The organism is Nonomuraea sp. NPDC003707 (genome assembly GCF_053587055.1).
Genome location: NZ_JBSFNK010000003.1, coordinates 511,768 through 569,438 on the forward strand (window position 1 = coordinate 511,768; position 57,671 = coordinate 569,438).

Consider the following 57,671-nt stretch of genomic DNA (forward strand, 5'->3'; position numbering starts at 1 on the left):
AGCCACGGCATCGTCCGCCGCTGGTCGTACACCGGGGTGAGGTCGACCCCGTCCGTCACCGCCGACACGAAGCCGGTCACCATGTCGTCGGCGCCGGGCAGGTCCGCGTCGATCTGCGCGACCAGCATGACGGTCCCGCCGGAGCGGTGGGAGGGCTGGAGGAGCCCGTACAGCCCGGCGTAAGGGGAGCCGGGGGCGCTGTTGCGCTCGTGCCAGGTCCCGAAGTTACGCATCAGCCCGGTCAGCGCCTGCTCGGTCATGTGCTCCCAGGACCAGATGACCACGTGCTGCACCATCCGCCGCGGCGCCGGGGGCAGCAGCCGGGACGGGTCGGTGCCGGTCGCGCCGGGCGAGCGCAGCCAGTACCGGGTGACCACGCCGAAGTTGCCGCCGCCACCGCCGGTGTGGGCCCACCACAGGTCGTGGTTCGGGTCGTCCGGGTCGCGGGTGGCGACGACCGCGCGGGCGGTGCCGTCGCGGTCGACCACCACGACCTCCACGCCGTACAGGTGATCCACCACCGAGCCGTACCGCCGGGACAGCGCCCCGTACCCGCCGCCCGCGAAGTGCCCGCCGGCGCCCACCTCCGGGCAGCTGCCGCCGGGGATCGTCACGCCCCAGCCGGTGAGCAGCGTCCGGTACACGTGACCGAGGGTGGCGCCGGGTTGCACGGAGAACGCCCGCCGGCCGGCGTCGTAGCCGACCGCGTCCATCGGGGACAGGTCCAGCAGCACCCGTACGGCCGGGTCGGCGGTGAAGTTCTCGAAGCAGTGACCGCCGCTGCGTACCGCGACCCGCCGGCCGGACCGCACCGCCTCCTGCACCGCGCGCACCACCTGCTCGGTCGACCCGGCCACGCGGATCTCGTCCGGGCGGCCGACGAAGCGGAAGTTGTTGCCGCGCAGCAGCTGGTCGTAGCGGATGTCGCCGGGACGTACGGTCACCGGGCCGAACACCTCCGGCGCGGTCTGGGCCTCGGCGTCGCCCGTGCCCAGCAGGGTGACCGCCGCGGCGCCCGCACCGGCGAGCACCCCACGACGGCTCACCGCCGCGCCCGTATTTCCCTCGCTCGCTTCTGGCATGTGTTCTCGCTCCTTCCGACTGGCTAGGGGCCGTCAGCCTCTCAATCCGGCAGCGAGCCACACATCCGTCCATGTCATGAATCGGCGGCTGAGCCCTTCACCCCGCCGAACGGCTGATCCGCCCCGCCGACCGGCTGACCGGGGGCCGTCCTGCGGATGGCCCATTCGGCCACGGCGAGATTGATGCCCCAGGCCAGGCCGTGGAGCAGTGCCCTGGCGACGGTATGGGCCTCGCCGCCCGTAGCCGCGTACCAGACGGCGAAGAGCACCGCCTGCGTGCCCGCGCCCATGCCGAGCGCGTAGGCGCGGATCATCCAGGCGCGGTGCCGGGCGACGTCGCGCCGCAGGATCGCGGCGAAGCCGAGGGCGAGGGAGCCGGCCATAGCCGTGCCGGCCGCCAGGCGGAAGACGGTCAGGAGTCCGGTGTCGTCGGCGGGAAGGTCGGAGAACAGGGTCATCCACAGGCCGGTGAGCGCCGCGAGCAGGCCGCACGGCACCAGCACCCGCCCGGCCGCCCGATGCCAGGCGGGCCTGCGGCGGCGGAAGCCGGGCGCGAATTGGAAGGCGCCCAGGACGCTGTAAACGGTGACGCCGACGATGTGCAGCATCACGGGCACGGGGTCGGCGTGGAAGCGGGCGCCGTCCGGGAGGATGGCGGCGCCGCCGGCCAGCTCGGCCGCGCGGGCGGCGCCCGCGAGCACGGGGACGGCGCTGAGTACGAGCAGTCCGGCCGGGATGAGCCGGCCCGCCTTCGTAGGGGTCATGGCTCGATGGTGGCAACGGGGGCGGGGCCGGTTCATCGGCGGAAGGGCTCGTGCTCGTTCCGCCTTTCGGCCGCCGGCAGCGTAGTACTTTCGGCCGAAGGGTGAACCTGGCCGGCTTCTCGTCCGACTGTGCTGGGTGACGGGAGGACGAGATGACCGATGAGCTGCTGGTGGTCCGCGCCCAATTGGGTGAGCGGGCGGCACTGGCCGAGCTGGTGGAGCGCTGGCGGGTGCCGGTGTGGACGTACGTACGGCGCATGCTGGACGCCGAGCGGGCCGACGACGTGAGCCAGGAGGTGTGGCTGGCCGTGATCCGGGGCCTGCCGCGGCTGAGGGAGCCCGCCCGGTTCGCGCCCTGGCTGTTCACGATCGCCCGCCGGTCGGTGACCGACCGCTTGCGCAGCCAGTACGCCCGGGAGGAGCTCGCCGGCCGCGCCGTGGTCGCCGAAGACCCGGTGGAGGCTGTGGTGGATCGGGCCGAGCTGGTGAGCGCGCTGTCGGAGCTGCCGGTGCTGGAGCGGGAGATCCTCGTCCTGTTCTACCTGGAGGACCTGTCGGTGGAGGACTGCGCGCAGATCTGCCGGATCCCCGCCGGCACGGTCAAGTCCCGGCTCAACCGTGCCCGTCGCCTGCTGCGTGAACACCTCGAGGAGAAGGGATCCCGGGCATGACCGAGGACGAACCGCGCCTGTCGGCGCGAGAGATGATCGAGCGGCTCGAGCCCGCGCTGTCGCCGAAGCGGCGGCTCCGGGCGGTGGTGGCGCTGGCCGCCGGGTCGGCCGGGGCGCTGTTCGCGGGCGCGCTGTGGTGCAGCGAGCCCGGGCCGCTGCCGGGACGCACGCACCTGGCCTTCGCGACGCTCACCGTGTTCTGCCTGGCCTGGGCCTGCTACGGCGGCTGGCTGGTGACGCGCCGGGTGCCGTTGTTCGCCGCCGACCGGGTGATCGCCGCCTGGCTCGGCCTGGCCGCCTCGCTCACCACCACTGGCGTGCTGGCCGCCTTCGCCGTCCAGCGCGGCACCGGGCTCGGGCTGCCGCTGGCGGTCGGAGGGCTGTTCGTCGCGGGGGCGCTGGTGCTGGTCGTACGCGCGCACGCCCGCCAGGCCGCGCTGCTGCGCCGCCTGCGCGAGCTGACCGAACCGCCCTCGTCATGAGCGGAGCGCAGGTCGGGTGTGAAAGTTTCAGGCGCCCGACCTGCGAGGGCGGCAGGCGTGCTTGACACCACTCATGTGACCGGTAACCCTGACTGTCGCAGTCAAGCCCCCCACCGCCGAGGTCACGTCATGTGGAAACGAGCTCTCGTCGCCCTCCTGCTCGGTGCCGCCGCGGTGCGGCCCGAGCCCGTGCCCCTGGCCACGCCGACCACTCCCCCGGCGGCCTATCCCAACCCCGGACGGGTGACGGGCGACATCGGCGTGCATGACCCGAGCGTGGTCAAGCGGCCCGACGGCTCCTACCTGCTGGTGCACACCAGCGACAACATCACGATCAAGACCTCGACCGACCGGACCGCCTGGCACAACGCCGGCGTGGTCTTCCCCGGCGGCGCGCCGTGGACCACGTCGTACACCGGCGGCAGCGCCAGCCTGTGGGCGCCCGACATCTCCTACCGCAACGGGCGCTACTACCTCTACTACTCGGCCTCGACGTTCGGCTCGCGCAATTCGGCGATCTTCCTGGCCACCAGCACCACGGGCGCGTCAGGATCCTGGGCGAACCAGGGCATGATCATCTCGACCACCTCGTCGAGCAACTACAACGCCATCGACCCGAACCTCGTCGTGGACGCCCAGGGCCGCTGGTGGCTCTCCTTCGGGTCGTTCTGGACCGGAATCAAGCTCATCCAGCTCGACCCCGCCACCGGCAAGCGCCTCGGCACCTCGATCACCGGCCTGGCCCAGCGCACCGGCACGACCGCGATCGAGGCGCCGTTCATCTTCCGCCACGGCTCGTACTACTACCTGTGGGTGTCGTTCGACGCCTGCTGCCAGGGGGCGAGCAGCACCTACCGGATCATGGTCGGCCGTTCGACCAGTGTCACCGGCCCGTACGTGGACCGCAACGGCGTCGCCATGACCTCGGGCGGTGGCACCCAGGTCCTGGCCGGGCACGGGAGCGTGCACGGGCCGGGCCACCAGGCGGTGGTCCCCGACAGCGACGCCGAGGTGCTCTACTACCACTACTACGCCGACAACGGCGCGCCCCTGCTGGGGATCAACCTCCTCGGGTACGACAGCGCGGGCTGGCCCTTCGTCTACTGACCCGCCACGGACCGGAGCACGGCGACGCCCGAGGGCGGCAGCGTGACGGACTCGACGTCCTCGCCCGAGAGGGCGTCGGTCCACTCCCCGCCGGGGGTCACGTCGTGCTTCTCGCCGGTGTGGTTCAGCAGGATCAGGAAGCGGCGGCCGGCGCCGGCGCGCACGCTCGCCTGGACCCCCGGAGGCAGCCCTTCGACGGCGGGGGTGACGCCCGCCTCGGCGAGCGCCCGCGCGAGGACCGCCCGCATGGCGGCCTCGTCGAGGCGGGTCGACAGGTAGCGGGCGGTTCCCTCGCCGAAGTCGTGCCTGGTCACGGCCGGGCGGCCGTCGGGGCCGTCGAAGACGACCTCGGGCTCGGCCCCGGTGAGACGCAGGTCCTCGCGCCACAGGTCTGCCGTCCCCTCGAGGTGCGCCAGCGCACCGCAGCCCCGTACGGGGAACGTCTCGTGCTCGGCCGCCGGCCAGAACTCCTCGACCCGCACCCCGAGGACCTCACGCAGCGGCGCGGGATAGCCGCCCAGGTGGACCCGGTCGTGCTCGTCCACGATCCCGCTGAAGAACGAGACGACCAGCGCGCCGCCGCCGGCGACGTACGCCGAGACGCGCCGCGCGTCCTCGCCCGCCAGCAGGTACAGGTTGGGCACGACGACGAGCCGGTAGCCGGTCAGGTCGGCCGACGGCGGCACCACGTCCACGCCCGCGCCGAGCTCGAACAGGGGTCCGTAATGGTCGAGCAGGCGGTCCTGCTGGCGCACGCCGTCGGAGGGGTGGGAGTCGAGCTCGAGCGCCCACCAGCTGTTCCAGTCGAGCAGGATCGCCACCTGGTTGCGCACCCGCGTGCCGGCCAGGTCGGGCACCGAGGCCAGCTCCCTGCCGAGCGCCACGATCTCGCGGTAGACCCTGCTGTCGGCGCCCGCGTGCGGCACCATGCCGGAGTGGAACTTCTCGGCGCCGCCCCGTGACTGCCGCCACTGGAAGTAGAGGACCGCGTCGGCGCCGTGCGCGACCGCCTGCCAGCTCCACAGCCGCATCTGGCCCGGCTGCTTGACGGCGTTCCTGGCCCGCCAGTTCACCGCGCTCGGCGCCTGCTCCATGAGGATCCACGGGTCCCCGCCGCCGGCTCCGCGCATCGTGTCGTACACCAGGCCGGGGCCGAGGTGCGGCCGCTCGTCGTGGGGGTCGGGGTAGGAGTCGACCGCGACGACGTCCAGCCCGGGCGCCCAGTCGAAGACGTCCACGGCCTTCAGGCCGGCCAGGAAGTTCGTGGTGATCGGCACGTCGGGGGTGACGCGCCGCAGGATGCCGGCCTCCAGGTCGTAGCAGGCGCGCAGCGCCTCGTTGCCGAAGCGCAGGTAGTCGAGCTGCTGGGCCGGGTTGGGGTACGTCGGAGCCACGCGGGGCGGCCGGATGTGGTCGAAGGTGGCGTAGCGCTGCGCCCAGAAATCCGTCGACCAGGCGTCGTTCAGCGCCTCGATGTCGTCGCCGTACCGCTCGCGCAGCCAGCGGCGGAAGTCGTCCGCCGACACCTCGCAGTAGCAGGCGGGGATGTGGCAGCCGTACTCGTTGCCGACGTGCCAGAGGCCGAGGGCCGGGTGGCCGCGATAGTGCTCGGCCAGCCGCTCCGCCAGCAGCGCGGCGCGTTCGCGGTAGACCGGGCTGGACGGGCAGAAGTGCTGCCGCCCGCCGGGGCCGAGCACGGTCCCGTCGGCGGTGACCGGCAGGATCTCGGGATGCTCGTGGACCAGCCAGGGCGGCGGCGAGGCCGTCATGGTGGCCAGGTCGGCGGTGATCCCGTGCGCGTGCAGGTCATCCAGGACCTGGTCGAAGAGGGAGAAGTCGTACGCGCCGCGCGCCGGCTCCACGCGGGCCCAGCCGAACACGCCGACGGTGACGAGGTTGACCCGGGCCTCGGCCATGAGGCGCAGGTCCTCCGCCCTGGTCTCGGCCGGCCACTGCTCGGGGTTGTAGTCGCCGCCGAAGGCCACGCCGCCGAGCCGGCGCCGGAGCCGGTCGGCCGGTGACGGGGCGCCGGCGGTCCCGGGGACCGGGCTGACATCGCGAGGAACGGCGTTCATCGTCGGCGCGGCGGCCTCGCCTGGGCGAGGTCCGCCGCTCCTCCCTTCTTTCTGGGTCACGTACGGGGCGGCGCGCCGGTGCTCTGCCGGACGACCAGCTCGGGGGCGACGAAAGCGGTGGCGGACGGGGCCGCCCCGGTCTCGATCTGGCCGATCATGAGCGCCACGATCTTCTCGGCCACCACGTCGAAGTCCTGGCGGACGGTGGTGAGCGGCGGGGAGAGGTAGGCCGACTCGTCGAGGTCGTCGAAGCCGGCGATGCTGACGTCCTCGGGGACGCGGTGACCCGCCTCGATCATCGCGCGCATCACGCCGAGGGCCATCTGGTCGTTGGCGGCGAAGACGGCCGTCACGCCGGGCCGCCGCGCCAGCTCACGTCCTGCCTTGTAGCCGCTGGCCGCGCTCCAGTCGCCGAACAGTAACTGCGGAGTGGCGGCCCCCGCCTCCTTGAGGGTGGCGTGCCAGGACTCGGCCCGGCGCCGCGCGGCGTAGGAGTCTTCGGGCCCGGCGACGTGCCAGACGGTCTCGTGACCGAGGTCGAGCAGGTGACGGGTGATGAGCCGGGCGCCGAGGGCCTGGTCGGTGTCCACCATGGGGTGGCGGTGGCTGACGTCGCCGTCGGCCATCACGACCGGGACGCCCGGCGGCAGCCGGAGCGAGGGGGTGTCGAGGATCTGCGCCTCGATGAGCACGATGCCGTCGACCGCCTGCACCGTGAGCTGGTCGAACGCCTCGTGCACGGCCTGCTCGGTCTGCGACTCGACGGCGATCATGTTCACGGTGTAGCCGGCGCGCTGCGCCGCCCGGGTGACGGCGTCGACGGTGCGGGCGTTGCCGAAGCTGGACAGCCCGAAGCTGATCAGGCCCAGGGTGCGGAACTGGCCGGTGACCAGGGCGCGCGCAGCGGTGTTGGGCCGGTAGCCGAGGACCCGCATGGCCGACAGCACGCGCTGGCGGGTCTCCTCCTCGACGTTGCTGCGGTTGTTGACCACCCGGGAGACCGTCTGGCTGGAGACCCCGGCCATCGCGGCGACGTCGGCCATGGACGGCCGCCTGCGCGAGCGTCGTCCCGCCGGTGATTCCTGGGTCGTCCCGTCCAACTGCCACCTCTGATCGTCCGATGCTCTCGCCAGATGTTTACGTAAACATGCCCCAGCCGTCAATGGCCCCGAGAGATCGACATAAAAGACCACCAAATCGCCACGTATGTTAACTGACGGTTACCTATTGACATGATCCTGCGGCGGCTCCAGACTACGGGACACCTTCTTCATGTTTACGTAAACACACGATCATCGCAGCTACCGCAGCGGGCAGGCCCACGGTGGCGCAGGTAGCAGCGCGGCTCATCCGCCGCAGATGGCCCCCGACAAGGAGAGCTCAGTGCCAGTATTCGTGGCAGCGCGAACATCGCAGAGGAGCGCGACATGACCGCGCGGGCCGCGCGGCCCGGCCTCGGCCGGCCGCTCCTGCGCCTGCGGGTCGCCGGCTACGCCTTCTTCCTGCCGTTCTTCGTGGTCTTCCTGGTCGCGGTGGTCGCGCCGCTGGCGTACGCGATCTACCTCAGCTTCTTCCAGGACCGCCTCATCGGCGGCACGGTCTTCTCCGGAGTGGCCAACTACACCCGCGCCCTGGGCGACGCGCTGTTCGGGGCGGGCCTGCTCCGCGTGGCGCTCTTCCTGGTCGTGCAGGTGCCCGTCATGCTGCTCATCGCCCTGGGGTGCGCGCTCGCCATCGACAGCGGCCGGCTGCGCTGGCCGTCGCTGTTCCGCATCTCGATCTTCATGCCGTACGCGGTGCCGGCCGTGGTGGCGGCCCTCATGTGGGGCTACATGTACGGCGACCAGTTCGGCCTGGTGGGCCAGATCGGCGACGCGCTCGGCGTCACGGCCCCCGACCTGCTGTCGCGCCCCTGGATGCTGACCTCCATCGGCAACATGGTGACCTGGGAGTACGTCGGCTACAACATGATCATCCTGTACGCCGCGCTGCGGGCCATCCCCGAGGAGCTCTACGAGGCCGCCGAGATGGACGGGGCGGGCGCCATCCGCGTCGCCTGGAGCATCAAGCTGCCCGCCCTGCGCCCCGCGCTGCTCGTGGCGACGATCTTCTCGATCATCGGCAGCTTCCAGCTCTTCAACGAGCCGAACATCCTGCAGAAGCTCGCGCCCGCGGTGATCTCGACCAGCTACACGCCCAACATGTACGCCTACAACCTCGCCTTCAACGGCCAGCAGATCAACTACTCGGCCGCCGTCGCCGTGGTCCTCGGCCTCGTCACCGTCGTGGTCGCGTACGCCGTGCAGCTCATCACGGCGAGAAGGGAGCAGACCCTGTGACCGCGGTCGCCACGCGCCGGTCCGGCGCGCACCGATCCCCCACCGCCAAGCGCCGCAGGAAGAGCGCCACCCTCACCGTGCTCATGCTGGTGATGTTCGGGTACGCGGTGCTCCCGCTGTTCTGGCTGCTGGCCAACGCCAGCAAGAGCAGCGGCGACCTGTTCTCGACCTTCGGGCTCTGGTTCGGCGGGGACTTCCACCTGTTCGCCAACATCGGCGACACCCTGAGCTACCAGAACGGCATCTTCCTGCGCTGGTTCGGCAACACCGTGCTCTACGCCGTGGTGGGCGCGGGCGGCGCCGCCCTGCTGGCCACCCTCGGCGGGTACGCCCTGGCGAAGTACGACTTCCCTGGCCGCAAGCTGCTGTTCGCGATGGTGCTCGGCGCGATCTCCATCCCGGGCACGGCCCTGGCGGTGCCGACGTACCTGCTCTTCAGCCAGGTCGGGCTCGTCGACACCCCGTGGGCGGTGCTCATCCCGGCGCTGTGCAGCCCGTTCGGCCTCTATCTGATGCGGGTCTACGCGGCCGACGCCGTGCCCGACTCGATCCTGGAGTCGGCCCGCATCGACGGCGCGGGAGAGTTCAGGATCTTCCGCACCATCGCCCTGCGACTGCTGGCCCCCGGGTTCGTCACGGTGCTGCTCTTCGCGCTGGTCGCGACCTGGAACAACTACTTCCTGCCGCTGATCGTGCTGAACTCGCCGGACTGGTTCCCGCTCACCGTCGGGCTGAACCAGTGGAACGCCCAGGCCAACAGCGGCACCTCGGGCGCCGGCGACGCCAGCTACCAGCTCATCCTGACCGGCAGCCTGCTGTCCATCGTGCCGTTGATCGTCGCCTTCCTGGTGCTCCAGCGGTACTGGCAGTCGGGCCTGGCCACCGGAAGCGTCAAGCAGTAACCCCCGTGAGTGAGGAAACATCATGAGAAGACATGCGATGACCGCCGGTGTCGCCGCGGCCCTGTCGCTGGCGCTGGCCGCGTGCGGTGGCGGTTCTGGAGGGGGCGCCACCGCACCGGCCGCCGCCCCGAGCGCGACGGCGGCCGTCCAGGACGCGCTGAGCAAGCCGGCCGAGCTGACGTTCTGGACCTGGGTCACGGGGATCGAGAAGACCGTCGCCCGCTTCCAGGCGAAATATCCGAACATCAAGGTCAACGTGGTGAACGCGGGGCAGTCCGCCGACCAGTACACCAAGTTGCAGACCGCGATCAAGGCCGGATCCGGCGCGCCCGACGTGGCGCAGGTCGAGTACTTCGCGCTCCCGCAGTTCGCGCTGGCCAAGCAGGTCGTCAACCTGGCGGACTACGGCGCCGCCTCGTTGAAGGACAAGTTCGCCCCCGCGGCGTGGGGCCAGGTGGCGCTCAACGGCGGCGTCTACGGCATCCCGCAGGACACCGGCCCGATGGCGATGTTCTACCGCAAGGACATCTTCGACAAGCTGAAGATCAAGCCCCCGACCACGTGGGCGGAGTTCGTGGACGCGGCCAAGAAGATCAAGGCCGACAACCCGGACAACTTCCTCACCACCATCGACCCCGGTGACGCCGGCGGCGTGGACAGCATGATCTGGCAGGCGGGCGGCGCGCCGTTCAAGACCTCGGGCGAGAGCTCGGTCGGCGTCACGCTGTCCTCCGACCCCGGCGCCAAGCAGTGGGTCAGCACCTGGACCACTCTGCTCGGCGAGAAGCTGGTGGACCCGCAGCCCGGCTGGACGGACGAGTGGTGGAAGGGCATGGGCTCCGGCAAGTACGCGGCCTGGCTGACCGGCGCCTGGGCCCCGAACGGCATCATCAGCTCCATCCCCAAGACGAAGGGCAAGTGGGCGGTCGCGCCGATGCCCCAGTTCGACGCGGCCAAGCCGATGAACGCCGAGAACGGCGGCTCGTCGGTCGCGGTCATCCCGCAGAGCAAGAACATCCCGGCCGCCGTCGCCTTCGCCGAGTGGCTCAACTCCGACCCGGAGGCCGTCAAGTCGCTGAACTCCGAGGCCGGGCTGTTCCCCGCCACGAAGGCGCTGCTCGACGACCCGGCCTTCCGTGACGCGCCGCAGGACTTCTTCGGCGGGCAGAAGATCAACCAGGTCCTGGGCGACGCCTCGGCCGCCGTCAACCCCGGCTGGCAGTACCTGCCGTTCCAGGTGTACGCCAACAGCGTCTTCAAGGACACCGTGGGCCAGGCCATCGACGGCGGCGGCGACCTGGCCGGCGCGCTGAAGGCGTGGCAGGACCGCATCACCGCCTTCGGCACCGAGCAGGGCTTCACGCTCACCAGCGGCTGACCCGGCGAAGCGGGCGGCCCCGGCGGGATGCCGCGGGCCGCCCGTTCCTTATGATCGGACCGTGCTGTCCGCTCTGGAACGCGAGATCCGCGAGGTCGCGGCGAGCGACGAGCCGCTGCCCGGCCTGCCGTACACGGCCTTCCGCGAGTACGGGCGCACGGGAGAGCGGCTGGGTTACGAGCGGCGCTACTTCGGCCGCCGCGCCAGGCTGGCGGCCCTGGCCCTGCTCGACCCCTTCGGGGATGCGCTCGACGACGTGGTGTGGGCGACCTGCGACGAGTACACGTGGGTGCTGCCCGCCCATCGGTCGATGCCCGTCGACCTGTTCGCCTGCGAGACCGCCCACACGCTGGCCGAGCTCGCCGGGCGGGTGGACCCGGTGGTCGGCGAGCGGGCCCGCGCCGAGGTCCGGAAACGGGTCCTCGACCGGTTCCTGGACCCGCGTCCCATGGAGTGGGAGGGGTTCGGCAACAACTGGGAGGCGGTGTGCGGGGGCGCCGCCGGGATGGCGGCGCTCGCCGTGCTGGACGACCCCGATCCGGTGCTCGAGCGGTGCCGGGCCGCGATGCGGCGGTTCCTGGACGGGTACGGGGACGACGGCGGCTGCGTCGAAGGCGTCGCGTACTGGGTCTACGGGTTCGGCTACTTCGTCTACTTCGCCGAGGCGCTGCGCGAGCGCACCGGGGAGGATCTGCTCGACCAGCCCAAGGTGGCCGCGATGGCCGCGTTCCCGCACCGGGTGCGCTTCGCCGACGGCGGGCACGTGCCGTTCTCGGACACGACGGACGACCCGTTCCTCCCGGCCGGCCTGCTCACCAGGCTGGCCGAGCGTTTCGGCACCCCCGGGCCGGACGCCGTCCCCTCCTTCCACGCCGACCACTGCTACCGGTGGGGCCACCTGTCCAGGACGCTCGCCTGGTACCGCCCGGTGCCATCACGGCCGGTGGAGACCACCAGCTACCTGCCCGACCTGGCCTGGGTGGTGGACCGGGGGGAGCACGGCCACGGCTTCGCGGCCAAGGGCGGGCACAACGACGAGCCGCACAACCACGACGACCTCGGCCACTTCGTCCTCAGGGCCGGCGGCCGCAACGTGCTGGACGACCTCGGGGCCGGCGAGTACACGCGGGACTACTTCGGCGACCGGCGCCACACCTTCCTGCACCCCTCGGCGGAGGGCCACTCGCTTCCGGTCGTCGGCGGCGTCCCCCAGCGCGGCGGGCGCGCCGAGGTGCTGGAGTACGCCGAGACGCCCGGCGGCCTGACCTTCGCGCTCGACCTCAGCTCCGCGTACCCGTCGCCCGTGGTCCGCCGCTTCCGCTGGCGCCGGGACGGCCGGCTCGACCTGCGTGACGAGTTCACCGGCGACGTCCCGGTCGAGGAGGTGTTCATCAGCCGGATCCGCCCCGAGGCGCGCGGCGACAGGGTGAGCTGGGACGGCCTGGTCACCCTCGACCATCCCGGGTTCGCGGCGACGGTCGAGACGCTCGCCACCCGCGACCACCACGGCCGCCCCGACACCGTCCACCGCCTGCGGCTACACGTCCCGCCCGGCCATCCGGCCGTCGACCTCCGCTTCACGTGCCATTGACCCCACCCCGGCGAGGGTGAGCTCGGCCGCGTGGTGGCAGGCCGCCCGCCGCTCGCCGTACGCGCGCAGGTCGGGCACGTCGGTGCGGCACAGCTCGGCGCGGACGTGCGCGCACCGGGTGTGGAAGCGGCACCCGGGCGGCGGCGCGGCCGGGTCGGGCAGGTCGTCGGCGATCTCGTACGCGTGCCGCTCCCGCCGCCGCCCCGGGTCGGGCACCGGCACGGCGTGCAGCAGCGCCTCGGTGTACGGGTGGCGCGGCTGCCGGTAGAGGTCGGCCGTGCCGGCGTCCTCCACGACCTTGCCCAGGTACATGACCGTGACCCGGTCGCTGATGTGCTCCACCACCGACAGGTCGTGCGAGATGAACAGGTACGTCAGCCCCAGCTCCTCCTGCAGGTCGGTGAGCAGGTTCAGGATCTGGGCGCGGACGGACACGTCCAGCGCGGAGACCGGTTCGTCGGCCACCACGAGCCGGGGCCCGGTGATCAGCGCACGCGCGATGTTGATGCGCTGCCGCTGGCCGCCTGAGAACGCGTGCGGATAGCGCCGCATGTACTCCGGTCGGAGCCCGACGCGGGCCAGCATGTCCGCCACCCGGTCCGTCAGCTCGCCGCCGGAGGCGATGCCGTGGGTCCTGAGGGGTTCGCCGACGATCTGCTGGAGCGTCATCCTGGGGTTGAGCGAGGAGAACGGGTCCTGGAAGATCACCCGGATCTGCCTCCTGAACTCCTTCAGCCGGGCCCCGGTCACCGTGGCGAGATCGACCTCGTCCCCCGACTCCGTCCGGTAGAGGATCCGCCCCGCGGTCGGGTCGGCCAGTCGCGCGACGCAGCGGCCGAGCGTGGTCTTCCCGCAGCCCGACTCCCCCACCAGGCCGAGCGTCCGGCCGGGCAGGATCGTCAGATCGATCCCGTCCACGGCGCGGACGACCCCTGTCGGCCTGCGGAACAGACCGCCGCCGATCGGGTAGTGCTTGGCGAGCCCTTCGACCCTGAGCAGGGGTCCGGCCGCCTCGGGGGCGGGGGCGGCCCGCTCGGCGACCTGGAGCACAGCGGTTGGGGGCTCGGCCGGGGGCTCGGCCGGGACCTCGTCGAGGTGGCAGGAGGCCACGTGCGCCTCGCCGTACCTCCTGATCGGGGGTGGCGTGGTGTCGCAGAGCCCGTCGATCGCGTGGTCGCAGCGGGTGTGGAACGGGCACCCGTCCGGCACCCGGTGCAGCGACGGCACCATGCCGCGGATCGCGGTCAGCCGCCGTCGGGCCCCGCTGCCCCGCAGCTCCGGGATCGAGCGGAGCAGGGCGCGCGTGTACGGGTGGCGGGGGTCGGAGAAGATCTCCGCCACGGTACCGTGCTCGACGATCTTGCCGAGGTACATCACGGCGACCTCGTCGGCGATCTCCGCGACCACGCCGAGGTCGTGGGTGATGAAGAGGATCGCCATGTCGTTCTGCGCGCGCAGGTCCATCATCAGGTCGAGGATGCGCGCCTGGGTGGTGACGTCGAGCGCGGTGGTCGGCTCGTCGGCGATCAGCAGCGCCGGGTCGCAGCACAGCGCGATCGCGATCATCACGCGCTGGCACATGCCGCCCGACAGCTGGAACGGGTAGGCGTCGAAGCGCCGCTCGGCGTCCGGAATGCCGACCTTGCGCAGCAACGCGACGCCTTCCTGCCGGGCCTCCTGCCTGGTCAGGTCGCGGTGCAGCCGCAGGGCCTGGGAGAGCTGCGCGCCCACGGTGTACATCGGTGACAGGGACGCCATCGGCTCCTGGAAGATCATGCCGATCTCGCCGCCGCGCACCCGCCGCAGCTCCTCCCCTGCCGGGTCGAGCCCTGCCAGGTCGGTCGCGCCCTTCCAGCGGATCGAGCCCTCGACGATCCGGCCCGGCCGGTCCACGAGCTGCAGGATCGAGCGCGCGGTGACGGACTTGCCGCATCCCGACTCGCCGACCAGGCAGACCGTCCTGCCCGCCGGCACCGGCAGGTCCACCCCGTCCACGGCCTTGAGCACGCCTTCCGAGGTGAAGAAGTGGGTGCGCAGCCCTTCGATCCTGAGCAGCGGCTCTTCCACGAGGTCCTCCCGCGTCAGTGCTTGTACGGGTCGGCCGCGTCACGGAGGCCGTCGCCGAAGAAGTTCATGGCCAGCACGGTCACCACGACCGCGATGCCGGGGATCAGCATCCAGGGCGCGGTGGACACGGCCCGGATGTTCTGCGCCTCCTGCAGCAGCACGCCCCAGCTGATCATCGGGGTCTGCAGGCCGAGCCCGATGAACGACAGCGCGGTCTCGGCCAGGATCACCGACGGGATCGACAGCGACAGGTTGGCGATGATGTGGCTGGTGAACGACGGCAGCATGTGCCGGAACATGATGCGCAGGCGCCCGGCGCCGTCGGCGGTCGCGGCCATCACGTACTCCTCGCCGCGTACGGCGAAGAACTTGCCCCGCACCTCCCTGGCCATGCCGGTCCAGCCGACCAGCGAGATGACGACGGTGAGCGCGAAGTAGCGTTCGAGCTGGCTCCACGAGGCCGGCACGGCCGCGAACAGCGCCATCCACAGCGGGATCGTCGGGATCGACATGATGATCTCGATGACACGCTGGATCACCGTGTCCGTCCGGCCGCCCACGTATCCGGACACGCCGCCGAGCACGATGCCCAGCACCAGCGAGAGCAGCACGCCGACCAGCCCGATCGACATGGAGACCGTGGTGCCCTGGATGATCCTGGACAGCAGGTCACGGCCGACCGAGTCGGTGCCCAGCAGGTACATGTGTCCCCCGCTCGAAGGGCCGATCAGGTGCCGGTCCCAGGGGATGAACCCGAGCAGCTCGTACGGCTCGCCCCTGACGAAGAACCCGACCGGCACCTTCTTGCCCTCGTCGGCCTCGAACGACAGCGCCAGCGTCTCCGGGTCCTGCTTGAAGGTGTACGGGTGGACGTACAGCCCGGTATCGGTGTCGAAGCGCAGCGCCTGCGGCGGCGCGTAGGTGTAGTCGGCGTTGGTCTTCTGGCCGGAGCCGGGAGCGAGGAACGGCGCGAAGACCGCGACCAGGTAGATGGCGACGGTGACGAAGCCGCAGACCAGCGCGACCCGGTGGCGCTTGAAGCCCCACCAGACGAGCTTCCACTGTGACGCGACGGCGAGGGTCTCATCCTTCACGATCGGGCCCTCCTAGTACCTGAGCCGGACGCGCGGGTCCAGCCAGCCGAGCGCGAGGTCGGAGACCAGCGTCCCGACCACCACCAGCACGGCGCTGATCAGCAGGATCGCCCCGGCCAGGTACATGTCCTGGGCGAGCAGCGCGCGCAGCATCAGCGGCCCGGTGGTCTGCAGGTTGAGCACCTTGGAGGTGATCGCGTCCGCCGCGATCAGGCCGGGCAGGACCCAGCCGATGGTGGAGAAGAACGGGTTCATCGCCACCCGCACCGGATACATGATCGTCATCTTCCGTTCGGGCATGCCGCGCGCCCTGGCCGCGACCACGTACGGCTTGCGCAGCTCGTCCAGCAGGTTGGCGCGGAGGACGCGGATGTTGCCCGCGGTGCCGGCCGTGCCCCAGATGACGATCGGGATCCACAGATGGGCCACCAGATCGCCTGCCTTGGCCAGGCTCCACGGGGCGTCGCGGTACTCCGGCGACAGGATCCCGCCCGCGTTCAGGCCGAAGAACTTGAGCCCGACCCACATCAGCACGAGCGCGATCAGGAAGTTCGGCACGGCGAGCCCGAGATAGCCGAGGAAGGTGAAGGTGTAGTCGCCCGCGGAGTACTGCCGGATCGCGGAGTAGACGCCGATGGGGAACGACACCGCCCAGATGAAGATCAGCGTGACCAGCGACAGCGTGATCGTCAGCGGCAGCCGCTCGGCGAGCAGCGCGGTGACCGGCCGGGCGTAGTCGAAGGACTCGCCGAAGTCGCCGTGGAACAGGATGTTGGAGATCCACTGCCAGTACTGCACGACGACCGGCTGGTCCAGCCCGTAGCGCTCGGTCAGCCGGGCCACCTCGCCCGTGGGCACGGCGTCGCCCTGGGCGGCCCGCTGCGCGGTCAGCGTGGTCAGGTAGTCGCCCGGCGGGAGCTGGATCACCACGAACGTGATGACGGAGATGGCGACCAGCGTCGGGATGAGGACGAGGACGCGCCTGCCGAGGTAGCGCAGCATCGTCTCAGGCCCCGAAGTACCAGGTCGGCACGTTGACGAGCCCGGGCGAGAGGAACTGGAAGGCGTCGGGATAGCCGGCCGGCACGTTCTTCAGCTTGTTGCTGACGATCGCGTAGCCGTCGGTGGGCAGGACGATCCCGATGGCGTAGAACTGCTCCTTGGCGATCGCGAGGACCTGCCGGAACAGCTCCTTGCGCTTGGCCTGGTCGGGCTCGGTCCGCATCTGCCAGTAGAGCTCCATCTGGCGCAGCGTCTGCGCGGGCGGCTTCTCCCCGTCCGCGCTCTTGCCAAGGGTCTGGAAGTACATGCCCCAGCGGGTGGCGTAGTTGGACTCCTCCCCGTTGGGGAACCACCAGCGCGGCTCGTCGATCTCGATGCGCAGGCCGCCGTCCCCGGCCCAGACGTTCGCGTCGTGGTCGTTGGCCTTGGCCGCCTTGCGGTCGTAGAACAGGGTGCGCTCGATCGGGTTGACCTTCATCTCGACGCCGACCGCCGCCCAGTTCTGGCGGACCAGCTCGGCGGCGTTGGCCCACTCGGGGAACAGCGTGATCAGGTCGAGCGAGAAGCGCAGCCGGTCGCCGCCCGGCAGCAGGCGGAAGCCCTCGCCGTCCTTCTTGCTCAGCCCCGCCTTGTCGAGGTGCTGGTTGGCCAGGTTCACGTCGTACTGCGTGTACTGCTTGGCCATCTGCTCGTCGAAGAACTCCGAGTTGCGGTGCGGCGCCGCCTGCCAGGGCTCGCCCTGGCGCTGGTAGGCGGTGTTGATGATGTTCTGCCGGTCGATGGCGTGGGACAGGCCGACGCGGAAGTCCTTGTTCCTGAAGACCTCGCGCAGCTCCTTGTTCTTGTGGCACAGGTTCAGGGAGATGATCATCCGGTTCATCGTGGTGGGCTCGACCTTGACGAAGTGGTAGCCGCCCTTCTGGCGTCCCTCGGCCAGCACCGGCTTGTTCACGTCGGAGTTGATGTGCCGGGCGTGGAAGTCGAGCTTGCCGTCCACGCCCTGGAGCAGCATCACCTCGGCCTCCTGGATGATCGCGAACTCCAGCTTGTCGATGTAGGGCAGCTGCGCGCCGCCGGAGTCGACCTTCCAGTAGTACGGGTTACGCTCGGCCACCGCCCGGTCGCCGGTGTTGAGCGGGTCGGTCACCACCCACGCGTGCAGGGTCGGGCGTTCGGGGTTGTTCCACCACTTGATCCGGTCCTCCCAGTAGGCCGCGAACTCGCCGAACCCCTTCTTCTCCATGTCCTTGTCGACGTCCTTGTTGTACGTCGGGTGGAAGTCCTTCAGGTAGTGCTTGGGGTAGAAGCCGAAGTTGGCCCCCGTCCAGGTGGCGGTGCGGCAGCCGTCGACGAAGTCGCCCTTGGGCTTGGCGAAGGTGAGCTTCACCGTGTGGTCGTCGACCTTCTCCACCTTGGCGCGCTCGCCGTTCACGTGCAGCAGCGGCGGCACCCCCGTGGCGGTGACCTGCTCGTTGAAGTAGACGTCCTCGATCGCGAACATCACGTCGTCCGCGGTGAACGGCTCGCCGTCCGACCAGCGCATGCCCTTGCGCATGTGCAGGGTGTACTCGGTGCCGTCGGCGTTGGCGGCGACCTCCTTGAGGGTGCCGGGCAGCGTCGTCTTGCCGGAGGGGTCCATGCGCAGCATCGGCTCGTAGCCGATCAGGCGCTCCAGCCACGGGTCGTCGCCCTCGCCGAGGCAGGCGCCGTGGTACGTGCCGCCGTAGCCGCCCAGGCCCTGGGGCCCGTCCACGACCAGGCGGTCGGCCATCTCGGGCAGCCGTTCGGCGAGCGGGGGCAGCTTGCCCGCCTTGATCTGGTCGGCGAGCATCGGGGCCTCCAGCGGGCGATCGGCCGGAGGCGCGCTCTTCGACGGCTGCGATCCGCCCTGTGATCCGGTGGCGGTGCACGCCGACAGCGACGTGGTGACGAGGAGGGCGCCGCCGCCGAGCCTGATCAGGTCGCGACGGCTGAGGCTGGAGGGATCGGGTCGATAGGCCATGTCGAGACTCCAAGAACGGCTGGGGGCGGATGGCTTGGTAACCGGTTACTCGACAAGTTGCGCTGAACGTTAAAAGCCGTTGACACGGTCGTCAAGACCCGTCCGCGCGGCGAAGATTCCCGAAATTCCGGACTTAGCAGCAGGTTCACCGTGCGGCTAGGCGGAGTTGTTAGCATCTCGTTACCTTCGGACAGAACTGCCCTTGACGGCGCTTGTGGCGCGTGCGTATGTTCGGCCCGAGCCGACGAGTAACCGGTTACCTGGAGGTAGTCGTGCGCGCTGACCGCCCTCGCGAGCACTGGGTGAAGACGGCGGACGGGCTGCTCGACGCCGTGCTGCCGTACGCCTCCCCCGGCTTCGCGCAGTACCGGCTGCCGGGCCGGACGAGCTGGTCGGGGCCCGGCTCCGACGGGCTCGAAGGGTTCGCGCGCACCTTCCTGCTCGCCGCGTTCCGCCTCGCGGGTGACCCGGCCGGCGCGCCCGCGGGCCTGCTGGAACGCTACGCCGACGGGCTCGCGCACGGCACCGACCCCCGCCACGAGTACGCCTGGCCGGCCATCACCGATCTGAACCAGACGATCGTGGAGGCCGCCTCGATCGCGATCGCGCTGCACGAGACCCGGCCGCTGCTGTTCGACCGGCTCGACCCCGGCGTCCAGGAGCGGGTGGTGTCCTGGCTGGGCGGGATCGTGGGCAAGCGCGCCTGGCCGTGCAACTGGGTGCTGTTCAAGGTGATCGTCGAGCAGTTCCTGGCCGGGGTCGGCGGGCCGTACGACCAGGGCGAGATCGACGGGCACCTCGCCGACGTGGAGCGCTGGTACGTCGGCGACGGCTGGTACACCGACGGCGCCGGGCAGAACTACGACTACTACTGCGGCTGGGCGATCCACCTCTACACGCTGTGGTGGGCCAGGATGTCGGGCGCCGACGCCACGGTCCACAAGGAGCGGCTGCGCACGTTCCTGGACGGCTACCGGCACTTCTTCGCCCCCGACGGCGCGCCGATGCACCAGGGCCGGTCGCTCACGTACCGGATGGCGAGCCTGGCCCCGCTCTGGCTCGGCGCGATCTTCGACGCCTCCCCCGTCGGGCCGGGGACCACGCGCCTGATGGCGGGCCGCACGCTCGACCACTTCGCCGCCCACGGCGTGCCCGACGAGCGCGGCCTGCTCACCCTGGGGTGGCACCGGCCGCACCTGCCGGCGACGCAGGGATATTCGGGTCCCGCGTCGCCGTACTGGGCGAGCAAGGGATTCCTGGGACTGCTGCTCGGCCCGGACCACCCCGTCTGGACGGCCCCGGCCACCGCGCCCGGCGAGGGCGACCTCGCCCTGGCCCTGCCCGCGCCCGGCTGGCTCCTGCACCGCACCGACGGCGTCACCCGCCTGGTCAACCACGGCAGCGACGGCAACGACCCCGACTCCGCCAAGGACGACCCGCACTACGCCAAACTCGGCTACTCCACGCACACCGCGCCCGAGACCGGCCCCGGCGGCCGGGCCGAAAACGTCGACAACCACCTCGCCGTGCTCCTCCCCGACGGGCGCGCCACCCGCCGCCGCCGCATCGAGCGCATCGGCATCGCCCACGGCTTCGCCGCCTCCCGCTACGCCGACGGCGAGGTCGTCGTGGAGACCGCCTCCGTGCTCGACGGCCCGTGGGAGGTGCGCGTGCACCGCGTCACCGCCCCGGCGGGCAGCGTGGTCCGCGACGGCGGTCACGCCCTCGCCTCCGGCGAGCCGTGCGTGGTCACCCTGGCCGGGCTCACCACGTCAGTGGCGACCGGCCCAGGGAGCGGCCCAGGGAGCGGGCCCGTGAGCGGCCTGGTGAGCGAGATCGCCGGGCTGCACGGCTGGCGCACCGCCCAGGCGGCGCTGCGCCAGGACGAGAACGCGATCGGCCCGCACTCCGCCACGCCGTACCTGGTCGGCGCCCACCCGGGCGGCGCCGCGGTCTACGTCTCGGCGGTGCGGCTGGGCCGCGGCTCCCCCGCGCAGACGCCGGATATCCGGGTGAAGGGCGACGAGGTCTCGTGGAATGATGCCGCTGGATCAAGGGTCACGGTCGCGCTCGGCCGCGAGCCCGGCTACACCCGCAACGGACCCGTGGGGGAGCGCGTTGTCTGGACCGGCTAAACGCGTCACCATCCGCGACGTCGCCAAGCAGGCCGGGGTCTCGGTGGCGACCGTCTCGCGCACCCTGGCGGGCGACTACCCGGTGCAGCCGAGCACCAGGCACAAGGTGCTGCGCGCGGTGCGCGAGCTGGACTACGTGCCGAACGCCCAGGCCAGGGCCCTGTCCGTGGCCTCGCCCGGAGCCGTGGCGATCGTCGTCAACTCGGTGTCCGTGCCCTACTACGCCTACATCGCCCAGGGCGTGGAGGAGCAGGCCGCCGCCGAGGGTCGCCTGTCGCTCATCTGCACCACCGGCGGCGACATGGAGCGCGAGCTCAGCATCGTCCGGATGATGCGCGAGCAGCGCGCCGAGGCGGTGATCCTGGTGGGCAGCGTGATCCTGGACGACGACTACCGCGAACGAATGACGCATTACGCCCACGGGCTGGCCTCCTCGGGCTCGCGCCTGGTGCTGTGCGGCCGGCCGCCGCTCGGCGAGGGGGTCCCGGCGCTCACCGTCGGGTTCGACAATACGGGCGGAGCCCACGCGGTCACCGCCCACCTGCTGTCTGCCGGGCACCGGCGCATCCTCTACCTGGGGCTGCGCCCCGGCCACACCACGTCCGACAGCCGCGTGGCGGGTTACCGGGCGGCCCTCGCCGACCACCGGCTCGACCACGACCCGGCGCTCGAGGTGCCCTGCGACTTCGACCGGGCCAGCGGGTACGCGGCCATGAAGCGGCGGCTCGCCGCCGGGCACGACGACTTCACCGCGGTCTTCGCCGCCACCGACGTGATCGCCGCCGGGGCCGTACAGGCGATCCACGAGCACGGCCTGCGCGTCCCCGAGGACGTCTCCATCGTCGGCTACGACGACGTGCCCCCGGCCGAGGACATTGGGCTGACGACCGTCCACCTGCCGCACGCCGAGCTGGGCCGGGCCGCCGTACGCCTCGCGCTGTCCGGCAAGGATCCGCTGGCCGAGCCGCCGATCACGCTCGGCACGCACATCGTGGTCAGGAGCTCGGTGGGGCGCCTGCGGAGCGTGCGGTGAGAGCCGCCTTCGCGATGCACGGCGCGTTGTTCGGCGAGCTGTTCCCCGATGACGTGCGCGAACGGCTGGCCGGGCTGGTCGACGCCCCCGACGCCGTGCTCCCCCACCTCGGGGGGACGCTCGCCGACGTGGAGGTGCTGATCACCGGCTGGGGGTGCCCCCGCATCGACGCGGCCGTGCTGGAGCGGGCGCCCAGGCTGCGGGCCATCGCGCACGCCGCCGGCAGCGTCAAGGAGCACGTCACCGCCGAGGTGTTCCGGCGGGGCATCGTGGTGTCGTCGGCCGCCGCGGCGAACGCGGTGCCGGTCGCCGACTACACGATCTCGATGCTGGTCCTGGCCGCCAAGTCCGTGCCGCGCCGGGTCCACGCCTACGCCACGGGCGGCTGGCCGGACGGCCCCCGCCCCGGCGGCGTGCCGGCTCCCGGCGAACGCGCGGGGCTCGGCGCCGCCACCGTGGGCGTCATCGGCGCCTCACGCGTCGGCCGGCTGGTGATCGAGCGGCTCAGACCGTACGGGGTGACGCCGCTGCTCAACGACCCCTACCTGGACGCTGACCGGGCACGCGAGCTCGGCTGCGAGCCGGTCGGGCTCGACGACCTGTGCCGCCGCTCCGACCTGGTGACGGTGCACGCGCCCGCCCTGCCCGAGACGTACCGGCTGCTGGACAAGCGCCGCCTCGGCCTGCTGCCGGACGGCGCCACGCTGATCAACACCGCCCGCGGCACGCTCGTCGACACCGAGGCGCTCACCGGCGAGTGCGTGTCCGGCAGGCTCAACGCGATCCTCGACGTCACCGACCCCGAGCCCCTGCCGGCGGGCCATCCCCTGCTGTCCGCGCCCGGGGTCTGGGTGACCCCGCACGTCAGCGGCGCCCGGGGCAGGGAGCTGCGCGCGCTGGGAGAGTACGCGGTGGGCGAGGTCGAACGGTTCGTCACGGGACGGCCGCTGCACGGGCAGGTCCGCCTCGCCGACCTGCCGCGGATCGCCTGACTCCCGTCGGTTCACACCGGTTTGCAGCGCACCGCCGCGACGTCGCCGCGCAGCGCGCACTTCCCGGCCGCGTACGGGACGAGCAGCGTGTCCCCGGCGCCGACCTGGAGCGGCGCGCCGTGCTCGCACTCGACGGAGCCGGCACCGGCGGTGATCACGACGACCGAGTACGCCGGCTCCAGCACGCTGACCGGATCGGGCCGCAGCCGCTCGGCCGCGAAGAACTCGTCGGCGAGCTCGGTGAAGAGCCGCTGGACCCCGGGCCTGGCGTCGGCCGACGGGCGGCGGGCGCGGCTCAGCTCGGCGAGCCCTTCCTCACCCCAGCCGCTCCTGTCGACGCAGGCGAGCGCCTGATCGTAGCCGAGCCCCAGGTGCCCGGCGGCCGGGCCGTCGATGTCGAAGCCCGCCCACTCCAGCAGCACGGAGAAGTCGGTCGGCTCCTGCACCTCGACCATGAGGACCCCGGCCCCGATGGCGTGCGGCAGGCCCGCGGGGCAGAGGATGGCGTCGCCGGCCCGCACCGGCACCCGGTTGGTGGCGTCGAGCATCCGGTCGATCCGCTGGTCCGCGACCCAGCCGGCCAGCTCGCCCGGCTCGACGTCCCTGGCGAAACCGAGGTGCACCGCCGCCCCCGGCTCGGCCGAGACGATCACCCACGCCTCGGTCTTCCCGTACGGCGAGGCCAGGTGGGCGGCGGCGAAACGGCGGTCGGGGTGTACGTGCAGCGGCAGGCGCTCGCCCGCGTCGAGCAGCTTCACCAGGATCGCCGGGTCGGCGCCGTGCTCGGCGACGTGCCGCTCCCCCAGCCACCACACGGGATCGGCGGCGATCGCCTCGGCCAGCGACCGGCCGTCGGGCAGCGTGGTCAGCCCCGCGGGAGCCGCGCCGTGCCGGCTCGTGGTCGAGGCGATCCAGTCCTCCGGGAAGTACGGGTCATCGGCGGGACGGACGCCGCGGAACCTGCCGATGCGCCCCTCGCCCCGGTAGAACGAGCGGGGTGTGTTGGCGGGCAACCGGTAGATGGTCATGCTTCCTCAATGACGGGGTGACGTGGGCTCTTGAACGATAGCGCGCCGCCGTACCGGGAGCCTGCCCTGGGTGACGGCGAGAACGGCGCCGATGAGCAGCACGGCCGCGCCCACCGCCTGCACGGTGCCGAACGACTCCCCCAGGAACAGGGCGGAGCACGCGGTCCCGACGACGGGCACGACGAACATCATGATCGACGCCGACGCCGGCCCCACGTCGCGGATGCCCCGGTAGTACAGCAGGTTCGCCACCGCGGTCGGGCCGAGCGCCACGAAGGCCACGTTCAGCCAGACGTAGGCGGGCACGTCGTGCCAGGCGACCTCGACGGCCGACGGCGCGCTGTAGATCGCCAGGAGCACCGCCCCGCTCACCGTCGCGTACGTCGTCGCCTTGAGCGGGTCGATGCCGGCGAGCACGCGGCGGCCCATCAGCGTGAACGCCGCCCAGCAGCAGGCGCTCAGCAGGAAGAGCAGGTCCCCGGCGAGCCGGCCCTGGCCCGCGCCCGCCTCCCCGCCCGAGCCCACGAAGAAGACCACGGCGCCGGCCGCGCCGATCGCCAGCCCCGCCACCCGCGCCGCCGACGCCCGCTCCTGGCCCATGACCAGCAGGAAGGACGTGGTCAGCACCGGACTCATGACCGGGACGATGGTGCTCCCGTCGATCGCCGGAGCCAGCGACAGCCCCCAGAAGAACAGCACGTTGTAGACGAAGACGCCCAGCACGCCCGCGCCGGCCGCCCGCGCCCAGTCGCGCACCGGCGGTCGCCGCCGGCCGCCAGGCTGCCGGGAGAGCCGCAGGGCAATCAGCAGCGCCAGGGCTCCGCCGCCGAAGCGCAGGGTCGCGACCACCGAGTGGGGCAGGTGGTCGACGATCACCTTGGAGGCGCCGAAGCCACTCCCCCACAGCAGCATCGTCGTGACCAGCAGAAGGTACGGCTTGGTGCCGCTCGTTACAGTGCTTGCCATGGGTTCACCTCCGCGACACGCCGTTCCGCGCCGGGGGACAGAGGAGACGGGCGCGGCGGCAGCGATCCAGCCTGCGCCCGGGGCGCCATGCCGGTCTTGTACGCTCGTGCGCGGCGACGACCGGATGGTGATGCGATGACCGGCGAGCGCCGCGGGCCCCGGGAGTGGACCAGCTACTGGCGCGCGGACGGGATGCCGCTGGAGGCCATGTACGCGAGCTTCCTGCGCCACCGCTACCACCGGCACAGCCACGAGACCTACTCCTTCGGCGTCACCGAGCACGGCGCGCAGACCTTCACCTGCCGTGGCGCCGGGCACACGAGCGCGGCCGGGATGGTGATGGCGTTCAACCCCGACGAGGTGCACGACGGGCACGCGGCCCACGAGCTGGGCTTCACGTACCGGATCGTGCACATCGGCGAGGACCTGATCACCGACGTGCTCCGGGACCTGACCGGGCGCCCCGCCGGGCTGCCCCTGTTCGCCGCGCCGGTCCTCGGCTCACCCGTGCTCGCGGAGCGGCTGCGCCGGCTGCACACCGCGCTGCAGCACGGCGCCGGCCCGCTCGAACGCGACGAGCTGCTCTCCTCCACCGTCGCCGCCCTCGTGCACCTGGCCGCGCGCACGCCGCCCGGACCGCCCGCCGCCCTCAGCGCACCCGCCGTCACGCGGCTGGCCGCCAAGGCGCGCGAGCTGATCCACGACCGCCACGCCGAGCCGATCAGCGCCGACGACCTCGCGGCCTGGACCGGCTCCAGCCGGTACGCCGTCTACCGGGCCTTCCGCACGGCCTACGGGCTCGCGCCCAGCGACTACCAGCGCCAGCTGCGGCTGCGCGCCGCCCGCCGCCTGCTCGCCCAGGGCCATCCGGCGGCCCGGGTGGCCGTCGAGGCCGGGTTCACCGACCAGGCCCACCTCACCCGCTGGTTCACCCGCTCCTACGGCGTCACGCCCACCCAGTATCGACTGGCACGACCGGTCTGACCTCTTCTCAGTCCGTCCCAAGTCTGCCACCATTCCGCCCCAAGTCACCCTCCCTAACGTGACTCGCGACAACACCGGACAGGGAGGATGCGATGAAAAACGTCTACAAGGTCTTGGCCTACCTGGTGGCGATCGAGGTCGCCGTGCAGGCGTCGATGGTGGTCTGGGCCGACGCCGGGCTCGGCCTGTGGGTCGAAGGGGGCGGCGTGGTCGACAAGACGCTCATGGAGAGCGGCGAGACGCCGTTCGCCGAGGCCCTCGGGCTCATGATCCACGGCATGAACGGGATCTTCGTCATCCCGGTCCTCGCGCTGCTCCTGCTGATCTCCTCGTTCTGGGCGAAGCTCCCCGGGGCCGTGAAGGCGGCCGGGCTGGTGCTGCTGCTGGTCGTCCTGCAGATCACCTTCGGCCTCGTCGGCCACAGCATCCCGATGGTGGGCCTCGTGCACGGCCTCAACGCGCTGCTGCTGTTCACCGTGGCGCTCTACGCGGCGCGCCGGGGCGCGGCCGTGAGCCCGGCCGCCGTGCCGGGGTCGCAGCACGCGGCCCGCGGCTGACGGCGCGTCCCATGCGTCGCAACCGCCCGGGTCGCGGCCGGGTCCGCACCGCCGTCGCGTGCGCCGCGACGGCGGCCGTGCTCGGGCCGCTGATCTGGCTCTGGCAGGCCAGCCTGCTGCCGTCCGCGTACTCCGTCATGGACATGGGGTACGCGGACTACGGCGGCGGGCCGCGAGGCGCCCAGAACCACGGAGCGCATGCGATGGGAGGCGCCGCAACCCACGCCCCTGCTCAACATGGCGGGCGCGACGTGACGGAACTGGTCGCCGACGCGGACCGCCCGGCCGACGTCACGATGACCGTGGTGGCCCGCAAGCAGCGGTTCCGGCTGGCCTCCGGCCGCGACTTCGACGGCTACACGCTCAACGGGCAGTCGCCGGGCCCGGTCATCAAGGCCGTCCAAGGCCGGCTGGTCCAGGTCCGGCTGGTCAACGAGTCGGTGCCGGGCGGCATCACGCTGCACTGGCACGGCGTCGACGTCCCCAACGCCGCGGACGGCGTCGCGGGCGTCACCCAGGACGCGGTCGGCATCGGCAAGGAGTTCACCTACCGGTTCGTCGCCGACCGCGCGGGCACCTTCTGGTACCACTCGCACCAGATGTCACACGAACAGGTCCGCGGCGGCCTGCTCGGCGCGCTGGTCGTCGCGCCGGCCAGAACCGCCGGCGTGAAAGACGTCGTGGCGCTGGTGCACCTGTACGGCGGCATCCGCACCGTCAACGGGCGCGAGGGCGACGTCCAGGTCAGGGCGGCGCCCGGCGCGCGGACCCGGATACGGGTGATCAACACCGAGTACGGCGTCATGCCGGCCTGGGTGAGCGGCGCGCCGTACCGCCTCGTGGCCGTGGACGGCACCGAGGTCCGCGGGCCGGCGCCGGTGCGGGACCAGGCGGTCGCGGTGGCCGCCGGCGGACGCGCCGACCTCGAGGTCACCATGCCCGCCGACGGCTCCCCCGTGCGGATCCACCTCGGCGGTCCCGCCGGTGTCGTGCTCGGCTCGACGTCGTACGACGCGCCCCCGGTGCCACGGCCGGCGGCGACGCTCGACCCGCTCACGTACGGCACCCGGGCGCCGCTCGGGTTCGACCCCGCCAAGCCGGACCGGCGCTTCGAGTACGACGTGGGCCGCCGCCCCGGCTTCCTCGACGGGGTCCCCGGAGTGTGGTGGACGATCAACGGCCACCTCTACCCCGACGTGCCCATGTTCCACGTGACCGAGGGCGACGTGGTGCGGATGCGCATCTCCAACAACAGCGGCGAGGCGCACCCCATGCACCTGCACGGCCACCACGCGGTGGTGCTCACGCGCGACGGCGTGGCCGCCACCGGCAACCCCTGGTGGGTGGACTCCCTCGAGGTCGGGATCGGCCAGACGTACGAGATCGCGTTCGTCGCCGACAACCCCGGCGTCTGGATGGACCACTGCCACAACCTGCCCCACGCCTCCGAAGGGCTCACGGCCCATCTGATGTACGAGGGAGTCACCACCCGGTTCACGGTCGGCGGCTCGGCCGACAACAAGCCCGAGTGAGCCCCAATAAGTGAGCACCAGGCGCCGGCCGGCGGCGACGGCGTGCGGCGGCGCATTCCACCGGTCCGGGGCGACCCCGGCACGGCACGGCTTCAGGACCAGGCGATCTCGCCATGGCGGGAGACGAAGCGTCCGGTGCCGGCGCCGGGCTCCTCGGTGGCGAGGGCGACGATCGCGTCCGTGCCCTCGGCAACGGTTTGGGGGCCGCTGTGACCGTTGAGGTCGGTCGCGGTGTAGCCGGGATCGGCGGCGTTGACGCGGATGCCTTTGAGCCCTTTCGCGTATTGCGTGGTCAACATCGTCAGCGCCGCCTTCGAGGAGGTGTACAGCGGCGCGATGACGTGCGACTCGGGCCGGCCGACCGGAGAGGTGGCCGCGCACCGCGAGGACCACAAGACGATCTACCACCCGTCGGTGGGCCCCGTCACGGTGGACTGCGACATCCTGACCGACGGCGACTCCGAGCTCAAGATCGTCATCATGACCGCCGTGCCCGGCAGCGAGGACGAGACCAAGCTCCGCCTCACCGCCGTCGCCGGCCCGCCAATGCCGACCACTCGACATTAGAAGGACCCCTCACTAAATAGCCCCCGATTCCTCCCCCATGTCGTTGACCACCCCTCCAGTTGATGTTACTAATGCAGGAAACCTTCATAACGACGGAGGCCACCTGTGGTCACGCGATTAGCCGCACTGGTCCTGCTCCTCACCGCCCTGCTGGCCGTCCCCCTGCCCGCCGAGGCGGCCACCGGCTACGCGTTGACGGCCGCGCAACTGGCTCAGGTCAGGCCGCTGGCGTTCACCTCGACCATGTCGGCGCGTGACGCGGTGGTCTCCACGCTGCCGGTGACCAAGGTGCGGATGGACACCGTCATCGCCGGCGGCTACACCACCCGCGCGATCTGCCACCCCACCGACCTCCACGTCTCCGTCCCGGTCAGCGGATTCTGCTGGAACGCCACCGACGACACGACCGCGAACTGGTTCCCGCAGGGGATCACGGGCAGCGGCGACGGCATGAACGGCTCGGTGCTCTACCCGCCCTGCGACGGCTGCGCCGGCCGGAAGATCGTCGCGGTGAGCTGGCGCAGCGGCGCCTCCCACGAGTACGGAGCCAACCGGCTCGCCAGGGTCACCTTCGCCGACGTCACCGCCGGAATGTCGGGAGCCCCCTACCGCCACGTCGTCCTGGTCGAACCCGACGGCACCGCCGAGGGCTTCCGCGAGATCGCCACCCACGCCGACGGCATCTCGTGGTACGGCAACAAGCTCTTCCTCGTCACCGGCGGCGACCCGGACGTTTCCGGCGGCGACCGGCTGGTCCGCGTCTTCGACCTCACCCACTTCTGGAAAATGAACTCCACCACGTCGGGGAACGTCGGCTGCGTGAGCGGCGTCTGCTCGGCGGCGTACTCCGGCTTCGCCCTGCCGCAGATCGGCTACTACCGGCTCAACTCCCCGGCGGTGTGCGCCAGCCTCGACCTGACCAGGCCCTGCCTGAACGGCGTCTCGCTCGACCGGAGCGGCGCCGACCACCTGACCACCGTCGAGTACAAGAGGGGCGCCTCCGGCGGGAAGATCCTGCGCTGGCCCCTCGACCCGTCCACCGCCCTGCTCAGGACCGGCTCCGACGGGCTCGTCCACCCCACCGAGGGATGGACCAGCCCGGTCTGGGAGCTGCAGGGCGGCGTGTTCACCGGCGACAAGGGCGTCCTCGTCGGGTTGTGCCCCGACGGCGCGCCCGCCGTCACCTACATGCCGGGCGGCACGGCGAACATCTCAGGGGATTACCGCAAGTCCTGCCTGCACCGCGTCACGATCTCCGCCGACCGCGGCACGCTCGACGTCCACTACATGACCACCGCTCCGGGCAACGCGCAGAACGTCGCCTACTGGCCGGCCAGCGGAGAGATGTGGCTGGTCAACGAGTTCCGCGGCGATTACGACGCCATCTACGACAGCGACCGCCTCGTACTCGCCCTGAACTGCCCGAACCTCGACTGCTGAGACCGGCACCTCGCCGGCCACGGTGCGCGATCGATCCGGTCAGCGGGCGCTGACCGGATCGCCCACCCGGATCGTGCCCGGTTCGAGGGTGACGAGGCGGATGCCGAACCAGGTCTTGCCGTCCCACTTGTGGTACCGGGCCAGCGTCCGCAGCGGCTCCTTGCCCTTCACCTGGGTCTCCGGATCGATCGTCGTCACCGCGCAACGGTCGCAGATCTCCGAGACCCGGAAGGGGACGTCGCCGATCCGCACCTCGCGCCAGCCTTCCTCCGCGAAGGCCTCCGCGCCCTCGATGATCACGCTGGGACGGAACCGTACCCGTGACAACCGGCCGGGCGGATCCTCGCCGTGCCTGGCGGCCTCCTCGGCCAGCCACCCGTCCAGGGCGAGCGCGGACGACTCCGAGATGAGCAGGAGCGGCGCGTCCCACGCGAAGCTCACCACCTCACCCGGCAACCCGCCGTGCGCCGGGTCGATCGACCGCCGCGTGGGGTCGTCCAGCCACACCAGCCGGGCCGGGCGTCCCAGCAGCTCGCTGAACCAGGCGTGCGCGGCGTCGTCGGCGAGCACCGCCTTGTCCAGGCCGGTGAAACCGACCCGCGTGGCCGCACCGGTGGCGGGCGGCACTGTCAGGGGTTCCATGCCGCGCGCCGCGAGCCGCAGACCGTCCTCGTCGGTGGGGTGCGCGGCGACGGACGCCAGGCGCGGGAACTCGCCCAGCCACAGGTTGTCGCCGTTCTCGTCGACGACCGCCCACCGCCGGTCCCCGTCCAGGCCCCAGGGGTGAACGACCGCCTCGGACCGCGCCCAACCCTGACCCGATTTCAGCGGATAAATCAGGATTTGATCAAGGATCACCGCCCAAGCTTATCCGGTTCAGTAACGGCCGTCAGGAGGCAAACATGTCACCACTCCCGCCTCCTCAGGCGTGGCCTCGCCGCCGAGGACCGCGGCCACCCGCGCCCCCAGGGCCTCGGGCAGCATCGGGACCGCGCCGGCGATCTCCGCCGCGCTCACGCCGAACGCGGCGGCGTGCCTGATCGCCAGCGCGGCCGCCCGCCCCTGGACCTCGTAGGACGCGTGGGCGAACGCCGTCGTCAGCGCTGGCGCCAGGCCGGCGGCCCGCCCCGGCGCCTGCCGTACCTCCGCCTCCAGCCAGCTCAGCCCCGCCCGCGCCAGCTTGGCCTCCGGGCGAAAGGTGAGCGCGCCGATCGCCTCGGCGACCTCCGCCGGGTCGTGCGGCCCGGTGCGGCGCACCTGGGCGAGCGCGAGCTCGGCGACCGTGCCGGGCGCCGAGGGCAGCAGCCGGAGGTAGTCCCGCGCCCGCGCGCCCGCCTCCTGCGGCGACGGGTCGATCAGCGTGTACAGCCGTACGAAGAAGCGCAGGTCGATGGCGTCGCCCCCGCGCAGGAAGCGGCTCACGCAGCCGTCGAGGAGCTCCCCGCGCGACACCTGCCCGGACGCCAGGAGCTCCCGCATCCGGGACAACCACGGGGAGGGCGCCGGTTCGAGCCGTTCCTCGCGCAGCGCGCGGCCCGGCGGGACGGGAGAGGATGACGCGGACCAGGTCGGCCGAGTCCTGCGCGGTCACCCACCGCGGGGAGAACTCGCGCCGGCCCAGCCACGTGGCCGCGGCGGCGGAGCCCGCGATCGTGCCCGCGCCCACGATGCGCAGCGACATCCCGAACCCGGCGAGCACGCCCGGCATCGTCCCGTCCCACGAGAGCGACTCGCCCTCGTCAAGGGACTCCCAGTGCTCACCGGCCATCCGCCCGGCGGTCTGGCGCAGCTCCTTGAGGAAGGCGGGCAGGCGCCGCGCCACATCGGGGCGCTCGGCCTCGTCCAGCGCAATCACGCGGTCGGCCAGGTCCGCGGTCCTGCCCTCGGCGACGAGGCCGCGTAGCTCCTGCCAGGCGGGTGACGGGATCACTTGTGTCATGGGCGGGAGATTAGAGATCATCACCGACAAAGCGACCGGGTGCGGATCCGGCCGTTCACAAGATCGAGTCGGGTGGGGAAAGGCCGCGTGATCGACGACGTACTCCGTTCCATGGCCGAGAAGATCGCGGCCGCGGCGCCCCCGAAGTGGCGCCGGGCCGAACTGCGGGGGTTCGCGACCGGCGGCGGCGGGTCCGGGCACAACGGCCTGACGTACGAGCCCGGCGCCGGCGGCGGTGACGTCGACCTGCACGCCGAGCTGTGCGCCGTGCACACGCTGGCCGGGCCGGCCGGCGATCATCTGACCGTCGAACTGGTGGTGGAGGCCAAGGGGCGGTTCGAGGCGGTGGTCAGCGAGTCGCTGGAGCGTGCCCACGGCGGCGGGTTCCTGTACGTGCTCGACCGGCACGCGCTCCCGGCCGAGCCGGCGGCGTTCCAGAAGGGCCCGGTGGAGTCCACGCAGGCGGGAGACCCGCGGGAGGCGGTCGCCCTGCTCGGCGCCTATTTACGGGAGCGGGACCGGATTCTGGGGCGGGACACGTACGCGCCGCCGCCCGCCCTGCCGGAGGCGCGCCGGGCCGAGCTCGCGATGGGGCTCCCCGACGACCTCCGTGCCCTGTACGCGCACATCGACGGCGACGGCGGCGAGGGGCTGCTGGAGCGGCACCCCTGGTTCGGCCTGGAGAGGCTGGTGAGCCAGAGCCGCCCGGAGAACCGCTGGTGGGCCGCGGGCCGCGCCTGGCGTGACCACCTGCGCACCCCGTTGATCACCAGCACCGGCCCGCCGCTGGCGGTGCGCCGGGCGTCGGACCACCCGGGCTGGATCCCGTTCGCCACCAGCACCGGCGGCGACTTCCTGGCCGTGGACCTCGCGCCGGGTCCCGGCGGGCGCTCCGGCCAGGTCATCCGCATGGGCGTGCACCACGAAGACGGCCCGGTGTACGTCGCCGACTCGGTGACCGGCCTGCTGCATCGGCACGTCGCCGCGCTGCGGGCGGGCGCGTACCGGATCGAGCAGGGCGAGCTGTGGATCGACGCCGAGGAGCCGGAGGAGGAGCCCCGCGCGCTGGTCGTCGCCGGCGCCGACGCGGCCTCCATGCGCGGCATGCGCGCGGGGATCGAACGCCTGACGGTGCTGAACGCTCCCTGGGCCGACTTCCGGCCCCTGCGCGGGACGCCGACGCTGTGGCAGATCACCGTGGAGAACGTGCCCGGAGCGGACCTGGGCCCGCTCCGCGACACTCCGGTGGAGCTGCTCGACCTGGCCATGGACGCGATCGACCTGTGGCCGCTGGCGGGCCACGCCACGCTGCGCCTGCTGACGCTGCGTACCGCGAACCCCGTGGACCTGGCGCCGCTCGTGTCGTGCCCGCGCCTGTACGGGCTGGACCTGTCCGAGGCCACCGTCAATGACCTCGGCGTGCTCGCCGACCTCAAGAACCTGCTCTACCTGCGCCTGCGCCGCGCGCAGTGGGAGGAGCTCTGGGAGCGGGCGGGCCACCCGGCGGGGCTGGCGGCGGCCGAGCTGGCCGCCGAGCCGCCCCGGGAGCGGGCCTGGTGGTGGTCGGTCGACAGGTCCTACCACGCCCCGGAGCCGTCGCTGAGGACGGCGGTCAAGTGGGCGGCCGACCTGGCGGGCAGGTCGGCGGACGTGCGGACCTTCGCGGGCCGGTTCGCCCGCGGCGGGTCAGCCTCTCGTTGAGATCAGCTCCAGGGCGCGCTGGTACTGCTCGGTCGACGGCTGCCGGGTCCAGGTCATGCCGGGCAGGCTGTCCGACAGCATGCGCGCCATGACCATGGACATGACGTCGGACGGCTGCGCCTGCGGCATCTGCGGGCGCATCGACCGGTATCCGGCGAGCACCCGGCCGTAGTCGTACATCAGCGTGTTCGTGAAGCGGCTGCGCTCGGCGTCGGCGCTCTCCAGCCCCGCCACGAACTCGGGCTCCGGCTCCTCGATCACGGCCTTGTAGACGTCGAGCCGGTTGCGGATCTCGCCGGGGGCGGCGTGGCTGTGGGCGTCGTCGTACATGCGGGCCACGTGCTGCGGCATCTCCACGAGCACGGTGAGCATGCCGTAGCCGCCGTCCTCGTCGCCGTAGCCGCCGACGCCGCCGTCCACGCCCTGGGCGTGCGTGGCGCTCATCATCGCGCTGGTGAAGTCGTACTTGTCCATGCCGTCGACCGGCTGGGCCATCCAGTCGTCGTCGAGGTGCAGCACGCCGCCGGTCTCGCTCTGCGCGGCGCGGTCGATCAGGTGGCGTACGGCGCCCGCCGGGTCGGCCAGGGCCTGCGGGCCCATCGCGGCGAACTGCTCGGTGAGCAGGTACAGCGAGATCATCATGGACGGGTCGTAGACGCGCAGCGCGCCGGCCTCGCGGTGCGGGTAGACCGTGCTCTCCTCGTCGTACGCCTCGAGCCCGGCCATGAAGGCCCGCTCCTGCTCGTCGTCGAGGATGAGCTCCCAGGCCCACTTGCGTTCGACGTGGAACTTGTAGAAGTCCTCGCCTCTGAGCGGATCTCGGAACTTCCACCACAGAGCCACGCCCGCGACCAGGGCGACGATCACACCCAATGCGATCCACATAGGGGTCCGTCTCTCTTTCTCTCGGGTTTACTGCCGGAAAAGCCGGACGGTAGCAGTGAAGATCCGCCGATCTCCCGGAAACAACCAGAAAGGAAGGACGTGATCACCTTCAGTAGCCCCTAGCGGGCGGCACCCAGTCGGTGGCGCCGCCCGCCCGTGACGGGGTCAGGCCCAGGCCGTGACGGCCGTGAAGGAGCTGTCGTCGCGGAACCCGGTCGTGCCGTCGTAGGCGTCCACCCAGAGCTCGAAGCCGCGGTGGCGCAGGAAGCGGCCGGGGTAGTTGCTCGATTCGAGGCGTACCGAGCCGCTCGCGGCGCCGGGGACGGCGTAGAAGGTGGCGTCGGCCCTGAACACGGCGGTGCCGTCGTCGCTGCCCAGGCGCGCCCGCCAGCCGGAGTGGCGCAGGTAGCGGCCGTCGGCGGCGCGCAGGGAGTAGCCGTTCGGCGCGGCGAGCCCTGTCACGATCGTGAAGGTGGCGTCCTGGCGGGTCTGGGCGTCGCTGGAGGCGCTCACCTCGTGCAGGTAGCCGAGGTCGTTCTGGTGCCTGGCGTAGCGGGCGGGATAGTTGACCGAGCGCAGCGACCTGGTCGTCCCCGTCGGGAGGGTGGCGGCGCCGGGGACCCTGGCGTGCGTGAGCGTGCCGAACCCGAGCTGGTCGAAGCCGCCGCTGTTGGGCCCGTAGTCGCCGCCGCCGCCCTCCGGCCGCACCTTGGCGACGAACGCGGCCGAGTACGGCATCGCCAGGCCGCGCCTGACGGCGTAGTGGTGGTAGACGGTCTCCCAGACGGGCCGCACCTCGCCGCGGCTCGCCGAGGAGATCGCGGTGTGCGTCTGCTGGGCGCAGTTCTGGCCGGTGCCCCAGGTGTAGGCGGTGAACGGGACGTCCTCGCCCAGGTTGTACTTGGCGATGTACTCGCACGCCTTGGCGAACCGGTTGCCGTCGTAGCCGTACAGGTCGATGCCCTGGTTCCAGGCCATCTCGCAGAAGGCGCCCATCTGGCCGACGCCCATCATGGTGTGGCCCTGGTCGCGCCCGCTCTCCTGCCACTGCGCGAGCCCGCCGCTGTGCAGGAACGGGATGGCGTGCGCGATGGAGCCGTTGCCCGCGCCCGTCTTGAAGTACGTGACGGCCCGGTCGATGAGGTCCTGCCGGTCGCAGAGCACGCCGATGGCCAGGATCGAGTTCATGGAGCACAGATCCCAGTTGGCCCAGTAGTTGGTGATGCAGGCGTCGTTGTGGTTGGTCAGGAAGCTCTCGTTGAGCGGGTGGAAGACGTTGAGCATCATCCGCTGGAAGCGGGCCAGGTCGAAGCCGCCGTAACCGCGCATGATCTCGGCGACGTTGGCGAACTGGTAGCCGTAGATGCCCGCGGCCAGGAACCGGTCGGCGTTGCCGGTGACCGTGGTGAGCGTGCCTGACCAGGCGTTGAGGATGTCGCGCGCCTTGTCGCCGTGCGCGGTGCTGCCGCTGACCTTCCAGCGCAGCGCGTTCTGGTAGGCGGCGTGGATGTCGTTGTAGAGGATGCCGTAGTTCTGGCCGTCGCCGCCGCGGACGATCGTCGCCTGCGGGTTGGGCGTCCAGGTGCTCTGGGAGTGGGAGTTGGCCACGAGCCGGTCCCAGCCCGCCTTCCACGGCTGGGCTCCGGCGTTGACCATCGAACGCATGCGGTCGAAGTCGGCCTGCGTGTGCAGCAGGCCGGGGTGGCTTGCCGCGGCGGCGGGCTCGGCGCGGCCCAGCAGGGCCGCGCCGGCGCCGGCGGCGAGCACGGTGTTGAGCGCTGTCTTGAGGGCTCCGCGACGGGTGACGTGGGGGGTGCGTGCGGACATGACCTCTCCTTAGGGGGTTGGAGGGTACGGGGTCACAGGCTCGCGAGGGCGACGCGCAGCCGCTCGGCCGCGGCGTCGATCTGCTCCTGACCGGTCAGCTCGGAGCGGGCGTGCTCCAGCGCGGCGGTCAGCTCGGGGGTGCGGCGGCTCGGATCGACGGCCTCGGCCTCCTCGATGAGCAGGTCGAGCAGGGTACGGTCGTCGCTCATGGACAGGAACTCGATCTCCGCCACGTTGGTGTTGCCCGACGGGAAGGCGACGCGCAGCCACGGGTAGGCCGCGGTCCGCGGGAGCGGGACGGAGTACCACTGCGCCGCGTCGACCCCACTGACCGTGTGCAGGTCGGTCCAGGTGGCGCCGTCGTCGGCGGATCCCCTGAACACGGCGCCGTTCAGCCGCGTGACGTGGGTGGAGCGCGGGTGGTAGCGGACCGCGTCCAGCGCCACCGCCGCCGGCAGGCGCACGTCGATCCAGCCCGCCGAGGTGGTGGTGTCGGTGGCGGTGGCCAGGTCGCCGTCGAAGGCTCGCCAGCCGTTCTGGGCCTTGGTGCCGCCGCCTCCCCACGGTTCGGTGGACGCCTCCACCATGGACGGCTCGACGGTCACCTTCTTCAGCAGCGTGCCGACCGGCACGAGCTGCTCGACGGCGGCGTAGATCCGGTCGATCAGCTCGTCCTCGTCGCCGCCCGCCCGCGCCTCGGCGATCGCCCGGGTGAGCAGGTAGTGGCTGCCCTTGGTGTAGTCGGCGGCGGGCAGCTTCTCCGTCTCGGCGATCACGGTGGCGAGCGGTTCGGCCGTCGCCATCAGCAGGCCCGAGCCCGGCCGTTCGGCGCCGTCCGCGCCGATCGCCGCGATCCGGTAGAAGCGGGTGCCGTGCCGCAGCGGTTCGTCGGTGAAGTCGAAGGCCAGCGCGCTGGACAGCACGGGGCGCCAGGCGGCGCTCGCGCCGTCCTTGCGGTAGACGGTGAACCGGGTGGCGGCGTCCGGCTTGCTCCAGCGCAGCGTCACCCGGTCCCGGGCCCGCTCCACCCGTGCGTACAGCGTCCCCTCGCGGTCGGGCGACACCGTGACGTGGGTGAACGTGGCCGCCGTGGCCGCCGCGACCCCGGCGTACACGCCTTCGGGGAAAGGCGTGAACAGCTCCGCCACGTACGACCACGACCGGCCGTCCTTGCTCGCCCACGCCCGCACGATCTGGGCGTCGGCGTCGCGTACGAGCTTGACGAACGGGTACTCGGCCGCGGTGTATCCCTGGATGCCGGCGTCGATCGGGCTGCGCCGGTCGTCCTGCCAGTCGTGCCGGGAGTCGCGGGTGCGATTGCGCAGGACGAGCCGGCCCGAGGCGTCCGCGCCGAAGTAGATGTAGCGGGCGTCGGCCCGGAGCAGCACGCCACTGGCCGGGCCCCGCGCCTGCTCGATCCGGGCGCTGACCGACCCGCTGCCGGTGAGCACCTCGTTCGAGAACAGCAGGGTGTCCTTGATGTCACGCTTGTCCAGGTAGTAGTCGTCGCCGTCGCCGAGGCCCTTGCCGTCGCCCCCGGTGAGCTCGACGCGGTGCCCGTCGGCCTTGACGCGGCCCGCGACCTCGCCGACGCGGTCCACCGGCGCGGCGGGCGCCTGGACGGCCTGCGAGGCCCAGCCGGAGCCGTGGCGGTTCACGCCGGTCACGGTGTAGGCGCCGGACTGCTTGCCGGCCTCGTACGTCGTGCCGCGGACCCCGGTGGCGACCACCTTGCCGTCGCGCCTGATCGTGTACGACTCGGCGCCGGCGGCGGGCTTCCAGGTGAGGGTGACGCCGTCGCGGTCGCGCAGCGCCTGGACGAAGTCCACGTGGTGCGGCTTCGGCCGCTCGGCCACGGCGCCGTCCAGCCTCAGCACCATCGCGGTCTCGGGCGGCACGCTCACCGCGCCCCCGGCCACCCGCCTGCCCGAGACCAGGTCGACCGCGTCGCCGGGCACGTCCAGCGAGAACGAGCGCTTGTTGCCGTAGTCGTCCCGGGTGGTGTTGAAGGCGAACACGTAGTTCCCGTAGCGGGCGGTCAGGAAGTCCGCGTATCCGGAGTAGGGGGTGTCGAACTCGTAGTTCTCCCGCCGCACGGTGCCGACGCCCGGCTGGTAGGCGGCGGGCAGGATCTCACCGGCCAGCGCCTGCGGCAGGCCGCCGTCGCCCTTCTGCTGGTCCTCCATGAAGTCGACGTCGATGTTGTCCATCCGCAGGTTGTAGTCGCGGTAGGCAAACTGCGTGTCCGTGGCGATCTGCACGACGTTGTGGTGGTCCTTGTCCAGGACGTGCAGCCGCCCGTTCCCGGCTACACCGCGCTGCCGTTCGAACAGCGAGCCGAAGATCCGGGTGTCGCCGTCGCGTACGGAGACGAACATGTCGTCCACGTCCGCGAACGCGAACCGCTCGTAGCGGGCCGGGTCGACGCCCAGGGCGGCGAGCTCCGCGGGCGTGTACGCGGCGAAGTCCGTCTGCGGGAGCACGGCCCCGGCCGCCGGACGGGCACGCAGGTAGGCGTAGGTCTCGGGCAGCCACATGTCGTACTTCCGCTTCGCCTCCACGGAGGAGAAGGTGTTGAAGTACTGGTTGTCGGCGATCTGCTGCTGGACGAACCCGGCCGCCTCGTTCGCGTAGCGCCGGTACGGCTCCCACTCCGCGCCCGCGTACCGCTCGGCGTGCTCGGACATGTGCTTGTCCAGCGTGACGTACTCCATCGTGCGGCCCTCGGTGTTGCGCAGGGCGTAGGCGGGCCAGCCCGGGTAGGCCGCGTTGCGCTCGTCGACGGCCATCTCCGCCAGGGCCACCCGCTTGCCGTCGTCGTCCGTGCCGGTGTAGCGGGTGAAGCCGCGGGCGTGCAGGTTCTTCAGCGCCAGCTTGAGGATCTCGTCGTTGAGCTTCTCGTCGCCCTGGTGGCCCCAGGTGCGGAAGAAGTACTCCGGCAGGTAGTTGGTGGCCTCGCCGTAGTTGGCGACGAAGGTGTTCTCCCTGGTCAGGCCGGCCTTGGTGATGCCGGTGTAGTGCTCGCCGTACGGCAGGCGGCGCACCACGCGCCCGTCGGGACCGAGCTTGCTCCTGGCCAGGCCCTTGCCCACGATCTGCGCGAAGTCGTCGGTGAAGCGGGCGGTGGTGTCGTGGTAGAAGAGCGAGTGGTAGAGGTCCAGGTCCTTGCCGTCGGGCCCCACCAGCACCTCTTCGCCGAGGAAGGGCTCGACGCCGAGCGCCTCCAGCAGGATCCGGTGGCTCCTGGCCTTGCCCTCGTAGAAGCGCGACCCGATCACCCGCAGGCCCTCGTGCGCCTCCCACGCGCCCTCGTAGGTGTACATCACCTGGTTGTAGATGTAGGACAGGCGCGCGCGGGCGAAGTCGAAGTTGGCCTTCAGCACCCGCTCGTACGCCTCGCGCCGGGACAGCTCCCCGCCGTCCCAGTCCACGCCCTTGAGCGAGGACGGCCCGTCCTGCGTGCCGGTGACGAAGGGCTCGTCCAGGAACGCCTCGAACTCCTTCGTGCCGTACACCTCGGGGATCAGGTTCTCCACGATGTACAGCGCCTCGCCCAGGGCCCCGTAGTAGCCGCCCCAGTCGCCCTGGTGACCGCCCCGCAGCAGCAGCCGGGTGTCGGCGTAGTAGTCCTTGACGTGGTTGTCGATCGCCTTGAACAGCCGTCCCAGCGCCGCCTTCTTCAGCTCCGGCGTGTTCGCCGGCGTCCACGGCTCCAGCAGCGCCGAGGCGTAGAAGCGCAGGTCGTCCTGGTAGCGGACGATCGACAGCTTCGCCGTAGGCGAGGCGTCGAGCTGCCCGCTGTACTGGTTGAACAGGTCGATCTGGCTCTTCCGGTAGCGGTCGACCATCGCCTGCTTCTCGGCGTCGGCCGGCCCGGGCGCGGGCGTGGTGTCCGGGGTGACCGTCCCCTGCTTCTCGCCGGAGACGTCCAGGTACGCGGTGGTGTGCGTGTAGGCCCGATAGTAGCCGCGCGAGTCGGCGGTCACGGGCTGGGCGAACCCGGCGTCGTACGTCCGGACCGTCATCTCCACGACCCGCCGGCCCAGGGTGTGGCCGAGCGGCAGCATGATCGTGTTGTAGTAGAACCGGCCCGGCAGCGCCTTGCTCGACCCGAGGTTGATCGCCTCGTAGTCGCCCGAGCGCCGGTAGCCGATCTGCTCGCCGTTGACGTAGGCGATCGTCTTGTAGGGCGAGACATCGCTCCCCCAGAACTTCAGCGTGAAGTAGTTCTGCGCAACCGGATCGACCGCGACCCTGAACCGCAGCTCGCCGCCCTTGACGGTGGGCGGCGAGGTCGGCTTGGCGACGCGGGCGGGCTCCCCCAGCGCCCCTTCGACCACCGCGGTGGAGGCCGCCTGCAGCGCGTGCGCGCTCTCGGACTCGGTGTCGCCGAACGTGACCACGTCCACGTGTCCGGCGGGCAGAGGGGCGGCCATCGCGGGGGGCGCGGCGAGGAAGGGCAGCAGCAGGATCGCGGCGAGCGGGCCGCCTAACCGGTGCCGTATGAGCATGGCGGATCTCCCGATAGAAAACGTTCTCCCCGGAGATTAGGCCGCAGTGAGGTGCCCGACAAGAACCCGTTACCCAGGCGTTACATAGGCGATCAGTTCAAGCCCGGCGTTTTGCCAGTTCAGAGGCGTGATTGATAACCGGAAATCCAGGAATGCGCTTTCCCCTCTTGCCGACCCGCTGGGACGCGTTTACGCTGAGCGCACTCTGATAGGTACCGTTAACTACGCTCGCTGGCTCAGAAAGTCCAGAACTCGTTCGCGTTCTCCTTGGTCGCCAGCTTGACCGGGACCGCCACCGTCTTGGCGACCGTCTGGCCCTTGGCCACCTTGATGGCGTCCTGCACCGCCTGCCAGCCGATCAGGCGCGGCTGCTGGGTGACCGTGGCGGCCATGCTGCCCGCCCGCACCGCCTTGATCCCGTCCGGCGTGCCGTCGAAGCCGACGACCTTGACGTGGCCCGCCTTCGGCCCCAGGGCCTGGATCGCGCCCAGCGCCATCTCGTCGTTCTCCGCGAACACCCCGTCGAGGCCGGGGTGGGACCGGATGAGGCCCGTCATGACGTTCAGGCCCTTGGCCCGGTCGAAGTCGGCCCGCTGCGCGGCCACGACCTTGATCTTCGGGTACGCGGCGATGCCGTCGGTGAAGCCCTTGCTGCGGTCTCGGGAGGCGGAGGTGCCGGCCGTGCCGCGGAGCACGATCACCTCGCCCTTCCCGCCGATCTGCTTGGCCAGCTCCTGCGCGCCGAGCTTGCCTCCGGCCAGGTTGTCCGAGGTCAGGGTCTGCGCCACCGAGGCGTGGTTGATGGCGCGATCGGCCGCGATCACCGGGATGCCGGCCAGGTTCGCCGCCCTGACCTCCGTGGCGAGCGCGTTGGAGTCGACCGGGTTGATGATGACCGCTTTCAGCTTGCGGCTGGTGAAGCCCTTGATCTGCGTCGCCTGCCGGGAGGCGTCGTTCTGGGCGTCGGCGACGGCCAGCTTGGCCCCGAAGCGCTGCGCGGCCGCCTCTGCCCCGTCGCGGAACTGGACGAAGTACGGATTGTTCATCGTCGAGACCGACAGGCCGATGGTGAGGCCCTCCGTGGCGTCGCCGTTGGCGGGCACGCCGCAGGCGGCCGCGCCCAGAGCGAGACCGGCAATGGCGTACGCGAGACTTCGCATGATCATATCTTCTCGTTGGGCTTCAGCCCCGCTGCGAAAGGGCACCGACGCGGGCGGCGAGCGCGCTTCACAGGCACCCGTGACCGCCCGGCCGCTGCGCTGAGGCCGGGCGGCGGCACGAAAGGCCACCACGTAACCGCTGGTCAGAGTGTATGTGATGGTCTTCACGTTTGCCGAACCCGAGTTGTGAGACCGTCATCACGGCGACGGCGCGAACCCCAGGAGACTCAGTGGTCCCAGCCGGCCACCAGTTCCACGAACGTCGCCGGATGCTCCACGTGCAGGAAATGCCCGGCATCCGGCCACACCACGGTCCTGGATCGCGGGTAACCGGGGAGACCCGCCTCCCACCGCGCGGCCTCCGGCACATTGTGCACGGCGAGCACCGGACAGGCCCGTCTGGCCAGATATCGCTCGGATTCCCGCCGCACCCCGAACGCACCCGGCACGGTGTACATCCCGGCGTAGCACTCGGCCAGCACGTGACCTGGCGTGGCCAGCAGTTGCCCGGTGATCGGCGCGGGCAGCGGCCCGAGCTGCCGCAGCGCGGCGGCCACGCCGTCGGCGCGCAACGCCGCCAGGCGCCCGGGGATGAGCCGTTCCTCCTCCTCGTCGGCGCCGTAGGCGGGGGCGACCACGACCAGCCCGCTGACCAGCTCCGGGTGCTCGACCGCCAGCGCGGTGACCACCTGGGCGCCCATGGAATGCCCGACGGCCAGCACCGGCTCGTCGAGCAGCGGCACCAGGTCGCGGGCCAGATCGACGGGCCGGTACCCGGTCGCCGGGACCGGGGAGCGGCCGTGGCCGCGCAGGTCGGGGGCGATCACCCGGCGGCCCCCGAAGTCCAGGGCGCGCCACAGCCGGTGGTCGCCGCCCCAGCCGTGCACCAGGAGCAGCGGCGGGCCGCCCTGGCCCCAGGTCTCGACGTGCACCCTCATGGGGTGCCCGAGGTGCTGAAGAGACCGGTGTTGCTCATGTGCGGTAGCTGATCTGCTCGAAGCGCGCCGAGCAGCCCTCTCCCGCCAGGTCCTGCACCCAGAACCCCACGAACGCGCCGGTGAAGCCGAAGGCCCGCACCTTCCCGTCGACGAACTCGTCGGCGTGCTCGTCCGACAGGATCGTGGCGTCCAGGTCCGGGCCGTGGTTGAAGCGCACGACCGGCCCGTCGAACTCCACGCGCAGCTCGACGTCGCCACCCGCGGGGCCCCCCACGGGGCCGAGCAGGCGCTCGGTGCGGGTCCCCTGGTCGCTGCTGGTCAGCACCAGGCCGTCGGCGGTCACGGCCAGGTAATGCCAGTTGCGCGAGTTGTAGTAGGCGACGATGCCCGCCCACTGGTGGACGCTGTCCGGCTCGAACCGCATGACCGTTTCCAGGGAGCACTTCCGGTCCGTGACCCGGCGGGCGACTAGGCTCGGGGTGCGCAGGCCGTACGGTGACTGACCGCCCTGGACGGTGAGCCCGCCCTGGTCGGCGGTCAGCCAGTCGGGCGAGGCGGGCCGCCGCAGCGTGCTCCAGTCCGGCCCGAGCCCGCCGGGGGACGGCGAGCCGCCGTTCCAGCCCTCGTTCGCCGGCCACGGGTGCGCGGGCAGCTCGGGGGCGGCCACCTCGACGGCGGGCACGCCGCCCGCCACGCGCGGCCAGCCGTCCTCCCAGGTCACGCGCTGCAGCGCGGTCTCGCGCCCGAGCACGCACCTGCCGTTGTGGTACGGCCGGGCCATCAGGTGGGACAGGTACCACTCCCCCGTCTGCGTCTCCACCAGGCAGCCGTGCCCGGCCTTCTGCAGCTCCAGGCTCCGGTCGTGACGCGAGGTGAGCATGGGCCCCGCCGGGTCCTCCTCGTACGGCCCCGACATCGAACGGGAACGCAGCACCGTGACCCCGTGCTCGTAGCCGGTGCCGCCCTCGGCCACCATCAGGTAGTACCAGCCGTCGATCTTGTAGAGGTGCGGGCCCTCGGTGACCTTGCGGTTGGGCAGGATGAGCTCGGGTTTGCCGCCGTCGAGGGGCTGCAGCTCGATCCCGGCGAACCCGCGGCCCGGCCGGGAGTCGAAGACCATGTTGAGCAGCCAGCTCCGGCCGTCCTCGTGGTAGAGGGAGGCGTCGAAGCCACGGCCCGGCAGCCGGACCGGGTCGGACCACGGCCCCTCGATCGAGGGCGCGGTGATCAGGTAGTTGGCGATGTCCTTGTAGCCGAGGGCGTAGTTGTCCATCACACCGTAGACCAGGTGGAACAGCCCGTCGTGATAGGTCAGGTCGGGCGCCCAGATACCCCCGGAGTCGGGCACGCCGGACAGGTCGAGCAGCTCGCGCCCGGTCAGGACGCCGCCCAGCGGGCGCCAGTTCACCAGGTCACGGGAGTGGTGCACCCGGACGCCCGGATACCACTCGAAGGTCGAGGTGGCCAGGTAGTAATCCTCGCCCACCCGCACGATCGAGGGGTCGGGGTCGAAACCGGGCAGGACGGGATTGCGGATCATATGATCTCCACACTCTTTCCAGCAGGAAGCTCAACTTCTCGGCGCAGGCCCGAGGCACGGTGAACAACGGTAACGGTCTGGTCGGTCAGCGAGATGATCCCGGCCCGTCGCCCCAGGGGGGCGACGGGCCGGGCAAGGAGTGCATCAGTCCTCCAGGAAGAGCACCACGGTGCTGAGGGGCGCGACCTCGATCGGGGCTCCCAGGCGGACGCGGCGGCCGGTCACGAGGTCACGGGCGTGGCCGGGGCCGGTGGTGTGCAGGCGGCGGGGCCGGTCCTCGGAGGTGTTCATGCCGATGAGGTAGCGGCCGTAGGAACAGCGGTAGAACTGGGCCTTCCCGACGAAGAGCTTCTCCACACCCGGGAAGTCCACCCCGAGCGCGGGGTCCGGGACGTCCGCGGGATGCGGCCCGACCTTGAGCACCTCGCCCGCGAAGGCCTGGTGGACCTGCGGACCGGGGGGCGGGAAGCCGCCGGGCGGGATGTGGGAGGCGGCGGGGTCGTTGATGGCGAAGGAGAAGCAGACCCAGTCGGCCTCGGTCCAGGTGTCGCCGGTGGGCGTGACCTGGCACTGCTGCCGGACGGTGGCGACCCGGTGGGTGTCCGGGGTGATGTGGTGGACCCGGGCCAGGTCGTTGACGGCCTGCCGGGCGCGCCAGTAGAGAGAGGCGTAGAGGATCTCCTTGCCGTTCTTGATCGCGACGACGCCGTTCTCCTCGTCGGAGAAGACGAAGGCAGGGGCGTCCCAGTCCATGGGGAACCGCGTGCCGCTCGCCGGCAGCGCCTGGAAGGCGGGCCAGTCGCGCTGCACGAGGCGCAGGGCGTTGAGCCCCACGCGCGGCCAGGTGTTGGTGAGCAGCAGGTCGAGGTGGCCGAAGAACTGGTTGTCGGCGATCATGCGCTGGGCGTGCCCGGTGATCGCGGGGTCGCCGAGCACGGCGGCGGCCATGGCGGGGTGGCCGTCCCAGGCCAGGCGCTGGGCGTAGACGACGTCGCCGGGATAGTGGTCGTCGCGCCAGCCGACCGCGGCCTCCATGCGCATGGTGCGGTAGCCGTCGTTGTCGACCTCGGGGTAGCGGAAGACGGCCCGCGCATTGATCATCTTGATCAGGTGCGCCTTCAGCTCGGCGTCCTCGACGCCGTCGAAGCGGGTGACGGCCTCGTAGAGCAGGACCAGCCAGTCGGTCACCTCGCCGTAGTTGCCGACGTAGCCCAGCTCTCTGGTCAGGCCCTTGCGGGTGACCTGGTGGAAGTGCTCGCCGAGGATCTTGCTGGGGGTGCCGGAGGCGTCCTCGCGGCCGAGGAAGGGCTTCAGGCCGACGGACTGGTGAATGTAGTCGCGGGCCTTCTCCTCAGTGAGCGGCGCCTTTTCCGGATTTATCAGCATCAGGGCGCGGTTGCAGCGGTAGATGCCCAGCGCGCAGATCATCGTCTGGTTGCTGTAGTGCGGCATGTGCTGGCGCCAGTACGAGATCGACTCGGCCAGCATCCTGGTGTACGCGTCCCGCCGTACCGGAAGATCGCCCTGGACCGGCGGGGTGGCCCCGTCCAGCGGCGTGACCTCGACGTCGTCGAACCAGGCGGTGCCGCCGCCCTCGACGCGGACGTCCAGCCGGAGCTCGACCGCGGTGGCCGGGGTGGTCAGCTCGGCGGTGATCTGCGTCCAGTCCCGGGTGCCGGCCGGGGCGTAGAACTTGTTGTCGGTGCCGACGATCTTCCCGGCGGCGTCGTAGAAGAGCACGTCGAGGTAGGCGCCCGGGGCCACGACGTCCTCGGTCCTGACCCAGACGCCGTAGCGGTGCCGGCCCTGGCCGATGAGGGTGCGGTTCTGGGCGGTGTTCCAGCCCGCGGCGGCCCCGGCGGCGACGGTGACCTTGACCGAACGCGAGCCGCCGCGTTTGACCGTGTCGTCCCAGAGCCAGGTGGCCGTGCCGGCCCACCGGGCGGTGTTCCAGGAGGCTGGGGCGGTGCCGCCGCGCTCGAAGCCCGGGTTGGGCGCGCCCACGGGCCGCCCGCCGACCGGGCGCTCCAGCCGGTCGCCCAGGACGTCGCGGAGCAGCAGGAGCGCCGTGCCGACCTTGGCGAAGCCCTCCCACTGCTGGTCGGAGGCGGTCAGCACGATCGGGTCGGTGAGCCACTTGGTGTAGCGGGCGTCGATGGCGGCCAGCACCTGGTCGATCGCGTCCGGAGCCTGGTGGGCGGGGCTCTCGGGCCAGAAGTAGCCCTCGGCCAGCCCCTGGAAGGCCCAGGAGTCGAGCGCGGCGGGGTTGCCGTCGAGCCAGTTGCGGTGCTCGCGCAGCACCCTGGCCTTGATGTCCGCCAGCACCTCGGGGCCGGGCGCGGGCCGGACGGGCGCGTCGGGCGCCGGCCCCTGGATGCCGTCGCCGGGGAAGTAGGGCTCGGTATGGGTGTAGATCCGGTAGAAGGGGCGGCTGGGCTTGTCCATCGAGCGGTAGAACTCGGCCGCGTTCTGCCCGTAGCCCCAGATCCGGCCCATCGACCGGATCTCCAGCGTGACCTGCTCGCGGTCGCGCGTCATCGCCTCGGGCAGCGGCAGCGTGTGGAAGTGGAAGCGGCCCGGCGAGTGGGCGTCCTGGCTGAGGATGTCCAGCGGGTCGACCGCGCCCAGGTGGTAGTGGCCGACCTGCGCGCCCGCGCAGAAGAGCTGGAGCCGGGACTGGTCGGCCTCGCTCGCGGCCCGGTCGCCGCCCCACAGCTTGATCGTGACGTACGTGGTGCCGCGCGGCGCGCACTTGACGGTGAAGGAGACCGTGCCGCCCCAGACCCCGGCGGGTTCCTGCGGGTTGAGCACGCGCGCGGAGCGGCCGAGCGCTCCGGCCACCACCGCCGACCGGTCGGCGGTCACCGCGTGCGCGCTCTCGGAGGCCTCGTCGCCGAAGACCACCACGTCCAGCGGGACCTCACGGCCCGTCGTGGCGGCGGCGGCCTCGCCGTTCCATAACCACGTGGCGGCGGCCAGCGCGCCGGAGGACGCCAGCACGGTCCTCCGGCTGATGGGGAGCGCCATCGTCACTGGCCCTTCAGGTAGGCGTCGGCCTGCTTGGCCATCTCGGCCTGGACCTTGGCCAGGCCCGCCCGCTCCAGCGCCTTCTTCAGCTTGTCCAGCCCCTGGTCGACGTCGACGGCGCCGATGAACAGCGGGTTCGCGAACTGCGTCATGGCCGCGGTGACCTGGGTGTTCTCCCGCTTGATCGGCTCCGGGTCGGGGACGAAGCTGGCGTAGGGGTCGACGGTGAAGTTGTCGATGTCCTGCGCCCAGTCGAACCACTTGGCCTCGGACTCCGTCATGCCCTTGACCCGGCGCTCCAGCTTGGCCCGCCAGGCGAGGGCGAAGCCGGGGAAGGTGTAGGTGGACAGCTGCTCGTACTTGTCGTCGCCGACGGGGTTCCAGTCCTTGCCGGGGAGGCCGTAGTTGATCAGGTCGTGGTTCTCCTTGATCGACACCCAGTCCTGCAGCTGCATGGCCTTCTCGTTGCTCTCGCCCTTGGCGTTGAGCACGACGAAGTTGTCGCTCTGGAACGTCTGGTATGGCTTGGCGCTCTCGCCGCCCTTGAGCGGCATCACGTTCGCGATCATCGCGCCCGGCACGTTCTTGGTCAGCTCGGACAGCCCCGTGGAGGACAGGCCGTCGGTCATGGCCCAGCCGGTGGCGACACGGCCGGCCTTGAACTGGGAGTCCAGCGCCTTCGAGTCCAGGGTGAGCGCGTTCTTGTTGATCAGCCCGTCCTGGTAGTACTTGCGGATCTTGCGCAGCGCGTCCACCATGCCCGGGGCCTCCCACCACGGGATCGGGTTGGACGAGCCGGTCTGCTTGCCGTCGGCGGCCAGGACGAAGTTGAGCGAGTCGCCGGTGAAGGAGGCGATGCTCATGGTGGGGTTGTCCCACATGTAGGGGTTGAGCCAGCCGACCGGGTTCCACGCCACCAGCAGCTTGGGCATCCGGGAGCTGACCCCGATCGGGATGATGTCCTTGTTCTTCTGCTTGACGTCGTACCAGAACTTCTCCAGCCCGGCGAAGTCCGTGATGTCGCTCATGCCGAGCTTCTCCGCCAGGTCCTGGCGGATGCTGAAGTGGTGGAAGCGGGCGACCGAGTTGATCTGGGGCAGGCCGTAGAGCTTGCCGCTCCACCGGTTCAGCTCGATGATCTTCGGGTCGATCGTGGCGGTCAGGTTGGGGTACTTGCCGCTGGACAGCAGGCTGCTCAGCTCGACGATCGAGCCGCTGGCCGCGAGCTGGGTCATGTTGAGCCAGCGCGCCTGCAGCGCGGTGTCGAACTTCTCCCCCGCGGTGAACTTGAGCAGCGCCTGCTGGCCGTAGCTGGTCCACGGGATGAACTGCGGCTTGATGGTGAAGCCCAGGTCCGCCTGGAGCTTCTTGTTGACCTCGGCCAGGACGGCGTCCCAGCCGGCCGGGACGTCGCCGGGGAGCAGCAGGCTCAGCGCGAGCGCGCCGGCGCTCTGGGCGCCGCCGGTGGCCTGCGGCTTCTGGGAGTCGTCCGAGCAGGCGGCGAGGAGGGCGGCCAGGGACAGGCCGCCGCCGGTGGCCAGCAGGCGGCGCCGCGACATGAGGTGGTGGGACACGGTAACTCCTGAGGTGGGGGGAGCGGGATCAGCCCTTGGTGGCACCGAGGGTGATGCCCTTGACGAAGTAGCGCTGGGCGAAGGGGTAGGCGAGCAGGATCGGGCCGATGGCGACGGTGGTGAGAGCCAGCCGGAGCTGGTAGACGGGGGTGGCCGCCTCGGCCAGCTGCGGCAGCATCTGCGTGAACGAGATGTTGGAGATGAGGTTCTGCAGCACGAGGGGCAGCGGGAACTTGTGCACGTCGTCGATGAACAGCAGCGCCATGAACCAGTCGTTCCAGTAGTGCACGGCGTAGAAGAGGCCGACGACGGCGAGGATCGGCTTGGACAGCGGGATCGCGATCGTGAAGAAGATGCGCAGCTCCCCCGCGCCGTCGATCTTGGCCGACTCGAAGATCGACTCCGGCAGCTGGCGGAAGGCACTGACCTGGACGAAGACCAGGAACGGCATGACCAGCAGCGGCAGGATCACCGAGAAGTAGCTGTTCTGCAGCTTCAGGTACTGCGTGACCAGCAGGTAGAGGGGCACCAGGCCGCCGGAGAACAGCATCGGCAGGTAGGAGAAGACGGTCAGCGGCCGGCTGATGCCGGGCAGCCGCCGGGCGATCACCCAGCTCAGCCCCGAGGTCACCGCCAGGGACAGGGCCGTGCCCACGACCGTGATGAAGACGCTGGCGAAGTAGGCGTTCAGCACCGCCGGACCCGTGAAGATCATCTTGTACGCGGTGAGGTCGAAGGCCGCGGGGAACAGGCTGTAGCCCGTCGTGGCCAGCTCGGACTCGCTGGTGAGGGACCCCGAGATGATCATCCAGAACGGGATCGCGCAGGCCAGCATGGCAAAGGAGACGCCGATGACGCTGACGATCGTGAACGGTTCCAGCTTCTTGCCGCTCATAGGATGCTGGTCTCCTTCGAGTACTTGCGCTGGATCAGCACCGCGATCACCACGAGGACGAAACCCACCACCGACTGGAACAGGCCGATCGCGGCGGTGGTGCCGAAGTCGCCGAGCTGGCGCAGGGCGCGGAAGACGTAGGTGTCGATGACGTCCGTGCTGTCGAACAGGGTGCCGTTGTCCCCGACGATCGCGTAGATGGTGCCGAAGTCGCCGTAGAAGATCCGGCCGACACCCAGCACCAGCAGGACCGCCGCGGTGGGCTTCAGCAGCGGGAGCGTGATGCGCCAGGCCATCTGGGCCCGCGAGGCCCCGTCGATCATCCCGGCCTCGTAGACCTCCTCGGGGATGCCGGTGATCGCGGCCAGGAAGATGACGCTCAGGTAGCCCCCGAGCTGCCAGATCTTCACCACGGTGAGGATCCACGGCCACGGCCCCGGCTCCGTGTACCAGTCGACCGAGGGGAACCCGAGGCCCCCGAGCGCGTCGTTGACCGCCCCGCCCCCGCCGGAGGCCCCGGCCAGCAGCACCTGCAGGATGATGCTGATCACGACCGGGGAGACGAAGTAGGGGAAGAAGACGACGGACTGGGAGACCCGCTTGAAGAAGGTGCTGCGGATCTCGTTCAGCATGATCGCCAGAACCATCCCGGCGGCCAGCGTCGCGACCAGGAACAGGATGTTGAGGAAGAGGGTGTTGAACAGGATCCTCGCCGCGTCCCCGGACTCCAGGAAGTAGCTGAAGTTCTCCAGCCCGTTCCACGGGCTGCCGAAGATCCCCAGGCTGACGTCGAACTCCTTGAACGCCACCACCAGGCCGGACATCGGCAGGTAGCTGAAGACAAGGAAGAAGGCGACCGCCGGCAGGGCGAGCAGCCCGATCGTCCAGTTCGTACGGACCGCCTTGCGTCGGACGCGGCGCCTGTCCGGCGGCCCGGAAGGCGGTCTCGTCTGAGGCTCTGGCCTCGTCTGTAGCGTGCTCATCACCGAAGTCCCGTCTGAGGCGGCAGCAGGTGGTTCTCTAGGTTGATAGAAACCGGTCGCTGCGAACGCTACGTCCGACCGGCCAGCACGTTCAAGGCTGCGTTACAGAGACGTTACAGATCAGCGCAGGCCAGCCGGGAGATCCTGGTAAGACGCGCCTTCGAGTTAATCGGGGATTGCCCGTTGACCACAGAGGGCTGCGCTCCTAGTTTAGAAACCGGTCTCTATCGAATGGAAGGCTTCCCCCGTGTCCCCACGCCCGAAGGCGCTGTTCGCCATGCGCGAGGAACATCTCGCTCTGCTCTTCCCCGCGCCCTTGCTGCGGCGGCTGGACACGCTGGCCGACATCGACGTCGCCGTGGTCGCCGAGCGGTTCGACGACCCGCGCGTGGCCCTGGCCGACGTCGAGATCCTCATCACCGGCTGGGGCTGCCCGCCGATCGACGAGGCGCTGCTGGCCGCCGCGCCCCGCCTGCGCGCCGTCCTGCACGCGGCCGGCTCGGTGAAGGGCATGATCAGCCCCGCCTGGTGGGAACGCGGCCTGCTGGTCTCCTCGGCCGCCGAGGCCAACGCCGTCCCGGTGGCCGAGTACACCGTCGGCGCGATCCTGCTGGCCGGGAAGGGGGTCTTCGCCCTCAACCAGCGCTACCGGCGCGACCGCTCCTTCACCCTGGCCAAGATCGAGCCCGGCATCGGCAACAACGGCCGCACGGTCGGCATCGTGGGCGCCTCCCGCATCGGCCGCAAGGTGCTCGAACTGCTGGCGCCGTACGACCTGGACCTGTGCCTGTACGACCCCTACACCCGGGTTCCCGGCGTACGGCAGGAGTCGCTGGAGGAGCTGCTGCGCCGCAGCGACATCGTCAGCCTGCACGCCCCCGCCACCCCCGAGACCGAGCACATGCTCGACCGGGCGCGGCTGGCGCTGATGCCGGACGGCGCGGTCCTGATCAACACCGCCCGCGGGTCGCTGGTCGACACCGACGCGCTGATCGGCGAGCTGAAGTCCGGGCGGCTGTCGGCGATCCTCGACGTCACCGAGCCCGAACCGCTGCAGCCCGACTCGCCCCTGTTCGACCTGCCCAACGCCTTCCTCACCCCGCACATCGCCGGCTCGCACGGCAACGAGCTGGCCCGGATGGGCGCCGTCGCCCTGGACGAGCTGGAACGGCTCATCGCCGGGCTGCCACTGGCGCACCAGGTGACGCATGAGGACCTGGACCGGGTGGCCTGATGGAGGTGACCTGGCGCGACCTCGTCCTCGACCTGACCGCCGGCGCTCCGCCCCGGCTGCTGGCGATCGGCCCGTTCCGGGGCAACGGCCGCTCGGCGCTGCCGGTGGTGCAGATCGAGGTGACCGGCCGGGGCAGGAGCGGCACGTCGGGCAAGCGGCACGTGGACGGGCTGAAGCTGCGCTACGAGAGCCACCGCGCCGAGGACGAGCGCCTGACGATCCGCTCCGGCGGCGACGGCGTCTCCGTGACGACCGTCTTCCAGGCGGTCGGCCCAGTGATCGGACAGGTGGTTGGACAGGTCGTCCGCTGCTGGTCGACGGTGACCGCGACGGACGAGCTGGTCCTGGAGCACGTGTCGAGCTTCGCGTTCGCCGGGCTGCCCTGGGATCTGACGGTGTGGAGCGCGCGCAACCCGTGGAGCGGCGAGTTCCGCTGGTCGGGCCGGCCGCTGGAGCTGCACGACGTCGGCATGACGCGTTTCGGCCAGACCGGGACCAAGAACCGCGTCGCGCTCACCAGCACCGGCTCCTGGCCGTCCTCCGAGCACCTGCCGACAGGGTGGCTGGAGTGCGCCGGCGGCACGCTCGCCTGGCAGATCGAGCACAACGGCCCCTGGCACGCCGAGCTGGCCGACCGCTTCGACGACGTCTACCTGGCGCTGTCGGGACCGTCCCAGCGCGAGCACGGCTGGTCGGCGCGGCTGGCGCCGGGCGAGAGCTTCACCACCGCGACCGCCGCGTTCACCGTGGCCGGCGACCCCGTCGCCGCCCTGACCGCCTACCGCCGGGCCGTCCGCCGGCCGCACCGCGACAACGCCGAGCTGCCGGTGGTGTTCAACGACTTCATGAACTGCCTGATGGGCGACCCCTCGACCGAGCGCCTGCTGCCGCTGATCGAGGCCGCCGCCCGGGTCGGCGCGGAGTACTTCTGCGTCGACGCCGGCTGGTACGACGACTCGCTGGCCGGGCCCGGCGACGGCGGCGTGCCGGGCTGGTGGGACACGGTCGGCGCGTGGGAGCCGTCCACCGTGCGCTTCCCCGGGGGAATCGGCGAGGTCATCGACGCGATCAAGGGCCACGGCATGGTCCCGGGGCTGTGGCTGGAGCCCGAGGTCATCGGCGTACGCAGCGGGGTCGCCCTGCCCGAGGAGGCGTTCCTGCGACGGGCCGGAACCAGGCTGTCCGAGTGGGGCCGCCACCAGCTCGACCTCAGCCACCCGGCCGCCGTCGCCCACCTCGACGCCGTGATCGACCGGCTGGTCCGCGAGCACGGCATCGGCTACTTCAAGTTCGACTACAACATCGACATCGGCCCGGCCGATCGGCTGCTCGAGCACAACCGCGCCTACCTGGCCTGGGTCGAACGCCTGCTGGAGCGCCACCCCGGCCTGGTGATCGAGTCCTGCGCGGCCGGCGGCATGCGGCTGGACGGCGCCACCCTGGCCAGGCACTCCATCGCCTCGCTCACCGACCAGCAGGACGAGCTGCTGCTGCCCGCCATCGCCGCCGCCGCGCCCGCCGCGGTGCCGCCGGAGCAGGGCGCGATGTGGGCCTACCCCGCCGAGCGGGTCGCCTGGTCCATGGTCACCGCGATGCTCGGCCGCATCCACCTCAGCGGCCGGCTCGACCTGCTGGCCCCGGACCAACTGGCCGAGGTCGCCGAGGCGATCGGCGTCTACAAGTCCTACCGCGGCGAGCTGGCGCACGGCCTGCCGCGCTGGCCGCTCGGGCTGCCTGGCTGGCAGGACGACCGCCTCGCCCTGGCCGTGGACTGCGGGGACACCGTCTACCTCGCCGTGTGGCGCAGGGGCGCGCCGTCCGCGACGATCGAGCTGCCCTGGCCCTCCGGTTGCGAGGTGACCCCGCTCTTCCCGTCGGCGACCGAGGCCGGCTGGCAGGCGGGCACGATCGGCGTCGTGCTGCCCGAGCCGTACTCCGCGGCGCTGCTCCGCCTGGAGGGCCGCGCCCGTGGATGATCTGGAGCGGGCCACCATCCGGGACGTCGCCGCCCTCGCCGGGGTCTCCGCGTCCACGGTCTCCCGGGTCCTCAAAGGGGACTATCCGGTCGCGCAGGCCACCCGCGCCCGTGTGCTGCGGGCCATGCGCGAGCTGGACTACGTCCTCAACGTGCATGCCCGCGCCCTGTCCGGAGCCGGCACCAAGATGGTCGCCTTCGTGCTCGACGACGTCACCGGGCCCTCCTTCGCCTATGTCGCCAAGGGCGTCGAGCAGCAGGCCACGGAGGAGGGCCGGCTGTGCCTGGTGTGCGCCACGCACGGCGACCCGGCGCGCGAGCTGGCGGTCGTCGAGGCCATGCGCGAGCAGCGCGCCGACGCGGTGATCCTGGTCGGCGGCGGCTCGGCCGACGACGCCTACCGCGCGCGGATGTCGCACTTCGCGCACGCTCTCGACAAGGCGGGCTCCCGGCTCGTGCTGTGCGGGCGCCCGCCGCTCGGCGACGACGTGCCGACCACCGTCGTCGAGTACGACAACGAGGCCGGCGCGTACGCCATGACCGGCCACCTGCTCTCGCGCGGCCACCGCCGGATCGTCTACCTCGGCGCCGCCACCGCGGACGACCAGAACACCACCAAGATCGACCGCGTGGCCGGCTTCCGCCGCGCGCACGAGGACTACGGCGTCCCCTGCGATCCGGACCTCGTCCTGCCCGGCGACTTCTCCCGCGGCGCCGGTTACGAGGGGACCAGGCGGCTGCTGGCGGCGGGGACGGAGTTCACCGCGATCTTCGCGGGCACCGACATGGTCGCCGCCGGCGTGCTGGCCGCGCTGCGCGAGGCGGGCCTGCGCGTGCCCGAGGACGTGTCGGTCGCCGGCTACGACGACATCCCGCTCGCCGCCGACCTCGTCCCCGGGCTCACCACGGTGCACATTCCCACCGAGGAGCTGGGCCGCACCGCCGTGCGGCTGGCCCTGGACCCCGGCCAGCCGCAGCACGTCATCCTGGGCACGCACATCGTGGTGCGCGGATCGGTGGGCGAGAGGATCGTCAGTTGAAGGGGTTGTCGTAGGTGAACGACTTCCTCTTCCAGGTGGCCTGGTTCTGGCCGTTGAAGTTGACGCCTTCCACCTCGACCGTGACGTTCCTGACGGTGCCGCCGACGGAATCCGTCGTGCCGTACAGCTGGGCCGGATACAGGCACTCGGGTATCGTCGTGTCCCCCCAGTTCAAGCTGTACGAGGCGCGGAGGGTGGCGCGGTCGTTGATCAGGACGTACCCGCCGGCGGCGCTGTAGCTCGACTCGCGGCACAGGTAGAACTGGTAGGTGTACGTCGTGCTGTCGTTGAACTCGATCCAGCCGTAGATGCCGGCCAGCTTCCGGCTGTTGTCCCCGCGTACTTCCAGGAAGATCGGGACCTGGGCGGTGGCCGAGTGGGCCGGCACGACCGGCACGGCGACCGCGGCCAGCAGCGTGAGAACGACGGTCAGGAGCCTGGTCGTGCGGCGTCGCAGGATGTCGGGTAACAATTCCCGCCCCCTTCTGTCTGACGTGGCGTCGGCATCACCCTGCGCTGGGGGCCGTCGAGCCGTCCACTAGAGGATTCGTCGGGCCGGAATCGGGCGCGCGCTAACCTGGCCGAACGCCCGGCTGATAAGGGGGCCGGTCTCTCCTTTCACCGGCGGTTTCGGGGTTGCCGCGGGGCCTGGGACGCAGATTCCTGTTCGTGAAAGTTTCAACGGCATAACACGATGAAGATCATGCAAGGTCTCGCGGCGGCGACGGCCTGCCTGATCCTGCTGGCCGCCTGCGCCGTGGAAGGGCGCCCTGCACGACCTGACCGCGTTCGGCAAGGACGACGTGTGGGCGAGCGGCACCGACCCCCTATTTCCTGCCGACCCCGCAGAATCCATCCACTTCCGGGACGTCGTCGATGTCGGGGCGCCAGCGCGTGGTGGAGACGATGCCGGGGGGCAGGATCTCCAGACCGTCGAAGAAGCGCCCGACCTGCTCGGGCGAGCGGATGGTCAGCTTGGGCGTGCCGTGCTCGTTCCAGTGGCGCACTTCCTCGCGCTTCGCCTCCGGGTTGAAGAACGCGGTGATGTGGACGAGCGCCAGGTGGCTGCCGGAGGGGACGGCGTCCAGCAGGCGCTTGATGATCGCGTACGCCTCGTCGTCGTCGTTGATGAAGTGCACGATCCCCAGCAGCATGATCGCGATCGGCTGGGTGAAGTCGAGCGTGTCGGCGGCCGCTCTCAGGATGGTGTCCGGGTCGTGGAGGTCGGCCTGGATGTAGTTGGTCCTGCCCTCCGGCGTGCCCACGAGCAGGGCCTTGGCGTGGGCGAGGACGACGGGGTCGTTGTCGACGTAGACCACGCGCGTCTCCGGGGCCAGGCTCTGGGCGATCTCGTGCGTGTTGCCGGCCGTGGGCAGCCCGGTGCCGATGTCCAGGAACTGCCGCACCCCCGCCTCGGCCACCAGATGGCGCACGGAACGGTGGAGGAAGGCGCGGTCGGCGCGGGCCGTGAAGGCGATGTCCGGATTTATCCGGCTCAACCGGTCGCCGACTTCCCGGTCCACCGCGTAGTGGTCCTTGCCGCCCAGCCAGTAGTTCCAGACCCGCGCCGAGTGCGCCACGGTCGTGTCGATCTCCGGTGGCCACCGGTCCGTGGTCGAGTTGTCTGCTGTCATTTAGAGGTCTCCAGGCTTGAGCATAAGGTCCCACCCGCGAGGTGATCATACCCATTTGCAACGAAGAGGCGGTTAGTGTACTTCTCCCGAATCTGAATCTCACACGACTGGACAAATCACCCACCGAGGGCCTTTCATCCAAAGGCGCTCACCCGAAATGCCGGGCGCTCGACAAAGCATGGTAAGTTCCGGGAATTGTCTTCCGCGCGCGCAGGACCAGCAATATCGGATCAGCGCTTGACATGGTTTCTGCCGCGAATATTCAATCGCCGCCCATCGGAAGGATGGCACCATGCGCGTGCGCCGGCCACGGCATGCGGGACGTAACACGGCGAGGACCACAGCGATTCTCGGGCTGTTCCTCCTGCTCGCGGCGTGCACCGGCACGCAACAGACGCCCCAGCCGAAACCGGCGGCGTCGGGGAATGCCAACGACCCCACCGACCTGCGCGGCGTCTGCCCGGCCACCATCGTGGTGCAGACCCAATGGACGCCGCACATCACCGTCGAGGGCGGGATGTACCACCTCCTGGGCGCCGATCCCGCCGTTGACGCCGGCAGGAAGCGGGTGAGCGCGCCGCTGGTCGTCCGGGGCAAGGACACCGGGGTCACGCTGGAGCTTCGGGCGGGCGGGCCGGCGATCGGCTTCACCCAGTCGTCGGCGCAGATGTACACCGACCCCGGCATCACCCTCGGCGTGCTGGGCGGCATGGACGAGGGCATCCAGATGTCGGCCACCCAGCCGACCCTCGCGGTCATGGCGTTGCTGGAGATCCACCCGCAGATCATCCTGTGGGACCCGGCCACGTACCCCACCTTCAACACCATCAAGGACATCGGCCGGACGGACACGAAGGTCCTCTACTTCGGCGGCAACACCTACATGGAGTATCTGGTGGGGGCGGGGCTGCTGAAGCGCAGCCAGGTGGACGGATCCTACGACGGGTCCCCGTCGCATTTCGTGGCTGCCGGGGGCAAGGCGGCGGTGGCCGGCTACGCCAACGCCGAGCCGTACATC

General features: G+C 71.2%; 46 protein-coding genes (2 of these 46 only partly in view). 21 read left to right on the forward strand and 25 right to left on the reverse strand.

Going from position 1 to position 57,671, the window contains the following annotated elements; all coding sequences use genetic code 11:
• Both ACWDRB_RS09935 and ACWDRB_RS09940 read right to left on the reverse strand, forming a co-directional pair.
• On the reverse strand, positions 1 to 1,082 hold the 5' portion of the coding sequence (locus tag ACWDRB_RS09935; RefSeq protein WP_449892698.1) for an FAD-binding oxidoreductase. It extends 550 nt beyond the left edge of the window; only the first 1,082 of its 1,632 coding nucleotides appear in the window; it begins with the start codon at positions 1,080 to 1,082; the stop codon falls past the left edge of the window.
• A 74-nt stretch (positions 1,083 to 1,156) separates the two neighbouring features.
• Positions 1,157 to 1,846, reverse strand: a complete 690-nt coding sequence (locus ACWDRB_RS09940; protein ID WP_449892699.1) for a DUF2306 domain-containing protein — start codon at positions 1,844 to 1,846, stop codon at positions 1,157 to 1,159.
• 152 nt (positions 1,847 to 1,998) lie between these two features.
• Here ACWDRB_RS09940 and ACWDRB_RS09945 point away from each other — a divergent pair, with 152 nt between their 5' ends.
• From ACWDRB_RS09945 to ACWDRB_RS09955, 3 genes are all read left to right on the forward strand, one after another.
• Positions 1,999 to 2,517 carry an RNA polymerase sigma factor gene (locus tag ACWDRB_RS09945; RefSeq protein ID WP_449892700.1) on the forward strand — a complete coding sequence of 173 codons (519 nt, stop codon included), beginning with the start codon at positions 1,999 to 2,001 and terminating at the stop codon, positions 2,515 to 2,517.
• Entirely contained in the window at positions 2,514 to 2,999 is a 486-nt protein-coding gene (locus ACWDRB_RS09950) for a hypothetical protein (protein WP_449892701.1), read from the forward strand. The genes ACWDRB_RS09945 and ACWDRB_RS09950 overlap by 4 nt, the downstream gene beginning before the upstream one ends.
• Before the next feature lie 129 nt (positions 3,000 to 3,128).
• Entirely contained in the window at positions 3,129 to 4,106 is a 978-nt protein-coding gene (locus tag ACWDRB_RS09955; protein ID WP_449892702.1) for an arabinan endo-1,5-alpha-L-arabinosidase, read from the forward strand.
• Here the strand turns inward: ACWDRB_RS09955 and ACWDRB_RS09960 are convergent.
• Both ACWDRB_RS09960 and ACWDRB_RS09965 read right to left on the reverse strand, forming a co-directional pair.
• A complete protein-coding gene (locus tag ACWDRB_RS09960) occupies positions 4,100 to 6,181 on the reverse strand; it encodes a beta-galactosidase (protein ID WP_449892703.1) in 2,082 nt (693 codons plus the stop codon). The genes ACWDRB_RS09955 and ACWDRB_RS09960 overlap by 7 nt on opposite strands.
• Before the next feature lie 56 nt (positions 6,182 to 6,237).
• Positions 6,238 to 7,224 carry a LacI family DNA-binding transcriptional regulator gene (locus ACWDRB_RS09965; protein WP_364248968.1) on the reverse strand — a complete coding sequence of 329 codons (987 nt, stop codon included), beginning with the start codon at positions 7,222 to 7,224 and terminating at the stop codon, positions 6,238 to 6,240.
• Positions 7,225 to 7,608: 384 nt separating this feature from the next.
• Between ACWDRB_RS09965 and ACWDRB_RS09970 the strand changes: the two genes are divergently transcribed.
• The 4 genes from ACWDRB_RS09970 (at position 7,609) to ACWDRB_RS09985 (ending at position 12,391) form a co-directional block, all read left to right on the forward strand.
• Positions 7,609 to 8,520, forward strand: a complete 912-nt coding sequence (locus ACWDRB_RS09970; RefSeq protein WP_449892704.1) for a carbohydrate ABC transporter permease — start codon at positions 7,609 to 7,611, stop codon at positions 8,518 to 8,520.
• Positions 8,517 to 9,422, forward strand: a complete 906-nt coding sequence (locus tag ACWDRB_RS09975; RefSeq protein ID WP_363964876.1) for a carbohydrate ABC transporter permease — start codon at positions 8,517 to 8,519, stop codon at positions 9,420 to 9,422. Before ACWDRB_RS09970 ends, ACWDRB_RS09975 begins: the two co-directional genes overlap by 4 nt.
• A gap of 22 nt (positions 9,423 to 9,444) precedes the next feature.
• Positions 9,445 to 10,800 carry an ABC transporter substrate-binding protein gene (locus tag ACWDRB_RS09980; protein WP_449892705.1) on the forward strand — a complete coding sequence of 452 codons (1,356 nt, stop codon included), beginning with the start codon at positions 9,445 to 9,447 and terminating at the stop codon, positions 10,798 to 10,800.
• Between the two features lie 61 nt (positions 10,801 to 10,861).
• A complete protein-coding gene (locus tag ACWDRB_RS09985) occupies positions 10,862 to 12,391 on the forward strand; it encodes a hypothetical protein (protein ID WP_449892706.1) in 1,530 nt (509 codons plus the stop codon).
• On the opposite strand, the gene ACWDRB_RS09990 is transcribed toward ACWDRB_RS09985, so the two are convergent.
• The 4 genes from ACWDRB_RS09990 to ACWDRB_RS10005 are packed head-to-tail and all read right to left on the reverse strand — an operon-like array spanning position 12,338 to position 18,556.
• On the reverse strand, positions 12,338 to 14,458 hold the full coding sequence (locus ACWDRB_RS09990; RefSeq protein ID WP_449892707.1) for an ABC transporter ATP-binding protein: 2,121 nt from the start codon (positions 14,456 to 14,458) through the stop codon (positions 12,338 to 12,340). The genes ACWDRB_RS09985 and ACWDRB_RS09990 overlap by 54 nt on opposite strands.
• A gap of 14 nt (positions 14,459 to 14,472) precedes the next feature.
• Entirely contained in the window at positions 14,473 to 15,552 is a 1,080-nt protein-coding gene (locus ACWDRB_RS09995) for an ABC transporter permease (protein WP_355195422.1), read from the reverse strand.
• A gap of 12 nt (positions 15,553 to 15,564) precedes the next feature.
• Positions 15,565 to 16,554: an ABC transporter permease gene (locus ACWDRB_RS10000; RefSeq protein WP_397369321.1), complete on the reverse strand. Its 990-nt coding sequence runs from the start codon at positions 16,552 to 16,554 to the stop codon at positions 15,565 to 15,567.
• Between the two features lie 4 nt (positions 16,555 to 16,558).
• The gene (locus ACWDRB_RS10005) at positions 16,559 to 18,556 is read right to left on the reverse strand and encodes an ABC transporter substrate-binding protein (protein WP_449892708.1); all 1,998 of its coding nucleotides are present in this window, start codon (positions 18,554 to 18,556) and stop codon (positions 16,559 to 16,561) included.
• 272 nt (positions 18,557 to 18,828) lie between these two features.
• On the opposite strand from ACWDRB_RS10005, the gene ACWDRB_RS10010 reads away from it, so the two are divergent.
• Genes ACWDRB_RS10010 through ACWDRB_RS10020 form a run of 3 tightly spaced genes read left to right on the forward strand, consistent with a single transcriptional unit; the run spans position 18,829 to position 22,716 of the window.
• The gene (locus tag ACWDRB_RS10010; RefSeq protein WP_449892709.1) at positions 18,829 to 20,691 is read left to right on the forward strand and encodes a DUF2264 domain-containing protein; all 1,863 of its coding nucleotides are present in this window, start codon (positions 18,829 to 18,831) and stop codon (positions 20,689 to 20,691) included.
• Entirely contained in the window at positions 20,675 to 21,724 is a 1,050-nt protein-coding gene (locus ACWDRB_RS10015) for a LacI family DNA-binding transcriptional regulator (protein WP_350738105.1), read from the forward strand. Before ACWDRB_RS10010 ends, ACWDRB_RS10015 begins: the two co-directional genes overlap by 17 nt.
• A complete protein-coding gene (locus ACWDRB_RS10020; RefSeq protein WP_449892710.1) occupies positions 21,721 to 22,716 on the forward strand; it encodes a hydroxyacid dehydrogenase in 996 nt (331 codons plus the stop codon). The genes ACWDRB_RS10015 and ACWDRB_RS10020 overlap by 4 nt, the downstream gene beginning before the upstream one ends.
• Positions 22,717 to 22,727: 11 nt before the next feature.
• On the opposite strand, the gene ACWDRB_RS10025 is transcribed toward ACWDRB_RS10020, so the two are convergent.
• Complete coding sequence (locus tag ACWDRB_RS10025) at positions 22,728 to 23,744, reverse strand: class I mannose-6-phosphate isomerase (RefSeq protein ID WP_449892711.1); 1,017 nt, start codon at positions 23,742 to 23,744, stop codon at positions 22,728 to 22,730.
• 6 nt (positions 23,745 to 23,750) lie between these two features.
• The gene (locus ACWDRB_RS10030; protein WP_449892712.1) at positions 23,751 to 24,710 is read right to left on the reverse strand and encodes a DMT family transporter; all 960 of its coding nucleotides are present in this window, start codon (positions 24,708 to 24,710) and stop codon (positions 23,751 to 23,753) included.
• Between the two features lie 135 nt (positions 24,711 to 24,845).
• On the opposite strand from ACWDRB_RS10030, the gene ACWDRB_RS10035 reads away from it, so the two are divergent.
• From ACWDRB_RS10035 to ACWDRB_RS10045, 3 genes are all read left to right on the forward strand, one after another.
• Positions 24,846 to 25,694, forward strand: a complete 849-nt coding sequence (locus tag ACWDRB_RS10035; RefSeq protein ID WP_449892713.1) for an AraC family transcriptional regulator — start codon at positions 24,846 to 24,848, stop codon at positions 25,692 to 25,694.
• A 92-nt stretch (positions 25,695 to 25,786) separates the two neighbouring features.
• Positions 25,787 to 26,251 (forward strand): hypothetical protein, encoded by a 465-nt coding sequence (locus ACWDRB_RS10040; protein ID WP_449892714.1) that lies wholly within the window; start codon positions 25,787 to 25,789, stop codon positions 26,249 to 26,251.
• A gap of 11 nt (positions 26,252 to 26,262) precedes the next feature.
• Positions 26,263 to 27,783 (forward strand): multicopper oxidase family protein, encoded by a 1,521-nt coding sequence (locus ACWDRB_RS10045; protein ID WP_449892716.1) that lies wholly within the window; start codon positions 26,263 to 26,265, stop codon positions 27,781 to 27,783.
• Positions 27,784 to 27,875: 92 nt separating this feature from the next.
• On the opposite strand, the gene ACWDRB_RS10050 is transcribed toward ACWDRB_RS10045, so the two are convergent.
• Positions 27,876 to 28,082 carry a hypothetical protein gene (locus ACWDRB_RS10050; protein WP_449892717.1) on the reverse strand — a complete coding sequence of 69 codons (207 nt, stop codon included), beginning with the start codon at positions 28,080 to 28,082 and terminating at the stop codon, positions 27,876 to 27,878.
• On the opposite strand from ACWDRB_RS10050, the gene ACWDRB_RS10055 reads away from it, so the two are divergent.
• Together ACWDRB_RS10055 and ACWDRB_RS10060 are read left to right on the forward strand one after the other, a co-directional pair.
• The gene (locus tag ACWDRB_RS10055) at positions 28,072 to 28,350 is read left to right on the forward strand and encodes an MmyB family transcriptional regulator (RefSeq protein WP_449892718.1); all 279 of its coding nucleotides are present in this window, start codon (positions 28,072 to 28,074) and stop codon (positions 28,348 to 28,350) included. The genes ACWDRB_RS10050 and ACWDRB_RS10055 overlap by 11 nt on opposite strands.
• Before the next feature lie 105 nt (positions 28,351 to 28,455).
• Positions 28,456 to 29,790 carry a hypothetical protein gene (locus ACWDRB_RS10060; RefSeq protein WP_449892719.1) on the forward strand — a complete coding sequence of 445 codons (1,335 nt, stop codon included), beginning with the start codon at positions 28,456 to 28,458 and terminating at the stop codon, positions 29,788 to 29,790.
• 39 nt (positions 29,791 to 29,829) lie between these two features.
• Here ACWDRB_RS10060 and ACWDRB_RS10065 read toward each other — a convergent pair whose 3' ends face one another.
• Both ACWDRB_RS10065 and ACWDRB_RS10070 read right to left on the reverse strand, forming a co-directional pair.
• Positions 29,830 to 30,648: an MOSC domain-containing protein gene (locus ACWDRB_RS10065; protein ID WP_449892720.1), complete on the reverse strand. Its 819-nt coding sequence runs from the start codon at positions 30,646 to 30,648 to the stop codon at positions 29,830 to 29,832.
• A gap of 18 nt (positions 30,649 to 30,666) precedes the next feature.
• On the reverse strand, positions 30,667 to 31,269 hold the full coding sequence (locus tag ACWDRB_RS10070) for a hypothetical protein (RefSeq protein WP_449892721.1): 603 nt from the start codon (positions 31,267 to 31,269) through the stop codon (positions 30,667 to 30,669).
• A gap of 274 nt (positions 31,270 to 31,543) precedes the next feature.
• Between ACWDRB_RS10070 and ACWDRB_RS10075 the strand changes: the two genes are divergently transcribed.
• Positions 31,544 to 31,693, forward strand: coding sequence for a hypothetical protein (locus ACWDRB_RS10075; protein ID WP_449892722.1), 150 nt, complete (start codon positions 31,544 to 31,546; stop codon positions 31,691 to 31,693).
• A gap of 123 nt (positions 31,694 to 31,816) precedes the next feature.
• Positions 31,817 to 33,430 carry an SMI1/KNR4 family protein gene (locus ACWDRB_RS10080; RefSeq protein WP_449892723.1) on the forward strand — a complete coding sequence of 538 codons (1,614 nt, stop codon included), beginning with the start codon at positions 31,817 to 31,819 and terminating at the stop codon, positions 33,428 to 33,430.
• Here ACWDRB_RS10080 and ACWDRB_RS10085 read toward each other — a convergent pair.
• The 10 genes from ACWDRB_RS10085 to ACWDRB_RS10130 all read right to left on the reverse strand — a co-directional run bounded on the left by ACWDRB_RS10085 (position 33,416) and on the right by ACWDRB_RS10130 (position 50,770).
• Positions 33,416 to 34,315 carry a hypothetical protein gene (locus tag ACWDRB_RS10085; protein ID WP_449892724.1) on the reverse strand — a complete coding sequence of 300 codons (900 nt, stop codon included), beginning with the start codon at positions 34,313 to 34,315 and terminating at the stop codon, positions 33,416 to 33,418. The two genes, ACWDRB_RS10080 and ACWDRB_RS10085, sit on opposite strands and share 15 nt — an antisense overlap.
• A gap of 165 nt (positions 34,316 to 34,480) precedes the next feature.
• Positions 34,481 to 36,142, reverse strand: a complete 1,662-nt coding sequence (locus tag ACWDRB_RS10090; RefSeq protein WP_449892725.1) for an AbfB domain-containing protein — start codon at positions 36,140 to 36,142, stop codon at positions 34,481 to 34,483.
• A gap of 32 nt (positions 36,143 to 36,174) precedes the next feature.
• Positions 36,175 to 40,653 carry a hypothetical protein gene (locus ACWDRB_RS10095; protein ID WP_449892726.1) on the reverse strand — a complete coding sequence of 1,493 codons (4,479 nt, stop codon included), beginning with the start codon at positions 40,651 to 40,653 and terminating at the stop codon, positions 36,175 to 36,177.
• 236 nt (positions 40,654 to 40,889) lie between these two features.
• A complete protein-coding gene (locus tag ACWDRB_RS10100) occupies positions 40,890 to 41,813 on the reverse strand; it encodes a substrate-binding domain-containing protein (RefSeq protein ID WP_449892727.1) in 924 nt (307 codons plus the stop codon).
• 227 nt (positions 41,814 to 42,040) lie between these two features.
• A complete protein-coding gene (locus ACWDRB_RS10105) occupies positions 42,041 to 42,745 on the reverse strand; it encodes an alpha/beta fold hydrolase (RefSeq protein ID WP_449892729.1) in 705 nt (234 codons plus the stop codon).
• Between the two features lie 40 nt (positions 42,746 to 42,785).
• The gene (locus ACWDRB_RS10110) at positions 42,786 to 44,291 is read right to left on the reverse strand and encodes a glycoside hydrolase family 43 protein (protein ID WP_449892730.1); all 1,506 of its coding nucleotides are present in this window, start codon (positions 44,289 to 44,291) and stop codon (positions 42,786 to 42,788) included.
• A 144-nt stretch (positions 44,292 to 44,435) separates the two neighbouring features.
• Positions 44,436 to 47,318, reverse strand: coding sequence for a hypothetical protein (locus ACWDRB_RS10115; protein ID WP_449892731.1), 2,883 nt, complete (start codon positions 47,316 to 47,318; stop codon positions 44,436 to 44,438).
• A 2-nt stretch (positions 47,319 to 47,320) separates the two neighbouring features.
• Positions 47,321 to 48,892 (reverse strand): DUF3502 domain-containing protein, encoded by a 1,572-nt coding sequence (locus ACWDRB_RS10120; RefSeq protein WP_397369343.1) that lies wholly within the window; start codon positions 48,890 to 48,892, stop codon positions 47,321 to 47,323.
• Positions 48,893 to 48,920: 28 nt separating this feature from the next.
• Positions 48,921 to 49,787, reverse strand: coding sequence for a carbohydrate ABC transporter permease (locus ACWDRB_RS10125; protein ID WP_350738162.1), 867 nt, complete (start codon positions 49,785 to 49,787; stop codon positions 48,921 to 48,923).
• Positions 49,784 to 50,770 carry an ABC transporter permease gene (locus ACWDRB_RS10130; RefSeq protein ID WP_364248922.1) on the reverse strand — a complete coding sequence of 329 codons (987 nt, stop codon included), beginning with the start codon at positions 50,768 to 50,770 and terminating at the stop codon, positions 49,784 to 49,786. Before ACWDRB_RS10130 ends, ACWDRB_RS10125 begins: the two co-directional genes overlap by 4 nt.
• Before the next feature lie 247 nt (positions 50,771 to 51,017).
• Here ACWDRB_RS10130 and ACWDRB_RS10135 point away from each other — a divergent pair, with 247 nt between their 5' ends.
• Genes ACWDRB_RS10135 through ACWDRB_RS10145 form a run of 3 tightly spaced genes read left to right on the forward strand, consistent with a single transcriptional unit; the run spans position 51,018 to position 55,019 of the window.
• Positions 51,018 to 52,004: a hydroxyacid dehydrogenase gene (locus ACWDRB_RS10135; RefSeq protein ID WP_449892732.1), complete on the forward strand. Its 987-nt coding sequence runs from the start codon at positions 51,018 to 51,020 to the stop codon at positions 52,002 to 52,004.
• Positions 52,004 to 53,980, forward strand: coding sequence for a glycoside hydrolase family 36 protein (locus ACWDRB_RS10140; RefSeq protein ID WP_449892733.1), 1,977 nt, complete (start codon positions 52,004 to 52,006; stop codon positions 53,978 to 53,980). The genes ACWDRB_RS10135 and ACWDRB_RS10140 overlap by 1 nt, the downstream gene beginning before the upstream one ends.
• Positions 53,973 to 55,019 (forward strand): LacI family DNA-binding transcriptional regulator, encoded by a 1,047-nt coding sequence (locus tag ACWDRB_RS10145; protein ID WP_449892734.1) that lies wholly within the window; start codon positions 53,973 to 53,975, stop codon positions 55,017 to 55,019. Before ACWDRB_RS10140 ends, ACWDRB_RS10145 begins: the two co-directional genes overlap by 8 nt.
• On the opposite strand, the gene ACWDRB_RS10150 is transcribed toward ACWDRB_RS10145, so the two are convergent.
• Positions 55,012 to 55,491 (reverse strand): hypothetical protein, encoded by a 480-nt coding sequence (locus ACWDRB_RS10150; protein WP_397369348.1) that lies wholly within the window; start codon positions 55,489 to 55,491, stop codon positions 55,012 to 55,014. The genes ACWDRB_RS10145 and ACWDRB_RS10150 overlap by 8 nt on opposite strands.
• A gap of 355 nt (positions 55,492 to 55,846) precedes the next feature.
• On the reverse strand, positions 55,847 to 56,653 hold the full coding sequence (locus tag ACWDRB_RS10155; RefSeq protein ID WP_449892735.1) for an SAM-dependent methyltransferase: 807 nt from the start codon (positions 56,651 to 56,653) through the stop codon (positions 55,847 to 55,849).
• 292 nt (positions 56,654 to 56,945) lie between these two features.
• Between ACWDRB_RS10155 and ACWDRB_RS10160 the strand changes: the two genes are divergently transcribed.
• Positions 56,946 to 57,671: the 5' portion of a nitrate ABC transporter substrate-binding protein gene (locus tag ACWDRB_RS10160; protein WP_449892736.1), read on the forward strand. It continues 474 nt past the right edge of the window; 726 of the gene's 1,200 nt are visible here — the first part of the coding sequence; the start codon lies at positions 56,946 to 56,948; its stop codon lies beyond the right edge, outside the window.

Coding starts and splice junctions, on each gene's coding strand:
- ACWDRB_RS09940 (WP_449892699.1), bottom strand. CDS start 1,846: ATGACCCCTACGAAGGCGGGCCGGCTCATCCCGGCCGGACTGCTCGTA.
- ACWDRB_RS09945 (WP_449892700.1), top strand. CDS start 1,999: ATGACCGATGAGCTGCTGGTGGTCCGCGCCCAATTGGGTGAGCGGGCG.
- ACWDRB_RS09950 (WP_449892701.1), top strand. CDS start 2,514: ATGACCGAGGACGAACCGCGCCTGTCGGCGCGAGAGATGATCGAGCGG.
- ACWDRB_RS09955 (WP_449892702.1), top strand. CDS start 3,129: ATGTGGAAACGAGCTCTCGTCGCCCTCCTGCTCGGTGCCGCCGCGGTG.
- ACWDRB_RS09960 (WP_449892703.1), bottom strand. CDS start 6,181: ATGAACGCCGTTCCTCGCGATGTCAGCCCGGTCCCCGGGACCGCCGGC.
- ACWDRB_RS09965 (WP_364248968.1), bottom strand. CDS start 7,224: ATGGCCGACGTCGCCGCGATGGCCGGGGTCTCCAGCCAGACGGTCTCC.
- ACWDRB_RS09970 (WP_449892704.1), top strand. CDS start 7,609: ATGACCGCGCGGGCCGCGCGGCCCGGCCTCGGCCGGCCGCTCCTGCGC.
- ACWDRB_RS09980 (WP_449892705.1), top strand. CDS start 9,445: ATGAGAAGACATGCGATGACCGCCGGTGTCGCCGCGGCCCTGTCGCTG.
- ACWDRB_RS10000 (WP_397369321.1), bottom strand. CDS start 16,554: ATGCTGCGCTACCTCGGCAGGCGCGTCCTCGTCCTCATCCCGACGCTG.
- ACWDRB_RS10005 (WP_449892708.1), bottom strand. CDS start 18,556: ATGGCCTATCGACCCGATCCCTCCAGCCTCAGCCGTCGCGACCTGATC.
- ACWDRB_RS10025 (WP_449892711.1), bottom strand. CDS start 23,744: ATGACCATCTACCGGTTGCCCGCCAACACACCCCGCTCGTTCTACCGG.
- ACWDRB_RS10030 (WP_449892712.1), bottom strand. CDS start 24,710: ATGGCAAGCACTGTAACGAGCGGCACCAAGCCGTACCTTCTGCTGGTC.
- ACWDRB_RS10035 (WP_449892713.1), top strand. CDS start 24,846: ATGACCGGCGAGCGCCGCGGGCCCCGGGAGTGGACCAGCTACTGGCGC.
- ACWDRB_RS10040 (WP_449892714.1), top strand. CDS start 25,787: ATGAAAAACGTCTACAAGGTCTTGGCCTACCTGGTGGCGATCGAGGTC.
- ACWDRB_RS10045 (WP_449892716.1), top strand. CDS start 26,263: ATGCGTCGCAACCGCCCGGGTCGCGGCCGGGTCCGCACCGCCGTCGCG.
- ACWDRB_RS10050 (WP_449892717.1), bottom strand. CDS start 28,082: ATGTTGACCACGCAATACGCGAAAGGGCTCAAAGGCATCCGCGTCAAC.
- ACWDRB_RS10070 (WP_449892721.1), bottom strand. CDS start 31,269: ATGCGGGAGCTCCTGGCGTCCGGGCAGGTGTCGCGCGGGGAGCTCCTC.
- ACWDRB_RS10085 (WP_449892724.1), bottom strand. CDS start 34,315: ATGTGGATCGCATTGGGTGTGATCGTCGCCCTGGTCGCGGGCGTGGCT.
- ACWDRB_RS10090 (WP_449892725.1), bottom strand. CDS start 36,142: ATGTCCGCACGCACCCCCCACGTCACCCGTCGCGGAGCCCTCAAGACA.
- ACWDRB_RS10095 (WP_449892726.1), bottom strand. CDS start 40,653: ATGCTCATACGGCACCGGTTAGGCGGCCCGCTCGCCGCGATCCTGCTG.
- ACWDRB_RS10100 (WP_449892727.1), bottom strand. CDS start 41,813: ATGCGAAGTCTCGCGTACGCCATTGCCGGTCTCGCTCTGGGCGCGGCC.
- ACWDRB_RS10110 (WP_449892730.1), bottom strand. CDS start 44,291: ATGATCCGCAATCCCGTCCTGCCCGGTTTCGACCCCGACCCCTCGATC.
- ACWDRB_RS10115 (WP_449892731.1), bottom strand. CDS start 47,318: ATGGCGCTCCCCATCAGCCGGAGGACCGTGCTGGCGTCCTCCGGCGCG.
- ACWDRB_RS10125 (WP_350738162.1), bottom strand. CDS start 49,787: ATGAGCGGCAAGAAGCTGGAACCGTTCACGATCGTCAGCGTCATCGGC.
- ACWDRB_RS10130 (WP_364248922.1), bottom strand. CDS start 50,770: ATGAGCACGCTACAGACGAGGCCAGAGCCTCAGACGAGACCGCCTTCC.
- ACWDRB_RS10140 (WP_449892733.1), top strand. CDS start 52,004: ATGGAGGTGACCTGGCGCGACCTCGTCCTCGACCTGACCGCCGGCGCT.
- ACWDRB_RS10155 (WP_449892735.1), bottom strand. CDS start 56,653: ATGACAGCAGACAACTCGACCACGGACCGGTGGCCACCGGAGATCGAC.